44 protein-coding genes are annotated in these 46606 nt (G+C 70.5%); 36 read left to right on the top strand and 8 right to left on the bottom strand.

Annotation, left to right across the window (positions count from 1 at the left end):
• The 10 genes from Q0D75_RS14265 to Q0D75_RS14310 form a co-directional block, all read left to right on the top strand.
• A partial coding sequence (locus Q0D75_RS14265; protein ID WP_291054628.1) for an ABC transporter permease occupies positions 1-762 on the top strand: 762 nt, incomplete at its 5' end.
• A complete protein-coding gene (locus tag Q0D75_RS14270) occupies positions 759-1580 on the top strand; it encodes an ABC transporter ATP-binding protein (protein ID WP_291054631.1) in 822 nt (273 codons plus the stop codon). The genes Q0D75_RS14265 and Q0D75_RS14270, both read left to right, overlap by 4 nt.
• Positions 1577-2122 carry a cupin domain-containing protein gene (locus tag Q0D75_RS14275; protein WP_291054634.1) on the top strand — a complete coding sequence of 182 codons (546 nt, stop codon included), beginning with the start codon at positions 1577-1579 and terminating at the stop codon, positions 2120-2122. Before Q0D75_RS14270 ends, Q0D75_RS14275 begins: the two co-directional genes overlap by 4 nt.
• Positions 2123-2152: 30 nt before the next feature.
• Positions 2153-2569 (top strand): nuclear transport factor 2 family protein, encoded by a 417-nt coding sequence (locus Q0D75_RS14280; RefSeq protein ID WP_291054636.1) that lies wholly within the window; start codon positions 2153-2155, stop codon positions 2567-2569.
• 55 nt (positions 2570-2624) lie between these two features.
• Positions 2625-3878 carry a hypothetical protein gene (locus Q0D75_RS14285; RefSeq protein WP_291054639.1) on the top strand — a complete coding sequence of 418 codons (1254 nt, stop codon included), beginning with the start codon at positions 2625-2627 and terminating at the stop codon, positions 3876-3878.
• Positions 3879-3891: 13 nt separating this feature from the next.
• Positions 3892-5187 (top strand): carboxylesterase family protein, encoded by a 1296-nt coding sequence (locus tag Q0D75_RS14290; protein WP_291054642.1) that lies wholly within the window; start codon positions 3892-3894, stop codon positions 5185-5187.
• A 104-nt stretch (positions 5188-5291) separates the two neighbouring features.
• A complete protein-coding gene (locus Q0D75_RS14295; protein ID WP_291054645.1) occupies positions 5292-6611 on the top strand; it encodes an AMP-binding protein in 1320 nt (439 codons plus the stop codon).
• A 40-nt stretch (positions 6612-6651) separates the two neighbouring features.
• Entirely contained in the window at positions 6652-6855 is a 204-nt protein-coding gene (locus Q0D75_RS14300) for a hypothetical protein (RefSeq protein WP_291054648.1), read from the top strand.
• 2 nt (positions 6856-6857) lie between these two features.
• Positions 6858-7751: a fumarylacetoacetate hydrolase family protein gene (locus Q0D75_RS14305; protein WP_291054651.1), complete on the top strand. Its 894-nt coding sequence runs from the start codon at positions 6858-6860 to the stop codon at positions 7749-7751.
• 31 nt (positions 7752-7782) lie between these two features.
• Positions 7783-8274: a VOC family protein gene (locus Q0D75_RS14310; protein ID WP_291054654.1), complete on the top strand. Its 492-nt coding sequence runs from the start codon at positions 7783-7785 to the stop codon at positions 8272-8274.
• Positions 8275-8358: 84 nt separating this feature from the next.
• Here Q0D75_RS14310 and Q0D75_RS14315 read toward each other — a convergent pair whose 3' ends face one another.
• Both Q0D75_RS14315 and Q0D75_RS14320 read right to left on the bottom strand, forming a co-directional pair.
• Positions 8359-9993, bottom strand: coding sequence for a thiamine pyrophosphate-binding protein (locus tag Q0D75_RS14315; RefSeq protein ID WP_291054656.1), 1635 nt, complete (start codon positions 9991-9993; stop codon positions 8359-8361).
• A gap of 3 nt (positions 9994-9996) precedes the next feature.
• Positions 9997-10779 carry a cyclase family protein gene (locus tag Q0D75_RS14320; protein WP_291054659.1) on the bottom strand — a complete coding sequence of 261 codons (783 nt, stop codon included), beginning with the start codon at positions 10777-10779 and terminating at the stop codon, positions 9997-9999.
• 203 nt (positions 10780-10982) lie between these two features.
• Between Q0D75_RS14320 and Q0D75_RS14325 the strand changes: the two genes are divergently transcribed.
• The 7 genes from Q0D75_RS14325 to Q0D75_RS14355 all read left to right on the top strand — a co-directional run bounded on the left by Q0D75_RS14325 (position 10983) and on the right by Q0D75_RS14355 (position 18492).
• Positions 10983-12188: an ABC transporter substrate-binding protein gene (locus Q0D75_RS14325; protein WP_291054662.1), complete on the top strand. Its 1206-nt coding sequence runs from the start codon at positions 10983-10985 to the stop codon at positions 12186-12188.
• Complete coding sequence (locus Q0D75_RS14330) at positions 12181-12969, top strand: ABC transporter ATP-binding protein (RefSeq protein WP_291054665.1); 789 nt, start codon at positions 12181-12183, stop codon at positions 12967-12969. The genes Q0D75_RS14325 and Q0D75_RS14330 overlap by 8 nt, the downstream gene beginning before the upstream one ends.
• The gene (locus Q0D75_RS14335; protein ID WP_291054668.1) at positions 12962-13714 is read left to right on the top strand and encodes an ABC transporter ATP-binding protein; all 753 of its coding nucleotides are present in this window, start codon (positions 12962-12964) and stop codon (positions 13712-13714) included. Before Q0D75_RS14330 ends, Q0D75_RS14335 begins: the two co-directional genes overlap by 8 nt.
• Positions 13711-14592: a branched-chain amino acid ABC transporter permease gene (locus tag Q0D75_RS14340; RefSeq protein ID WP_291054671.1), complete on the top strand. Its 882-nt coding sequence runs from the start codon at positions 13711-13713 to the stop codon at positions 14590-14592. The genes Q0D75_RS14335 and Q0D75_RS14340 overlap by 4 nt, the downstream gene beginning before the upstream one ends.
• Positions 14592-15680 carry a branched-chain amino acid ABC transporter permease gene (locus Q0D75_RS14345; RefSeq protein ID WP_291054674.1) on the top strand — a complete coding sequence of 363 codons (1089 nt, stop codon included), beginning with the start codon at positions 14592-14594 and terminating at the stop codon, positions 15678-15680. The genes Q0D75_RS14340 and Q0D75_RS14345 overlap by 1 nt, the downstream gene beginning before the upstream one ends.
• 71 nt (positions 15681-15751) lie before the next feature.
• On the top strand, positions 15752-18025 hold the full coding sequence (locus Q0D75_RS14350; RefSeq protein WP_291054677.1) for a bifunctional salicylyl-CoA 5-hydroxylase/oxidoreductase: 2274 nt from the start codon (positions 15752-15754) through the stop codon (positions 18023-18025).
• Positions 18022-18492 (top strand): PaaI family thioesterase, encoded by a 471-nt coding sequence (locus Q0D75_RS14355; protein WP_291054680.1) that lies wholly within the window; start codon positions 18022-18024, stop codon positions 18490-18492. Before Q0D75_RS14350 ends, Q0D75_RS14355 begins: the two co-directional genes overlap by 4 nt.
• A gap of 19 nt (positions 18493-18511) precedes the next feature.
• Here the strand turns inward: Q0D75_RS14355 and Q0D75_RS14360 are convergent, their stop codons facing one another.
• Positions 18512-20095, bottom strand: coding sequence for an NAD(P)/FAD-dependent oxidoreductase (locus Q0D75_RS14360; protein WP_291054683.1), 1584 nt, complete (start codon positions 20093-20095; stop codon positions 18512-18514).
• 108 nt (positions 20096-20203) lie between these two features.
• Here Q0D75_RS14360 and Q0D75_RS14365 point away from each other — a divergent pair, with 108 nt between their 5' ends.
• The 5 genes from Q0D75_RS14365 to Q0D75_RS14385 all read left to right on the top strand — a co-directional run bounded on the left by Q0D75_RS14365 (position 20204) and on the right by Q0D75_RS14385 (position 22685).
• Positions 20204-20629, top strand: a complete 426-nt coding sequence (locus Q0D75_RS14365) for a cupin domain-containing protein (protein WP_291054686.1) — start codon at positions 20204-20206, stop codon at positions 20627-20629.
• Entirely contained in the window at positions 20626-21522 is an 897-nt protein-coding gene (locus Q0D75_RS14370) for an acyl-CoA thioesterase domain-containing protein (RefSeq protein WP_291054689.1), read from the top strand. The genes Q0D75_RS14365 and Q0D75_RS14370 overlap by 4 nt, the downstream gene beginning before the upstream one ends.
• Entirely contained in the window at positions 21519-21938 is a 420-nt protein-coding gene (locus Q0D75_RS14375) for a RidA family protein (protein WP_291054692.1), read from the top strand. Before Q0D75_RS14370 ends, Q0D75_RS14375 begins: the two co-directional genes overlap by 4 nt.
• A gap of 23 nt (positions 21939-21961) precedes the next feature.
• Positions 21962-22210: a DUF4287 domain-containing protein gene (locus tag Q0D75_RS14380; protein WP_291054695.1), complete on the top strand. Its 249-nt coding sequence runs from the start codon at positions 21962-21964 to the stop codon at positions 22208-22210.
• A gap of 115 nt (positions 22211-22325) precedes the next feature.
• Positions 22326-22685, top strand: coding sequence for a hypothetical protein (locus Q0D75_RS14385; protein ID WP_291054698.1), 360 nt, complete (start codon positions 22326-22328; stop codon positions 22683-22685).
• An 8-nt stretch (positions 22686-22693) separates the two neighbouring features.
• Here the strand turns inward: Q0D75_RS14385 and Q0D75_RS14390 are convergent, their stop codons facing one another.
• On the bottom strand, positions 22694-24265 hold the full coding sequence (locus Q0D75_RS14390) for an aldehyde dehydrogenase family protein (protein ID WP_291054701.1): 1572 nt from the start codon (positions 24263-24265) through the stop codon (positions 22694-22696).
• Between the two features lie 59 nt (positions 24266-24324).
• Here Q0D75_RS14390 and Q0D75_RS14395 point away from each other — a divergent pair, with 59 nt between their 5' ends.
• The 12 genes from Q0D75_RS14395 to Q0D75_RS14450 all read left to right on the top strand — a co-directional run bounded on the left by Q0D75_RS14395 (position 24325) and on the right by Q0D75_RS14450 (position 39248).
• Positions 24325-25308: a LysR substrate-binding domain-containing protein gene (locus Q0D75_RS14395; RefSeq protein ID WP_291054704.1), complete on the top strand. Its 984-nt coding sequence runs from the start codon at positions 24325-24327 to the stop codon at positions 25306-25308.
• A gap of 90 nt (positions 25309-25398) precedes the next feature.
• Positions 25399-26505: an LLM class flavin-dependent oxidoreductase gene (locus Q0D75_RS14400; RefSeq protein WP_291054707.1), complete on the top strand. Its 1107-nt coding sequence runs from the start codon at positions 25399-25401 to the stop codon at positions 26503-26505.
• A complete protein-coding gene (locus Q0D75_RS14405) occupies positions 26502-27323 on the top strand; it encodes an alpha/beta fold hydrolase (protein WP_291054710.1) in 822 nt (273 codons plus the stop codon). Before Q0D75_RS14400 ends, Q0D75_RS14405 begins: the two co-directional genes overlap by 4 nt.
• Positions 27320-28912 carry a sugar ABC transporter ATP-binding protein gene (locus tag Q0D75_RS14410; protein WP_291054713.1) on the top strand — a complete coding sequence of 531 codons (1593 nt, stop codon included), beginning with the start codon at positions 27320-27322 and terminating at the stop codon, positions 28910-28912. Before Q0D75_RS14405 ends, Q0D75_RS14410 begins: the two co-directional genes overlap by 4 nt.
• Complete coding sequence (locus Q0D75_RS14415) at positions 28909-29946, top strand: ABC transporter permease (RefSeq protein WP_291054716.1); 1038 nt, start codon at positions 28909-28911, stop codon at positions 29944-29946. Before Q0D75_RS14410 ends, Q0D75_RS14415 begins: the two co-directional genes overlap by 4 nt.
• Positions 29947-29948: 2 nt before the next feature.
• A complete protein-coding gene (locus Q0D75_RS14420) occupies positions 29949-31967 on the top strand; it encodes a GMC family oxidoreductase (protein ID WP_291054719.1) in 2019 nt (672 codons plus the stop codon).
• Positions 31968-32125: 158 nt separating this feature from the next.
• Positions 32126-33139: a sugar ABC transporter substrate-binding protein gene (locus tag Q0D75_RS14425; protein ID WP_291054721.1), complete on the top strand. Its 1014-nt coding sequence runs from the start codon at positions 32126-32128 to the stop codon at positions 33137-33139.
• 80 nt (positions 33140-33219) lie between these two features.
• On the top strand, positions 33220-34668 hold the full coding sequence (locus Q0D75_RS14430; RefSeq protein ID WP_291054724.1) for an aldehyde dehydrogenase family protein: 1449 nt from the start codon (positions 33220-33222) through the stop codon (positions 34666-34668).
• 17 nt (positions 34669-34685) lie between these two features.
• Positions 34686-35843: a thiolase family protein gene (locus Q0D75_RS14435; RefSeq protein ID WP_291054726.1), complete on the top strand. Its 1158-nt coding sequence runs from the start codon at positions 34686-34688 to the stop codon at positions 35841-35843.
• The gene (locus tag Q0D75_RS14440) at positions 35840-36220 is read left to right on the top strand and encodes a zinc ribbon domain-containing protein (RefSeq protein WP_291054728.1); all 381 of its coding nucleotides are present in this window, start codon (positions 35840-35842) and stop codon (positions 36218-36220) included. Before Q0D75_RS14435 ends, Q0D75_RS14440 begins: the two co-directional genes overlap by 4 nt.
• The gene (locus tag Q0D75_RS14445; protein WP_291054730.1) at positions 36217-37818 is read left to right on the top strand and encodes an AMP-binding protein; all 1602 of its coding nucleotides are present in this window, start codon (positions 36217-36219) and stop codon (positions 37816-37818) included. The genes Q0D75_RS14440 and Q0D75_RS14445 overlap by 4 nt, the downstream gene beginning before the upstream one ends.
• A complete protein-coding gene (locus Q0D75_RS14450) occupies positions 37815-39248 on the top strand; it encodes an amidase (RefSeq protein WP_291054733.1) in 1434 nt (477 codons plus the stop codon). Before Q0D75_RS14445 ends, Q0D75_RS14450 begins: the two co-directional genes overlap by 4 nt.
• A gap of 51 nt (positions 39249-39299) precedes the next feature.
• Here Q0D75_RS14450 and Q0D75_RS14455 read toward each other — a convergent pair whose 3' ends face one another.
• The 3 genes from Q0D75_RS14455 to Q0D75_RS14465 form a co-directional block, all read right to left on the bottom strand.
• Positions 39300-40406 carry an LLM class flavin-dependent oxidoreductase gene (locus Q0D75_RS14455; protein ID WP_291054736.1) on the bottom strand — a complete coding sequence of 369 codons (1107 nt, stop codon included), beginning with the start codon at positions 40404-40406 and terminating at the stop codon, positions 39300-39302.
• Positions 40407-40505: 99 nt separating this feature from the next.
• Complete coding sequence (locus Q0D75_RS14460) at positions 40506-41369, bottom strand: PaaX family transcriptional regulator C-terminal domain-containing protein (RefSeq protein WP_291054738.1); 864 nt, start codon at positions 41367-41369, stop codon at positions 40506-40508.
• Between the two features lie 8 nt (positions 41370-41377).
• Complete coding sequence (locus tag Q0D75_RS14465; RefSeq protein ID WP_291054740.1) at positions 41378-41647, bottom strand: hypothetical protein; 270 nt, start codon at positions 41645-41647, stop codon at positions 41378-41380.
• A gap of 236 nt (positions 41648-41883) precedes the next feature.
• On the opposite strand from Q0D75_RS14465, the gene Q0D75_RS14470 reads away from it, so the two are divergent.
• Both Q0D75_RS14470 and Q0D75_RS14475 read left to right on the top strand, forming a co-directional pair.
• Complete coding sequence (locus Q0D75_RS14470) at positions 41884-44652, top strand: LuxR C-terminal-related transcriptional regulator (protein ID WP_291054743.1); 2769 nt, start codon at positions 41884-41886, stop codon at positions 44650-44652.
• Positions 44653-44921: 269 nt separating this feature from the next.
• Positions 44922-46298 carry a glucose-6-phosphate dehydrogenase gene (locus Q0D75_RS14475; RefSeq protein ID WP_291054746.1) on the top strand — a complete coding sequence of 459 codons (1377 nt, stop codon included), beginning with the start codon at positions 44922-44924 and terminating at the stop codon, positions 46296-46298.
• A gap of 44 nt (positions 46299-46342) precedes the next feature.
• Here Q0D75_RS14475 and Q0D75_RS14480 read toward each other — a convergent pair.
• A partial coding sequence (locus tag Q0D75_RS14480) for a hypothetical protein (protein WP_291054749.1) occupies positions 46343-46606 on the bottom strand: 264 nt, incomplete at its 5' end.

A 46606-nucleotide genomic window follows, 5' to 3' on the forward strand; every position in this document is an offset into this window, starting at 1 on the left:
CGCCGCGGCGGCTGGAAGCGCCCCGCCCGGGTCGTCGCCAGCGTGATCGTGATCTTCGTGGTGTGGGCGCTGGCCTCCACCCAGTTCCCGGCCTACATCCTGCCATCGCCGCTGGACGTCTGGGACCAGTTCCTCTCCGCCCTCGGCCGCGGCGTCTGGGTCGAGGAGATCCTGGCCACGGTGCAGCACCTGCTCGCCGCTTTCGGACTGGTGATCGTGATCGGCCTGCCGCTCGGCATCCTGATCGGCCGCTCGAAGATCGCCGAAGACCTCTCCCGGGTGCCGATGATCTTCCTGCAGACCGTGCCCACCATCGTGCTGATCGCGCTCGCCCTGGTGATCATGGGCGTGAGCGACGCCGCGGTGATCGGGGTGACGGTGGCGGGCTCGATCAGCTACTTCCTGATCAACGTCATCCAGGGCACCCGCTCGATCGATCCCGACCTCACCGAGATGAGCCGGGCCTACCAGGCGAGCGAGGGCTCGATCATGCGCTCGGTCGTGCTGCCCTCGGTGGTGCCCTACCTGCTGGCGGGCGCCCGGATCACCCTCGGCGTGGCCTGGCAGATCACGCTGTTCTCGGAGTACCTGATGGGCACCGCGGGGGTGGGCTTCCAGGTGAACACCTCGATCAAGCTGCTCGACACCGCCGCGGTGTTCATGTGGGGCCTCTCCATCGTCGCGCTCACCCTGCTGGTGGAGTACGGCATCTTCCGGCCGGTGGAGCGACTGCTCACCCGGCACCTGAAAGGACGGTCATGACGATGACGACCCAGCCGGCGACGGCCACGAACGAGGCCGTGGTCGCAGCCACGGCGGCAGCCCCCTCGGCGGTCCCCATGGTGGGCTTCCGCGGGGTGGGCAAGACCTACCCCAAGCAGGCGCTCCCGGTGCTCGAGGGCATCGACCTCGAGCTCCGCGAGGGCGAGGTGGTGGCCCTCATCGGCCCCTCGGGGTGCGGCAAGTCCACGCTGCTGAACATCCTGGCCGGGCTGACGGATGTCTCGACCGGCACGGTCGACCTGGCGCGCAGCGACCTGCGCAGCGCTTATGTGTTCCAGAACCCGCGGCTGCTGCCGTGGCGCTCGGTGCTGAAGAACGTGGAGTTCGCGCTTGAGCAGATCGGCGTCCCGGCCGAGGAGCGCCGCCGCCGGGCGATCGCCGCCCTCGAGACCGTGCATCTCGGCGAGCACCTCGACAAGTACCCGAACCAGCTCAGCGGTGGCATGCAGCAGCGGGCGGCGCTCGCGCGCGGGATCGCGATCGAGCCGACCCTGCTGCTGCTGGACGAACCGCTCGGCGCGCTCGACGCCCTCACCCGCAGCTACCTGCAGGAGGAGCTGCTGCGCATCATCGGCCAGCTGAAGACCACCACCCTTCTCGTGACGCACGACATCGACGAGGCCATCCTGCTCGCCGACCGCGTGGTGGTGCTCTCCAGCCGGCCCGCGCGCATCCGCACCGTCTTCGAGGTTCCGTTCGGAACGGGTCGCTCGCTGGACACCATCATCTCCGACCCCCGGTTCGGCGTGCTGCGGCACGAGATCCGCGAACTGCTGCGCCCGGAGGTGGCCGCATGACCCGCACCGAGACCGCCGAGGCCACCGACGGCACCACGGCTCCAGAGGCTCCCGGCGAGGTCGTCATCGTGCGCGACACCGAGCGCGAGTCGCTCTGGTTCCTCGGCGATCTCGTGGAGATCATCGTCGACGGGTCGAAGACCGGCGGCCGCCTGACCATCGCGATGCACCACGCGCGGCCGAGCTCGCAGCCGCCGCTGCACGAGCACGACGCCGAGGACGAGATCTTCTTCATCCTCGAGGGCGAGATCACCTACTGGGCGCAGGGCATCACCGCCACGCTCGGCGCGGGCGACTTCATCCTGCTACCGAAGGATGTTCCGCACAGCTTCCAGGTGTCGCCCGACCGCGCGGCGCGCTGGCTCGTCATCCTCGCCCCCTCGGGCTTCGAGGACTTCCTGCGCGAGGCATCCGACCCCGCCGAGCACCGGGGGCTGCCCGAGGACTTCGCGATGACACCCGCCCTCGAGTCGCGCCTGATGACGGCTGCGGCGACCGCGGGCATCACCATCCTGGGGCCTCCCGGCACCCGGCCGTCCTGACACCCGCCGCTGAGAACGGAAAGGAGCACCATGTCCAATCTGCCCCTCGTCGAGCAGTTCTGGTCGGCCAACGCCGCCGGTGACGTCGACACGCTGAAGGCGATCCTCGCCCCCGACGTCGAGTGGACGGTCGTCGGCCGCACCGTGCCGATCGCCAAGACCTACCACGGTCAGGACGAGTTCTTCGGCGAGCTCATCGCCACGCTGATCGCCTCGTTCCGGCCCGGCACCGTGCAGATGGCGGTGACCGGGATGTTCGAAGACCTCGAGCGCTCGACCGTGATCACCCAGGTGCACGAGAAAGCGGAATCGGTGACCGGCGCCACCTTCGAGAACGACATCATCACCGTGATGACGATCGCCGGAGGGCGCATCACGGCCGCCGCCGAGTACATGGACCTGCTCGAGGTCTCCCGCAGCATCCTCACTCCCGTCGACACCCCGTAAGACACCCGCAGACCGACACCCATCAGACCGACACCCACCCAGAGGAGTCAGCACCATGGAATCCACCACGCTCACCGCCCCGACGCCCATCACCGCCCAGACCTCGGCCGGCCCCACCCCCGCCGAGAGCATCGCCGCCACCGCAGAGATCGTGCGGAAGATCCACGAGATCGGGCCGATCCTGCGTGCCCACTCCGCCCAGGGCGAGGCCGACCGGCACCTCTCGCCCGAGTCGATCGCCGCCATCCAGTCCACCGGCGCCTTCGACATCGCCCGCCTCGCCCGCTACGGCGGCTACGAGGGCGGCGCGCTCATGCTGGCCGAGGTGGCCCGCACGCTCGCCTACTACTGCGCGGCCTCCGGCTGGGTCACCGTCATCTCCAACGGATCGGTGATGCTCACCAACCGCTACGAGGACTCGGTGGTCGACGAGGTGTTCGACGGCGGCGAGACCGTCAAGATGGCCTCGATCTTCGTCAGCCCGCACGGCTTCGCCAAGGGCGAGGACGGCGGCTACCGGGTGGAGGGTGAGTGGCCGTACTCCTCCAACATCAACGACTCCGACTGGGCCATCGGCATCCTCCCGGTGCAGCGCGAAGGGTCCGCCGAGGGCGAGACCGAGATCGGCTTCGCCCTGATGAAGCGCGGCGAGTACTCGGTGAAGGACACCTGGCACACCGTGGGCATGCGCGCCACCGGCAGCAACACGATCGTGGCCGAGAACGTGTGGATCCCCGCCGAGCGCATCTGCTTCTACGACCGGCTGATGGGCGAGGGCTTCGAGACGGATGCGGATGCTCCGCTCGGCCGCCGCCTCACCCCGATGTCGACTATGGCCACCACCATCTCGGCCCCGATCGTGGGTGCCGCGCAGGCCGCGCTGGACATCGTGGCGGCCAACGCGAAGAAGCGCAGCGTGGCCAACACCACCTATGCCCGGCAGAACGAGTCGGGCGCCTTCGTGAAGGATCTGGGCGAGGCGGCGATGAAGATCGACACCTCGATCCTGCACCTCACCCGGGCCGCCGAGCTGATCGACCGTACCGCGCAGGGCACCGTGCCGCTCACCTCCGAGCAGCGCGCCAAGATCCGCGGCGACGCGGGGCACTCCGGCCGCAGCACGGTCGAGGCGATGAATGAGCTGATGTGGCTGGCCGGCTCCTCGGCGTTCGCCGCCTCGAGCCCGCTCGAGAAGCTCTGGCGCGACGTGAACACCGGCGCCCGGCACGGTGCGGTGGCGGCGCCGATGAGCTACGAGGTCTTCGCCGACGGACTCGTGGGCGCCGACTACATCGTGCCCGTTCTCTGACGTGGGGTCCGAGGTGGGCCGCATCGTCTCCTCGCTCGGCCTGCGCTACGCCGAGCTGCCGGGCGGGGAGCGGTTCGCCGCTCCTGTGCGGGCGCGCGGGCGGGCGGGTGCGCGGAGCGGCGTGCGTCGGCTCGTCGACGTGCCCGTCTTCCCGCAGCTGCCGAGCCGGCTCTCGGCGGCCATGGGCTCCGAGATCGACCGCAATCCGCAGGCCGAGGACGCCTTCTACCTGAACGTCTGGGCGCCGGAGGGGGCCCGCGACCTCCCGGTACTGGTCTTCCTCCACGGCGGCGCCTGGACGACGGGCGGCGGATCGGCGGCCTGGTACGACGGCTCGGTGCTCGCGGCCTCCGGCCTCGTCGTCGTGACCGTCAACTACCGGGTGGGCCCGCTCGCGCACCTGCAGCCGGTCGACACCGAGGTGCTGCACAACCGCCCGCTGGAGGATCTGCTGCTCGCCCTGGAGTGGGTGCAGGAGAACGTCTCCTCCTACGGCGGCGATCCGGGCGAGGTCACCGTGGCCGGGCATTCGGCGGGCGGCTGGTACGCGCACGCGCTCAGCGTGCATCCGGCCGCCCGGGGTCTGGTGACGCGCGCGGCCCTGCTCAGCATGGGCACCGAGCCCGGCCGCTCGCCGGAGCTCGCACGGGAGATCACGGCCAGGGTGCAGGCGAGCACAGGCGACGAATCGCTGCAGCAGGTGCCCATCGGCACTCTGCTCGAAGCGGGCCGCGACGCCCTCGCCACGCCGCGTGCGCTCGGCGACCTGCCGCGCTCGTACCTCCCGGCGATCGGCGAGTTCTCCTCGCCCGACGTGTGGGATCCGGTCGCGGCGGCGGCCGCCTGTCACGTCGACGCCGTGTACATCCGCACCACGGCATCGGAGACGGGCATCTTCAGCTTCGCCGATCCGGGCGACCGCGCCGTCGCCGATGAGCAGGTCGACCGGCTCGTGGAGGCCTGGGATGCACCGCCCCCGGCCGGCGACACCCCCTACGAGCGCCTGATCGCCGTCACCACCTGGCGGCATTTCTCCCGGTTCGCGACCGAGCTGGCCATCGCGCACCGCGCCGCCGGCCGCGTGGTGCAGCTCGAGCGGTTCGACGAGCGCAGTCCGCTCGACGGGCTCGGCGCCGCGCACTGCTTCGATCTGCCGTTCCAGTTCGGCAACCGGCCGCTCTGGGGCGATGCGCCGATGCTGGCGGGCGTGCATCCGGTGCGCTTCGCCGAGGTCTCGGCCCGCTGGGTGGCGAACCTGGCCGGATTCGTGCGCGGCGAGATCGGCCGGAAAAATTCCATTTCCTACTAGTGACGATCGTAACTGCAATGTAATCTGGCCGAAACGAACGAACCCTACTGTCGAAGTGAGTACCCGCTCCGTCACGCCGGAATCGAACGAAAGGTGATTCGCTGATGAATGACAGCCCGTACTGGAACCCCAAGACCGAGACGATGTCGAGGGAAGACCTGTCGGCCCTGCAGTTCGTGAAGTTCAAGCGCGTGATCGAGTGGGCCGAGGCGCGCAGCGTCTTCTACAAGAAGTCCTTCCAGCGGGCCGGGTTCACCTCCGCTCAGTTGAACAGCTGGGACGACTACGACCGCGTGCCCTTCCTCACCCGCGAGGAGTGGATGCGTAGCCAGAACGACTTCCCGCCCTACGGCGAACTGCCGGTGGCCGGGCACGAGAACGCCATCCGCTTCCACACCACGAGCGGCACCTCCGGCAAGACCCCGCTGCGGGCGCTGGACAGCCGCAAGGACTGGTCGTGGTCGGCCGAGATGTGGTCGTATGCCCTCTGGGGCATGGGCGTGCGGCCGAACGACATCGGCTACGTGGCCTTCGGCTACGGCACCTTCATCGGCTTCTGGGGCCTGCACAACGGCCTGGAGAAGCTCGGCGCCACCACCATCCCGGGAGGCGCGCAGCCCACGCCGACTCGCGTGAAGCAGATCATCGACTACGACGTCACGGTCGTGGCATCCACCCCCACCTATGCGCTGCGACTGGCCCAGGAGGCCGAGAACCTCGGCATCGACCTCAAGAACTCCAAGGTGAGCCGGATCGTGCTCTCGGGGGAGCCGATCCCGCCGAAGACCAAGGAGCTGATCGAGGAACTCTGGGGTGCCAAGAGCTTCGACACCGCCGGCATGACCGAGATCTCGACCATCTTCATGTTCGAGCCGGAGGATCAGCCCGGCGGCACCCACATCATCGAAGACCAGTTCGTGGAGCGGGTGATCGACCCCGAGACCGGCATCGAGCTGCCCTACGGCGAGCGGGGCGAACGCATCACGACCTCGTTCGGCCGCAGCATGATCCCGCTGATCAAGTACCGTACCTCCGACCTGGTGGTGAAGGTGCCGCACACCATCACCTCGAACGGGCGCACCTGGGATCTGTACCAGGGTGGCATCCTCGGCCGGGTCGACGACATGAAGCTCGTGCGCGGCACGAACGTGTATCCGCGGGCCGTCGAGGCCATCGTGCGGGCGTTCCCCGTGATCGACGAGTTCCAGGTGAAGATCACCCGCGAGGGCATCCGCGACGAGATCACGCTGCTGGCCGAGCCGGTGCCCTCGGTGACGGATGCGGAGTGGTCCGAGCTCATCACCAAGCTCGGCACCGAGCTGGCCGACGGCCACGAGGGCCTGCGCTTCATCATCGAGCGCGCACCCGAGAACACCCTGCCCCGGTTCGAACTGAAGGCCAAGCGCCTTCAAGACCTGCGCTAGCGCGACTTCTCTGCTGGCACCGACACCCAAGGAGTACGACATGGCCGTGGACCTCATCGGCAACGCCCTGACCGCCAAGGAGCAGCAGCTGCTCGACGCCTACGAGAGCCTCAAGGCGCTCGAAGCCGGCGGCGGACTCGCCCCGAGCACCGAATCGAACGTGCGGGTGGCGCTCAGCGCCCTCGGCGTGGCCGTCGGCGACCTGGCGCTCGTGTACGAGCACCTCACCGACAGCAACTGCTGAGGATGCGGCTGGCACGCGTCGCCTACGGCGACGGCATCCGTACCGCCGTGCTGGGCGAGAAGGAGCAGCTATTCGTGCTGCCGGTCGGCGCTCCCGGTGTCGACGACCTCGTGCGGCTCGGGTTGGGGCCCGCGCTCGCCGAGGTGTCGGCGCTGCTGGCTTCGGCGGAGGCCGTTCCCGCCGACGCCGTGGTGTTCCTGGCGCCGCTCACCCGCTTCAACCGCGACATCCTCTGCACCGGCTGGAACTACACCGACCACTTCTCCGAATCGCTCGGCAAGCGCGACGGCCAAGGACCGGTGGAGATGCCGGAGCATCCGACGTTCTTCACCAAGGGGCCGGGCGTGGTGATCGGCCCGGCCGATCCGATCGCCTTCGACGCCGGGCTCTCGGCGAAGTGGGACTACGAGGTCGAGATCGCGCTCGTGATCGGCACGCCGGGCCGCTCGTTGCGCGCCGAGACGGCCGCCGATCACGTGTTCGGATACTTCGTGGCCAACGACATCTCGCAGCGCGACCTGCAGCGCCAGCACGGCGGCCAGTGGCTGAAGGGCAAGAGCGTCGACGGCACGATGCCGATCGGCCCCTGGATCACTACGGCCGACGAGGTCGACCTGACCTCGTTGCAGCTCTCGCTCACCGTCAACGGCGAGACCCGGCAGAACGCGCCCGCCACGGCGATGGCCTTCACCGTTCCCGTGCTGCTCGAAGAGCTCAGCCGTGGCATGACGCTCGAGGCCGGCGACGTGGTGCTCACCGGCACGCCGAGCGGTATCGGCAGCGCCCGCGAGCCCGCCGTCTTCCTCGCCGACGGCGACGAGATCGTCACGCGCGTCGACGGCCTCGGCGAGCTGCGCAACCGCGTGACGGCGACGGATCTGACCTCGCCCGCCTGATCATCCCACCCCGTAACGAAGGAACGATTCCATGGCCACTCCGCCCCCCGCCACCGCCTTCAGCCACGTCGGGGTCACCGTGCCCGACCTCGAGGCCGCCATCGACTGGTACCGCGACACGCTCGGCTACTACCTGCTGGCCGGCCCGCTCGAGGTGCTCGAAGACGACTCGCCGCTCGGCCTCGCCGCCGCCAACATCTACGGCGTCGGTTTCACGAGCTTCCGCTTCGCCCACCTCTGTGGGGCGGATGGCGCCGGCCTCGAGCTCTTCCACTTCGCCTCGCCGGCCACCGTCGCGCCGGAGGACAACTTCGAGTTCTGGAAGACCGGCATCAACCACATCTCGCTCACCGCGGTCGACTTCGACGGCGTGAGCGAGCGCTTCATCGCCGCGGGCGGCCGTGCCCGCTCCGACACCGTGGTGATCGACCCGGCCAAGAACTACCGCATCCGCTACATGGAAGACCCCTGGGGCACCGTGGTGGAACTCTGCTCCCACCCCTACACCCAGATCTGGGCGTAGTCCCTTCCCTCGAGAAGTCGCAAACGGCCCCTGAACCTCGGGTTTAGGGGCCGTTTGCGACTTCTCGGTGCCGCGGGGGAGGGGCTAGTGGCCCTTGAAGGCCTCGTGGAGCCACCAGGAGCCGCCGTCGGAGGCGATCTTGGCGTCGATGACGAGGGGGGTGGTGGGGCCGCCGGGGGTGGCGAGCCACTCGTCGAGGGGGGCGAGGTCGGCGGGCGTGCGGACCGTGAGCCCGGTGGCGCCGTAGCCGCGGGCGATCGAGGCGATGTCGGTCTCGGGGAAGGTCACCGTCGAGAGGTCGGTGTCCGCCCCGAAGTGGTGCACCTCCGCGCCGTAGGCGGCGTCGTTGTAGACGATCACCACGAGCGGAAGGCCGATGCGCACGGCCGTCTCGAGTTCGGCGATGGCCATCAGGAAGCCGCCGTCGCCCGTTCCGAGCACCGGCAGCCGCGACGGCTGCGCGAGGCCCGCGCCGATGGCCGTGGCCAGGCCCAGGCCGATCGACTGGAACGCCTGCGTGAAGCAGAATCCCCGCTCGTCGGGCACCGCGAGGTAGGCGCTCGGGTAGCCCATGAAGTTGCCCGAGTCGATCGAGACGATGCGCTCGGCCGGCAGCCGGAGGTCGATCTCCCGCGAGAGCACGCGCGGGTCGATCGAGGTCGCGGTCGAGACATCCGGGGTCTCGACGTCGTTCCAGCGCACCGAACCCGGCAGGGGAGCGGAGCGGTATCCCGCACCTTCCCGGGGCGAAGCCTCGAGAGCGGCGAGCACGTCCACGGCGGTGAGGGCGGAGTCGCCCACGATGCCGAGGTCGATCGGCCGATTCGCTCCGAGAGCACGGCCCTCGACGTCGATCTGCACGACCGTGGCATCCGCACCGATCAGGTTGCCGTGACGCATGGTCCACATGTTCAGCGCGCACCCCCAGCCCACCACGAGGTCGGCCGAGGAGATCAGTTCGGCGGTCAGCGGCGACGAGAAGCCGCCCGAGATGCCGAGCGCGAAGGGCTCGTCGTGGAAGAGGCCGTTAGCCACCGCCGAGGTGGCGAGCAGGGCTCCGGATGCCTCGGCCAGCGCCGCGATCTCGGCACCGGCTCCACGACCTCCGCGCCCGGCCACGAACACGGGGCGCGAGGCGGCGCGGATGGCGGTCGCCAACTCCTCGACCGCTGCCGCGGAAGGACGCACCGGGGTGTCGGGAACCACCGCGAGATCATCCGGAAGCGGCGGCGCGGCGGCGGCCTGCACGTCCAGCGGCAGGCTGATCACCACCGTGCGGCGCTCGTTGACGGCCGTGCGGTAGGCCCGCGTCACGTCGGCGAGGGCCGTACCGGCCGAGTGCACGCGCTCGGCGACGGCGCCGAGGCTGCGGGCCAGAGCATCCTGATCGATCTTGAAGTTCGAGGTGACCGAGCCGGTGGCCACGTCGGCGGTGAGCACGATCAGCGGGGTGCGGCTCTTGGCCGCCTCGCCGATGCCCGTGGCCGCGTTGGTGAGCCCGCAGCCCTGATGCGTGGTGAGCACGGCCGGCAGGTCGCTCATGCGCGAGAAGGCGTCGGCCATGGTGGCCGCGCCGCCCTCGTGCCGCGCGGTGGTGACGGGCACGCCCGCTGCCGCGAGGGCGTTGGTGACCTCGAAGTTCCCGCTGCCGACCACGGTGAAGACGTGGCCGACACCGAGCCGGCCCAGGGCTGTGCCGACGAGTTCTGCGACGTTCACGACTCAGGCGCCGGTGATCGCGAACACGCGGGTGGGGCTTCCGGTGCCTCCCACGATCGGCAGCGGGCTGACGACGAGCATGGCGCCGGTGGCCGGCAGCTCGCCCAGGTTCTGCAGCGAGGTGAGGCCGTACTTGTCGGCGCCCAGCAGGTAGAAGTGCGCGGGGAAAGCGGGATCCATGCCGCCGGCCGAACCGGCGTCGATGCCGACCGTCTCCACGCCGAAGCCCGAGATGGGACACTCTTCGGCCAGCCACTTGGCGCAGGCGGCGGAGATGCCGGGGGTGTGCGGGCCGTTCTCGTCGGCGTTGAGGAACGCCTCCTGGCTGTCGGAGAACTTCTCCCAGCCGGTGCGCAGCAGCAGCCAGCTGTTCGCGGGCAGCTCGCCGTGCTCGGCCTCCCAGGCGAGGATGTCGTCGATCTCGAGCAGGAAGTCGGCGTCGGCTTCCACCTCGGCGGTCTTGTCGATCACGACGGCAGGACCGATCAGGCGCTCCGGCAGAATCTGGGAGACGTCGAGCCCGTCGCGGCCGGTGGCCCAGTGCACGGGGGCGTCGAGGTGCGTGCCGATGTGCTCGCCGGTGTGGATGTTGTGGTGCTTCCAGTACGGGCCGGGCTCGTTGTAGGCGCTGACCTCTTCGAGGCTGAAGTCGATCAGGTTGGCGAACGGATCCGGCAGCCGCAGGGTGGGGGTGCTGCTGCTCAGCTTGTTCGTCAGGTCGACGACCTTCAGCGAGCCTCCGGTGATCCCGGACAGGAATTCGGCGATGACATTCGATCCGCTCACGATTCTCCAATCAGATGTGTGCCCCGACTCTAGCGCGCACGCTCGACTTCTGGCACCCTCAACTAACGATCGTCATGTCGTTGTAATTCTTTGGAAACGAAAGCACCGTAGCTTGAGTGTCCAGATCGCACAGCATCCGCAGTCATCGACGCATCACCCGCATCGCCAGTCCGCACGCATCGCATCCCTACTGGAGGCCTTCCATGAAACCCATCGCACGCACCGGAGCGGTCGCCGTCGTCGCCGCCTCCCTGTTCCTGGCCGGCTGTGTCAGCACCGCCGCTCCCGAATCCACCTCGGGCGGATCCACCGAGGGCGCCGCCGGCCTCACCATCGGCGTCGTGATGGCCGAGACCGGCTTCATGTCGCCCTTCGACATCCCCGCCCTGAACACCATCAAGATGGAGGTCGACGAGGTGAACGCCGCCGGCGGCATCGACGGCGCCCCGATCGAGCTGAACATCGTCGACACCGGATCCGACCTCGACAAGTACGCCTCGGCGGCCCAGCAGGTCATCGACGCCGGCGCCGACGTGATCGTGGTCACCTGCGACTACGACGTGGCGAGCCCCGCCTCGCTCGTGGCGGAGGCCGCGGGCATCGTGAACATCGCCCCCTGCGTGGGCGACACCATCTACGGCCCGGCCGGCGGCCTGGAGCTCGGCTTCTCGATGGGCAACGGCACGCCCGGCGAGTCGTCGGTGATGGCCGAGTTCGCGAACAGCAAGGGCTGGAAGAACGCGGTCTTCCTCACCGACACCTCGATCAAGTACACCGTCGGCCAGTGCGACGTGGCGCAGAAGCGCTTCGAGGAGCTCGGCGGCACCACCGTCGGCACCTACGACTACGTGCAGGGCGAGTCGATCGTCGAGACCGTCTCGCAGATCACCGCGGGCACTGCGCCCGACGTGGTGTTCAACTGCGGGTACAGCCCGGGCGGTGCCCAGGCGGCCAAAGACCTGCGCGACAACGGCGTGACCGCACCGATCGTCTCCGGCTTCGGCATGGACGGCACCTTCTGGCTCGACTCGGTTCCCGGGCTGAGCGACTACTACACCGTCACCTACTCCTCGATCATGGGCGACGACCCGGATGCGGCCGTCAACGAGCTGGCCGACGGCTACGAGGCCGAGTACGGCGAGCGCCCGAGCGTGGGCAGCTTCGTGACCGGCACCTCCACGGTGCAGGCCCTCGTCGCCGCTCATGAGACCACCGGATCCTGGGACGGCAAGGCCCTGGCCGACGCCTTCCTCGCCTTCGACGGTCAGGACCTCCTGGTGGGGCCGACCAGCTTCACCGACGAACTGCACATCAATGTCGAGCGCCCCCAGCGCGTGATGCAGATCACCGACGGAAAGCTCGCCTTCCTCGAGGAGCGGGCGCCCGAGAAGGTCGTCTTCGTTGACTGACCACCCCACCGTGCAGGGTGAATCCTCTCCGCCGTCAGCAGTCCTGGCGGCGGAGGGGATCTCCCGGCACTTCGCCGGGGTCAAGGCCCTGAACGACGTGCACCTCACCGTTCCCGCCGGGCGGATCACCGGGCTGATCGGGCCCAACGGCGCCGGCAAGTCGACGCTGGTCAACATCCTGAGCGGGTACGACCGGCCGGATGAGGGGCGCGTGCTGCTCGGCGGCGTCGACCGCACCCGGGAGCGCTCGTACCGGCGCACCCGCCGGGGCGTGGCGCGCACCTTCCAGCACGGCCACATCTTCAAGGGGCAGACCATCCTCGAGAACGTGCAGCTGGGTGCGCTCGGGGTGGGCCGCGGATCGCGCGCCGCACGGCGGGAGGCGATCGAGATCCTCGACCGCTTCGACCTGCTCGAGCACGCCGGCGAGAGCGCCGAGCACCTGCCGCACGGCGTCGAGCGACGCCTGGGCGTGGCCCGCGCGCTCGCCACCCGCCCGAGCCACCTGCTGCTGGACGAGCCGGCCGCCGGCCTCAACGACGGCGAGATGGAGCTGTTCAAGAGCGCCATCCGCGCAGTGGTCGACGACCTCGGTGTCGGCGTGCTGCTGATCGACCACAACATGCGCCTGATCTTCGGCGCCTGCGACCACATCCACGTGCTCGCCGCGGGCGCGAACGTGGTCGACGGCCCGCCCGAGACCGTGCGCACCGATCCCCGCCTGGCCGAGTCGTACCTCGGCAGCATGGCGGCCACCATCGCGGGAGGCGACGATGCCTGAGCGCAGCAGCACGCCGGAGGCCTCATCCGGTCAGAACCCGATCCTCGAGGTGAAGGATCTCACCGTCGCGTATGGCGGCGTCACCGCGGTGGCGGGCGTCTCGTTCCAGGTCGGTCCGGGCGAGCTCGTGGGTATCATCGGCCCGAACGGCGCCGGCAAGTCCTCCACGCTGCTCGCGCTGGCGGGCGCCGTGCGCGCCAAGGCGACCACGCTGACCTTCGACGGCACACCGCTGCTCGGTCGCAAGCCCGAACAGATCGCCCGCTCCGGCTTCGCTCTCGTGCCCGAGGGCCACCACATCTTCGGCGGGCTCACCGTGCGCGACAACCTGCGCCTGGGCGAAGTGGCCCGCCGTGGCAAGCAGGGGCTGGAGGCCACCCGCGAGTGGGTGCTCGAACTGTTCCCCATCCTGCGCGAGTTCCTCGGCCGGCAGGCCGGGCTGCTCTCGGGCGGCCAGCAGCAGCAGCTCGCCATCGCGCGCGCCCTGCTCTCCGAGCCTCGCCTGCTGGTGCTCGACGAGCCCTCGCTCGGCCTCTCGCCCACCGCCATCGACACCGTCTTCGACGCCATCACCGCGGTGCAGCGCTCGGGCACGGCCGTGCTGCTGGTCGAGCAGCGCGCCCAGCAGACGGTGGCCGCGGCCGCCCGCACCCATGTCCTCGGCGAAGGCAGGATCACGATGACCCTCGGCCCCGCCGACGCCACCGACGCCGAACTCCTCGCGAAGGCCTACCTCGGATCATGAACTTCTTGCAGGCTCTCATCGACGCCACCTCCGCCGGCGCCGTCTACGCGCTCGCCGCCCTCGGCATCGGGCTCGTCTTCGGCGTGCTGCGGCTGGCCAACTTCGCCTACGGCGAGATCATCACCGCCTCGGCCTACACGCTCGTCATCGTCTGGCCGATGAACCCGGTGCTCGCCGTTTTGGGCGCGGCCCTGGTGGGCGTCGCCGTGGCGCTCGCCATGAACTACGCCGTGTTCACCTGGCTGCGCTCCCAGTCATCGGCCACGCTGCTGATCGCGAGCTTCGGCCTCAGCATCCTGCTGCAGCGCATCTACGAAGGCGTCTTCGGCGCCAACGTGCTCTCGGCATCCGTGGCCGGCGGGCTCTCGACCTCGATCGACCTCGGGGCCGTGCGGCTCAACCTGCTCTCGGTCGTCACGATCGTGCTCGCCGTGCTGCTGCTGGTGGGGGTTCAGCTCTTCCTGACCCGCACGAGCATCGGCCTGCAGGTGCAGGCGGCCTCGGCCGACTTCCGGATCGCGCGCCTGCTGGGCGTGCGCTCGGGCCTCGTGATCGCCGTCACCTTCGCCATCAGCGGCTTCATCGCCGCGGCCGTGGCGTTCGTGCTGACCGTGCAGTCGGGCACCGTCGGGCCCTCGTTCGGTGTGCAGCCCACGCTGTTCGGGCTGATCGGCGCCGTCATCGGTGGGCTGCGCAATCTGCGCGGAGCCGTCGTCGGCGGCTTCGTGGTGGGCGTGGCGCTGTCGCTGCTCACCAGCTGGCTGCCGCCGGAGATCAACCCCTTCCGCACGGCCTTCGTCTACCTCCTCGTCATCGCCGTGCTCGTGCTGCGGCCGAACGGCCTGTTCTCCGCAGGCGCCGGAAAGGTGCGCACCTGATGCGTCGCGATCGTAAGAACCCGGGCCTCGTTCCCGTTCCGGAATGGATCGGCGACGTCTGGACCCTCGTCGCCCCGCTGGGCCTGCTCTACCTCGTCACCGCGATCGCGAGCGGCGTCTCCTCGTCTGCCCGCGTCGATCTCGGCTACATGCTCGTGAACCTCGTGATCGTGGTGGGGCTGTCGATCTTCGTCAGCAACAGCGGCGTGCTGTCGTTCGGGCACCTCGCCTTCGTGGCAGTCGGCGCCTGGACGATGTCGCTGCTCACCATCCCGGTGGAGATGAAGGACTCGATCATGCCCGGGCTGCTGCCCGTGCTCCGCGACGCCTCGCTGCCTCCGCTGGTGGCGGTCGTGGTGGCGGCGGTCGTCGGCGGCATCCTGGGCCTGATCGCCGGCGCTGCGCTGATGCGCCTGCACGGTCTCGAGGCGGGCATCGCCACCTTCGCGCTGCTCATGCTGGTGGTGCAGGTGCTGACGTACTCCACGGCCCTCGGCCCGAAGTCGGGGCAGTCGATGGTGGGCATCCCGCAGACCCTCGACCTGCAGGCCGTGCTCGTGATCGCCCTGCTCATGGTGGTGGCCGCCTGGGCCTACGGCCGGTCACGCAGCGCCCGGTTCCTGCGGGCCTCCCGCGACGACATCACCGCGGCGCCCGCCTCGGGCATCGATGTGACGAAGCACCGGATCATCGCCTTCACGGTCTCCGGCGCGGTCGCGGCCGTGGGCGGGGCGCTCTGGGCGCAGACCAACCGCGTGGTGCAGGCCTCGCAGTTCAATCTCGACTTCACCTTCACCACCATCGCGATGCTCGTGATCGGCGGCATGTTCTCGCTCTGGGGCGCCGTGGTGGGCGTGATCGTGGTGTCGGTGCTCAATCACGTGCTGGGCCTGCTGGAGTCGGGGATGCAGTTCGGCGGCGTGATCGTGTCGCTGCCCTCGGGCAGCCGGCTGATCATCGTGGGCCTGGTGCTGATCGTGGTGCTGATCCTGCGCCCCGGCGGCCTGACCGGCGGGCGGGAGGCCCGGTGGCCGCTCCGGCCGCGCCTCACGCTGGATCTTTCCCCGAAATCAGTCATTCGTAAGTGATGACGAACGTAAAGTAAGAGTAATATCTAGTTCAGACCTTGCTGCACCCGACGGAACGGAAAGCACACACGATGAAAATCGCCTGCATCGGTGGAGGCCCGGGCGGCCTGTACAGCGCCATCCTGCTCAAGCTCGCCGATCCCGCCCACGAGGTGACCGTCTACGAGCGCAACGCCGTCGACGAGACCTTCGGCTTCGGTGTGGTGTTCTCGGAGGAGACGCTCGACGGGCTGCGGCTGGCCGACCCGGTGAGCTTCGAGCGGATCGAGAAGCTGTGGCGCAAGTGGAGCGCGATGGACGTCGACTTCCGCGGCTTCACGGAGCGCAGCGACGGGCACGCCTTCGCGGCTCTGGCTCGCAAAGACCTGCTGATGGTGCTGGCCGAGCGGGCCGCCGAGCTCGGCGTGACGATGCGGCACGACACCGTGGCGCCGCTCGCCGAAGACCTGCGGGAGACGCACGACCTCGTGATCGCCTCCGACGGCGTCAACAGCCGCACCCGCGAGACCTACGCGGCGGAGTTCGGCGAGAAGGTGGAGGTGCGCCCCTTCAAGTACGCCTGGTTCGGCACCGACCGCCCGATCGACTGCTTCACCTTCGTGTTCGTCGACACCCCGTACGGCCTGTTCTGGGCGCACATCTACCCCTATGGCGAGAACGGATCGACGTTCCTCGTGGAGACGGATCCCGAGACCTGGCACCGGGCCGGCCTCGACGCCTCCGAACGCGTGCCAGGCCAGACCGACGAGAAGGCGCTGAAGTTCTGCGAGGAGATCTTCGCCGACTACCTGCAGGGCCACGCGCTGCAGGGCAACAATTCGAACTGGCTGAACTTCCGAGACGTCACGAACGAGCACTGGCACACCGGCAACGTCGTGATCATCGGCGACGCCGCGCACACCGCCCACTTCTCCATCGGCTCCGGCACCAAGCAGGCGCTCGAGGATGCGGTGGCGCTGGTGGGGGCGATCGCCGCCGAGTCGACCGTCGAGGCGGCGCTGGCCCGCTACGAAGGCATCCGCCGGCCGGTCGCGGCCTCGCTGCGCCGCTCGGCGATGACGAGCCTGGAGTGGTTCGAGAGCATCCACCGCTACACCGATCTGCCGCCCGCGCAGTTCGTGTTCCAGCTGCTCACCCGCAGCCAGCGCATCACCTACGACAACCTGCGGGTGCGCGATCCGCTCTACATGGCCCGCGTCGACGACTGGTTCGCGGCCGACCAGGCCGAGCGCGGCACCGGCGCGCCATCCGGAACCCCGCCGATGTTCTACCCGTTCACGCTGCGGGGCCTCGAGCTGAAGAACCGGGTCGTGGTGTCGCCCACGGCGCAGTACTCGGCCGTCGACGGCATGCCCACCGACTGGCATCTGGTGCACCTCGGCTCGCGGGCCGTGGGCGGCGCAGGGCTCGTGTTCACCGAGATGACCTGCGTGTCGCCCGAGGGCCGCATCACGCCCGGCTGCCCCGGCATCTGGGACGACGAGCAGGAGCAGGCCTGGGCCCGGGTCGTCGACTTCGTGCACGGCAACAGCTCGGCCGCCATCGGGCTGCAGATCGGGCATTCCGGCCGCAAGGGAAGCACCAAGCTGATGTGGGAGGGCATCGACGAGGCGCTCGACGAGGGCAACTGGCCGATCGTCGGGCCGTCGGCCATCCCGTACCTCGCCGACGGGCAGGTGCCGCACGAGCTCACCGAGGCCGAGATCGCGGAGATCGTGCAGGAGCACGTGCGCGCCGCCGAGCGAGGTGCGCGGGCCGGGTTCGACATCCTCGAGCTGCACTTCGCGCACGGGTACCTGGTGTCGAGCTTCCTCTCGCCGTTGTCGAACAAGCGCACCGACGGGTACGGCGGCGACGCCGCGGGCCGCAGCCGCTTCGCGATCGAGGTGTTCGACGCGGTGCGGGCCGTGTGGCCGGCCGACAAGCCGATCAGCGTGCGGATCAGCGCCACCGACTGGGTCGACGGCGGTTTCTCCGGCGACGACGCCGTGGAGCTGTCCCGGGTGCTCAAGGAGCACGGCTGCGACATCATCGACGTCTCCACCGGGCAGACCAGCACCGAGGCCAAGCCCAACTACGGTCGGCTCTACCAGACCCCGTTCGCCGACCGCATCCGGATGGAGGCGGGCATCCCGACCATGACCGTGGGCGCGGTGTCGTCGATCGACGACGTGAACACGATCCTGGTGGCCGGGCGCGCCGATCTGGCGCTGCTGGCGAGGCCGCATCTGGTCGACCCGTACTGGACGCTGAACGCCGCGCTGGATCTGGGCTACCGCGACAAGACGGTGCCCAAGCAGTACAAGTCGGGGCTGCGGGCCCGGCGGCGGGCGCAGACGCCGTGACCGGTGCGGCTGCGGGCGAGGCGGATGCCGCCGCCGGTGCATCCGGTGCGTCAGGCACCACCGGTGCCTCGGATGTTGTGACGGTCTCGCCCTTCGACCGGTTCTACGGTCTCGAGATCGTGTCGCTCGGCGACGGTGTGGCCGAAGCCCGGCTCGAGACCTCGGCGCACCACTCCCAGCCCACCGGTGTGGTGCACGGCGGCGTCTACTGCGCCATCGCCGAGGCGATCGCCTCGGAGGGCACCAACCACGCCGTCGGCCCCTCCGGCCGGATCGGCTTCGGGATGTCGAACAGCACCAACTTCCTACGTTCGGCGCCCGTGCCCGGAGTGCTCGTGGCGCGTGCCGAGGCGTTGCACCGCGGCCGCAGCACCTGGGTGTGGGACGTCACCATCGGCGACGAGTCCGGCACCGTGCGCTACGCGGTCACCCGCATGGTCATCGCCGTGCGCGACCGCCCCGCCTGACCGCCCCGCCTGAGCCGGCTCAGCGGCGGGACTTGAGCAGGGCGGTGGCCACGAGGTGGCCGGAGCCCGCACCGAGGCCGGGGCCGGGGTGCGAGGAGGCGCCGAGGTGCCACACGCCCGGCACGGCGGTCTTGTGCGAGCCGGCCGAGGGGAGCGGGCGCCAGAGCAGGTTCTGGTCGATCTCGGCAGAGCCGGCGTACGGATCGCCCGCGACCGCATTCGGGTTGTAGGCGTTCAGGTCCTGCGGGGTGATGACCTCGGTCGCCAGGATCGAGTCGCGGAGGCCGGGCGCCACCGACTGCACGCGGTCGAGCACGCGGTCGACGTACGCGCGCATCACATCCGGAGACCAGCCGCCGTCGGCGCCCGCGATGGTTCCGGATGCATCGCCCCGAACCTCGAACGGGACCTCCTGCAGCTGCAGCCAGAGCGAGCCCTTGCCCTCGGGCACCCGGGTGGGGTCGAGCAGGTGCTGGCGGCCGATCACCACGGTGGGAGCGCTCGGCAGCAGACCGGCCTCGGCCTGGGCGCAGGCGACCCCGGTCGATCCGGAGCCGTCGCTGACGTGCACGAGCGGGGCTTCGTCGAGGCGGGAATCCGTGAAGGTCAGCGGGGCGTCGAGCGCCAGGTGCAGCTGCATCGCGGCACGGCCGTAGCGGTAGCGGGCGGCCTCGCTGCGGGTGCGCGGGGGCACTGCGGCAGCGGGAAGCAGCTCGCGGAACAGTGCGCCGGGCGTGGTGCCGGCGAGCACGGCGCGGCGGGCCAGGATGCGGCCCGAGCTCGTCTCCACACCGGTGGCCCGGCCGTCGGTCACGATGATCTTCTCGACGCTCGTTCCGGTGACGATCTCGACCCCGTTGGCCTCGAGCACCCCGCGGAACGCCGTGACGAAATTCCCGGCCCCGCCCTTGACCACCGGCAGGCCGAAACCGTGCATCGAGAGGGCCATGATGGCGAACATCATGCCGCCGGTGGCGCTGTCGGGGGAGAGGCCGGCGTGCAGCAGCCAGGGCGCCCAGAGGCGGTCGGCCTCCTCGCCCTTGAAGCGCTCACGGGCGAAGGAGCGGCCGCTCATCAGGGCGTCGCGCGCGAGCGACTCGCTGCCCTTGAGCTTGAAGGCGCGTAGGGCCTTCGCGGCGAGACCGACCGCGGCCGTCGTGCGCAGCTCGGAGCCGAGCGCACCGAACACCACGGGCGCGCGCGATCCCATCTGGTCGAGCATGAGGGCGTAGTTCGTGCGGTCGGAGGCGTGCTCGAAGGCGGCGGCGGTGGCCACCGGGTCGCGGTACGCCACAGCGGAGCGTCCGTCGGGCGCGATGCTGCCGGTGAGCGCACCGTCGGTGTTGCAGTACTCCAGACCCTGCGCGTGCAGGTCGGGGCCGAGGGCGGCGTAGGCGGCGCCCGAGACGAACAGCGGATGCCACGACGAATAGGTGTCGTGCACGAAGCCGGGTTCGGTGAGCTCGCCCGAGGCGATGAAGCCGCCGATCTCGGGATTCTTCTCCACCAGGGCCACCGACCACCCGGCCTTGCCGAGCTCGGCCGCGGCGACCATCGCGTTGATTCCGGATCCGATGATGACGGCGTCGACTGTGCGCTCCATGGTTGAACGATACCGGGCATCCGCTCGAAAATGGCACGTTCATGTTACGAACGGAATAAAAGTGTGTGATTTGGGCGCTCCGGTGGTAGTTTGCCGGTGGAGGTTGCCATGTCAGCAGAAATCGTCCCCGTCGTCACCCGTCGCGGTGAGGAGCACACCGAGACCGGCCAGTCCGGGGGAGCCGTTCGCGTCTCCGGAGTGAGCATCCAGCACACCCCCGCCACCAAGATCTGGTTCGGCCAGGTCAGCAACGAGCCGGGCTACCGGTCGTTCCCGCACCACCACGGCGAGGCCGAGACCGGCGGCTACGTGCTGCGCGGCAGCGCCCGCATCTACTTCGGCGACGACTACTCGGAGTGGCTCGACATGAGCGAGGGCGACTGGGTGTTCGTGCCGCCGTTCATGCCGCACGTCGAGGCGAACATGTCCACCACCGAAGAACTCGTCTGGCTCACCACCCGAACGCCCGACAACATCGTGGTGAACCTCGACGACGTCGACGACTCGACGCTCGAGGGCTACCGCCGGGCATGAGTTCCGCACCCGAACTCGCACCCACCTCGGCGCCGTTCCTCGCCGCCGTCGACCTGACCTCGGCCGGTGACGACGTCTTCACCGCGCAGACGCAGTACGTGCCGTGGCCCAAGGCCTACGGCGGCGACATGGTGGCCCAGGCGCTCGCCGCCGCCATCCGCACCTCCACGGCCGACCGCCGGGTGAACTCGTTCCACGGGCACTTCCTGCGGCCGGTCGACGTGTCGAGCGAGGTCGCATACGAGGTCGACTGCGTTCGGGACGGTCGGGGATATTCCACACGCACCGTGACCGGGCGGCAGAACGGCAAGTCCGCGTTCATCGCGACCGTCACCTTCCAGGTGCCGGAAGAGGGGCCCGACCTCCAGATCGCGATGCCGACGGACCTGCCCGAACCGGAGTCCCTGCCGTCGTCGGCCGAGTCGGTCGCCGGCGTCGCCGGTCCTGCCGCCGCGTACTGGGCATCCGGCCGCAGCTTCGACATGCGGCACGTCCCCTCGCCCGTCTACTTCGACGTGCAGGGTGTCGCGGTGCCGCACCAGGCCGTGTGGGTGAAGGCGTTCGACGCCCTGCCCGACGACGCCGATCTGCACCGCACGGCGCTGGCCTACGTATGCGACTACACGATCCTCGAGAGCGCCCTGCGCGCCACCTCGACCCCGTGGGCCGCGGCCGGGCTCTCGACCGCGAGCCTGGACCACGCGATGTGGTTCCACCGCGACGGCCGCGCCGACGAGTGGGTGCTCTACGCGCAGCAGCTGCAGTCGCTGCAGAGCGCCCGCGCGCTCGTGCACGGCTCGTTCTTCTCCGCCGACGGGCGCCTGCTGGCCTCCGTCGCCCAAGAGGGCATGATCCGCCTTCCTTCATCCGCCCCGACTGGAGCATCATCATGACGCAGCCGACCAAGCAGACCATCAACCCGCCGAGCCTCTCCAAGCCCTCCGGTTTCGCGCACGGCACCAAGGTGGGCCAGACGGTGTACCTCGGCGGCCAGACCGCGATGGGTGCCGACGGGGCGATCGTGTCCGGCGGCATCGTGGAGCAGTTCCGGCAGGCGTTCTCGAACGTGCTCGCCACGCTTGAGCACGCCGGAGGCGTGCCATCCGACCTCGTCGACGTCACCATCTACCTCACCGACATCCCCGACTACCAGGCGCACGGCCGGGAGATCGGCCGCATCTGGCGCGAGCTCGCCGGATCCGACTACCCCGCGATGGCGGGCATCGGCACCACGGCCCTCTGGCAGCCCGAAGCCCTGATCGAGATCAAGGGCGTCGCCGTGATCGGCTCCTCCACCCCCGCCGCCTGACCTCGCTGCGTTAGCATGTCGCCATGTCAGAACATCGGGTGACCGCACCGACGATTCCTGAGGGCGAGAAGGTGAAGGGGCCGGCGTCGTACTTCCCCAGCATCGAGAAGACCTACGGCCGCCCGATGCAGGAGTGGCTCGACCTCGTGGCCGACCGGCTCGACACCGAACGGCACATGGACGTCGTCACCTGGCTCAAGACCGAGCACGGCCTGGGCCACGGCCACGCCAATGCGATCGTGGCCTACGTCAAGGCGAACCTCCCCGCCTGACCCGGCTGATCCGAGGAGGGGCGACCGGGCTGATGGACGACGCTGAGTGGGAGCGCCTCGTGCGCAGCGTGCTGCCCCGGGGTGACGCCCGACCACCGACCGCATCACGGGCGGCATGCGGGTGACCGGATCGCGCAGCGAGGAGATCTCGCTGGTCAGCGACGACGTGCGCGGCATCGTGCGCTCGGTGCTCCGGATCGGCTACGACGAACGCGAAGAACTCGAGACCCTGATCCACGAGGGGCTGGATTCGAGGAGTCTGCAGCGCTCGGAGGTGGGCGGATACGCCCTGCTGCTGTCGGGCGACGTGCCGTCGGCGCTGTGGATGCTCCGGAAGCCCCACGATCAGCTCGAACGGTGGGTGGGTGCCTCGGTGCACGAGCTCGGCCTGGTGCGGGTGCACGGGCTCGGGGCGCCGCGGGGAACGCCGTCTCTGGGCGGCCCGGGCGCATCCGTCGTCATCCGGCCGGCCTGACGTAAGGCTCAGGCGGCGGCGCCCCACAGGGGCGGGCGGGGCTTGTCGAGGTCGATGTTGACGGCCTTCGTGGTGGAGTACTCGTCGAGGGTCTGGGCGGCGGTCTCGCGGCCGAAACCGCTGTCGCCGACGCCGCCCATGGGCATGCCCGCCGGGAGGTCGAACCACTTGTTCACCCAGACCATGCCGCTGCGCAGCTCCCGGGCCACCAGGTGCGCCCGCGCGAGATCCCGCGTCCAGATGCCCGTTGCCAGGCCGTAGCGGGTGCTGTTGGCGCGCCGCACGGCGTCGTCGTAGTCGCTGAAGCGCTCGGCCACGGTGACCGGGCCGAACACCTCGTTGCGGGCGATGCGGGAGGCGCCCGCGTCGTCGGCGAGCATCACGGGTGCCTGGAAGTAGCCCGGGCCCTCCGGTGCTGCGCCGCTGGTGAGGAAGCCGATGCCGTCTTCCCGCGCGGTCGCGAGGTGCCCCTGGACGAGGGAGAGCTGCTTCGACGAGACGAGCGGGCCGAGCTCGGTCGACGGGTCGAGCGCATCGCCCAGACGGATGCGGTCGGCCACCTCCACGAAGGCCCCCACGAAGTCGTCGTAGATCTTCTCGTGCAGCAGCAGCCGTGACGAGGCGATGCAGGCCTCGCCGTTGGCCATGTAGATGCCGGTCAGAGCGTCCTGAACCGCCCGGTCGAGGTCGGCGTCCTCCGCCACGATCATGGCGCCCTTGCCGCCCAGCTCCATCAGCGCGGGCGTCAGTGCGAGAGCGGCGTTGCCGAGGATGAGCCGCGCCGTGGCAGGCCCGCCAGTGAAGGTGATCTTCGCCACGTCGAGGTGCGAGGAGAGTGCGGCCCCGACGGCCCCGTGCCCGCAGACGATGTTGACCATGCCCGGCTCGAGCAGATCCTCGATCAGCTTCATGAACTCCAGCACGCTGGCGCTGGCATACTCCGAGGGCTTCACCACGGCGGTGTTGCCGGCCGCCAGCACGGGTGCGAGCTTGTTGGCGAGCGTGATCAGGGGCGAGTTCCAGGGCAGGATGACCGCGATCACGCCGAGCGCCTCGCGCGTGGTGTAGACCAGCGAGTGCGGGTCGGAGACCGGCACCTGGTCGCCGTGGTGCGCGCGCACGACGCCGGCGAAGAAGCGGAAGATCGCTGAGACGGTGGGGATGTCGCCCGCGAAGGCCTCGCGGATGGGGCGGCCGTTCTCAGTGGCGAGCAGGGGCGCGAACGAGGCGCCGTGCTGCTCGAAGCGGTCGGCGATGGCCAGCAGCACGAGCTGGCGCTGCTCGGCCGAGGTGCGCGACCACGCCGGGAAGGCGGCCTGCGCGGCGCGCACGGCGTCGTCGACGTCGGCCGGCGTGCTCTCCGGCAGCACCGCCCAGGCCTCGCCGATGCTGGGATCGACGGCCTCGAAACTGCTCGCCGCGGGCCGCCAGACGCCGCCGATGAGGTTCTCGTAGTCGGCTGCGGGGCGGTAGGCATCGCGGTGGAACGCGGTGGCGGCGGGGGCGTTGCTCATCGTGTGGTGCTCCTTCTCGGATGCAGGGGCGATGCAGGCGGCGTGCTCGTCGCGGCAGTTTGTCATGACTCGGTGTCGATCGTCAAGAAAAGCGAATACTCGCGCCACGCCGTACTCTGGCACGCATGGCATCGATCGTGAGCAGGCTACTCGACGGCCGGGTGCGGATGCGGCACTTCCTGCTCGTGCAGGCGGTGGCCGAGCACGGCACCCTGAGCGGCGCGGCCGCAGCCCTCGGCGTGACGCAGCCCTACGTCACCCGGAGCCTGCAAGAGCTCGAGGCCGCGATCGGCACGACTCTGTTCGAGCGCGGCCCCCGCGGAGTCGAACCCACGCCCCAGGGGCAGATCTTCGTGGAGTACGCCGCCGCGGTGCTGAACACGATGCGGCAGGCGGGGGAGCGGCTCGACGACTTCGCCCACGGCGCCTCGACCGGCCTCGTGCGGGTGGGCGTGAACCTCGCCACGGTGCACATGCTTCTGCCGGAGGCGATCCTGCGCTTCAAGGAGACGGCCTCCTGGGTGACCATCTCGCTGGTCGAGGAGTACCAGACGGCCCTGCGCTCGATGCTCAGCCGCAACGAGCTCGACATGCTGGTGGGCCGCATCCCCACCGAACGCTCCAGCGAGAACCAGTATCTGCGGCTCTACGAGGATCCGCTCGTCCTGGCGGTGCGGCAGGAGCATCCGCTGCTCGGGCTCGACGTCGGCGTTCCCGACCTGATGGACCTGCCGTGGATCGTGCCGGGCTATTCCTCGGTGTTCCGCAGCGAGATCGACGGGCTCTTCCTCGTGCACGGCCTCAGCCAGCCGCGGAACCTGATCGAGAGCTCGACCATCACGGCCACCCGCCCCATCCTGCGCCGCATCGACGCGGTGGCGGTGCTGCCCCGCTCGCTGGTGCTCGCCGATCCCGCGCTCGCCCCGCTCTCGGTGACCGTCGACACGGTGCCGCGCGAGATCGGGATCACCATCCGGGCGGGCGCGGTCGAGGATCCGGTGATCACCGACTTCATCGCCTGTGTGGTGACGGTGGCGCGGGAACTGAGCGAGATGTCATCAGATCGAAACGCGGCCGAGCGTGGGGAAACATCCTCGAAACATTCTTGACATAGCGCCGAGCTGAGCTATGCCTAATCTGCATAGTGTTCCCGTTTACGCATTAGTCACCTTCCGGATCGGCCGTAAAGATTGCGTGTCATGAAGCACTTACGCTCAGGTGGCACGGGGAACGACTTCCAGCTCGGACTGTTCAGCGCGAACTCCCCGGGCGGCCTGGCCATGACCAAGGCGCCCGATCGGTGGTCGGGATCGTGGGACGACAACCGCGCGCTCGCCGTGATGGCCGATCAGGCCGGGATCGACTTCCTGCTGCCGATCGCCCGGTTCATCGGCTACGGCGGCGAGACCGACTTCCACGGCGAGATCCTCGATCCGCTCTCCTGGCAGGCGGGCCTCCTGGCCGTCACCGAGCAGATCGGCGTGTTCGCCACCGTGCACACCGCCTTCAACCACCCCGTGGTCACGGCGAAGGCCCTGGCCACCAACTCGCAGATCGGCCACGGCCGCGCGGGCATCAACATCGTGGCCGGCTGGAACAAGCCCGAGTACGAGATGTTCGGCGTCGACCTGCCGAGCGAGCACGACGCCCGCTACGCCCTCGCCCAGGAGTGGTGGGACATCGTGCAGAAGACCATGACGAGCGACGAGCCCTTCGACTGGCACGGCGAGCACTACTCGCTCGAGCACGTGCTCGGCAAGCCGAAGGCGTACGGCGGCCTGCCGCCCGTGCTGAACGCCGGCTCCTCGGCGCAGGGCCGCGAGTACGCCGCCCGCAACGCCGACTTCGTCTTCACCGTCGTGGGCGCACCCGAAGACGGCGCCCCCATCGTCGAGTCGGTGACGGCGGATGCCCGTGCCCGGGGCCGCGAGACCGGCGCCATCACCCTCACCCATGTGGTGTGCCGGCCCACCGACGCCGAGGCCGAGGAGTTCCTGCACTACTACGCCGACGAGCAGGCCGACTGGGACGGCATCGACAACGCGATGCGCCTGCAGGGTCTGCACGCCAAGACCTTCACGCCCGAGATGCTCAGCACGTTCCGCGGCCGCTTCGCCGCGGGCTACGGCAGCGCGCCGCTGATCGGCAGCCCCGACACGATCGCGGCCCTCATCCAGCGCTACGCCGACGCCGGGTTCGCCGGCATCACGCTGAGCTTCATGAACTACCTCGACGAGCTGCCGTTCTTCGTCGAGGAGGTGCTGCCGAGGCTGGAGAGCCGCGGCCTGCGCGGGAGCCGGCGATGACCACCGGCACGGTGCAGTACGGCTACGCCCGCACGGCGCTCGGCCAGCTGCACTACGCCGAGGCGGGTGAGGGCTCCGCCGTGCTGCTGCTGCACCAGACGCCGCGCTCGCTCGACGAGTACGCCGAGCTGATGCCGCTGATCGCTGCCGCCGGGCACCGCGCCATCGCGATGGACATGTACGGCTTCGGGCAGAGTGCCAAGCCCGAGGGCCCGCAGAGCATCGAGCAGTTCGCCGCCGGGGTCGTGGCGCTCGCCGATGCGCTCGGGCTCGACCGGTTCGCCGTGATGGGCCACCACACCGGTGCGGTCGTGGCGATCGAGGTGGCCGCCTCGCATCCAGAGCGCGTGTCGGCCGTCGTGCTGTCGTCGCCTGCCTACACGGATGCCGCCTACCGGGCCGCCCACGCGAACGGCCCGGGCGTCGACGAGGCCGACATCGCCGACGACGGATCGCACCTCACCACCCTGTGGGGTCTGCGTGCTCCCTATTACCCGGGGTCGCGGCCGGATCTGCTCGACCGTTTCATCCGCGACGCCCTCGCTCCCGGAGTCGTGCCCGCCGAGGGTCACCTCGCGTGCGCCCGCTACGTCATGGAGGAACGGATCGGGCTCGTGGCCGCACCGGCCCTCGTGATCGGCGCCTCCGACGATCCCTTCGCACTGCCCGACGTGGCACGCGTCGCCGACGCCCTCGAGCACGCGGCCGCCGTGCAGGTGGCCGTGATCGAAGGCGGCACCATCCCGCTGCTGGAGCACAAGAGTGCCGAGGTCGCCGCCGTGGTGCTGCCTTTCCTGGCCGAGAGGAGCCGATCGTGACCACACCGCAGCCCGCCCTCATCCGGGTCGAGAACCTGGTCAAGCGCTTCCCCGGGGTCGTCGCCCTGGACGACGTGACGCTGGAGATCCACGCCGGTGAGGTGCTCGCGCTGACCGGCGAGAACGGATCCGGCAAGTCGACCCTCTCGAAGATCGTCGGCGGCCTCTACCAGCCCGACGGCGGCCGCATCCTGGTCGACGGCGTGGAGCGCCGGCTCGCCAACCCGCACGCCGCCCTCGAGCACGGCATCGTGCTGATCAGCCAGGAGCTCACGCTCGCCCCCACCCTCACGGTGGCCGAGAACGTGCTGCTCGGCCGGCTGCCGCGGCGCGGCGGTGCCATCGACTGGCCGGAGACCCGGCGGCGCGCCGCCGAGGTGCTGGCCGAGCTCGGCGTGCACATCGACGTGGAGCGCCGTGTCGACTCCCTCAGCGTGGAGCTGCAGCAGGAAGTGGAGATCGCCCGCGCCATCTCCACCCGTGCCCGCCTTCTCATCCTCGACGAGGCCACCAGCTCGCTCTCCGAGGGCGCCACCCTGCGCCTGCTCGACATCGTCGCCGGGCTCTCCGCCCGCGGGGTGGCCGTGCTCATGATCACCCACCGCATGCCCGAGATCTACGCCAGCTGCTCGCGGGCCGTGGTGCTGCGAGACGGTGCGCTCGCCGGTGAAGCTCCACTGCCCTCCACCGCCGAGCACGAGCTGGTGCGGATGATGGTGGGCCGCGAACTGCTCGACTACTACGGCAGCCGCGTGGCCGCCCCCGCCGAAGTGGTGCTCGAGGTCGATCGACTGCACACCGCCGACGGCGCGCTGAAGCCGGTCGGTTTCCAGGTGCGGGCGGGCGAAGTTCTCGGCGTGGCCGGCCTCGTCGGTTCGGGCAAGGCCGAGCTCGCCATGGCTCTCGGCGGAGCCATTCCGGCCCGCGGAGAGGTGCGGGTGGCCGGCCGGCCGCTTCGCCTCGGCAGCCCCCGCCGCGCCATCGCGGCCGGTGTCGGCTATGTGCCGGACGACCGTCGCCGGGAGGCCTTGCTGCCACCCCGCAGCGTCGCCGAGAACATCAGTCTGGCGTGGCTGGACACCATCACGCGCTTCGGCTTCGTGCGGGTCGGCGCCGAGCGCCGCGACGTCTCGCAGGTGGTGACCGACTACGGCGTGAAGACCTCCTCGCTCGACAAGCGCATCACGCTGCTCTCGGGCGGCAACCAGCAGAAGGCCATCCTCGGCCGCACCTTCGCCCGCGGATGCCCGGTCTACGTGCTCAACGAGCCCACCCGCGGCGTCGACGTCGGCTCGAAGAGCGCGATCTACGGCTACATCCAGCGGCTGGCGGAGAAGGGCGCGGCGATCGTGCTGATCTCCTCGGAGCTGCCCGAGCTGATCGGGCTCTCGGATCGGGTCGCCGTCTTCCATCACGGGGGCATCCGCGCCGTGGTGGCGGGTGCGGACCTCACCGAGGAGGTGCTCGGCTCGTACGCCGTGAGCGGCACCCGCCCCGACGAGCACCCCTCCGCGGTCATCTCGACCGGTGCAATCGAACCCAACGACACCCCCACCAGTGCCGTCAGCGGCGCGGGAAGGACACGATGAACGAGACACTCCTGGAGCGCATCGACGAGAAGCCGGCACCCCCGGCTCGCCGCCCGGTCTGGTCGCGCATCGCGGCCGCCACCGGGCCCGCGACCGGAGCCATCGCCGGCATCGTCATCCTCACCGTGATCCTCGCCGTCACCCAGCCGGTGTTCCTCACCTGGGGCAACATCACCAACCTGGTCGGCGCGAACAGCGTCACCCTCGTGCTCGCCCTCGGCGCCACCTTCGTGCTGCTGGCCGGCGGGCTCGACCTCTCACTCGTGGCGGCGAGCGCGGCCACCGGAATGGTCTTCGGCCTGATGCTGCAGAGCGGCGCCGACGCCCTCCCGGCGATCGCCGTGACCCTGCTGGCCGGTCTCGTGTTCGGCCTGCTGAACGGCGTGCTCACGAGCTACGCACGGATCCCGTTCCTCGTGGTCACCCTCGGCACGGCCTCCCTGTTCGCCAGCATCGCGCTGCTGCTGAACGACGGCAAGACCATCAACGTGTTCGACTTCCCGGGCTTCGCCTTCGTGAACGACTTCGTGCTGGGTCAGGCATTCGGCATCCCGTTCATCCTGATGTTCGACATCGTGCTGATCGTCATCACCGCCGTGGTGCTGCGCTACACGAAGTTCGGCCGCGGCATCTACGCGGTCGGCTCGAACGCCGAGGCGGCCCGGCTGAACGGCATCAACGTGCGGCTCACCACGATGCTCGTGTACGTGATCGTGGGCTTCACCGCCGCGCTCGCCTCGCTCGTGCAGGTGGGCCGGCTGGCCGGGGCGGCGCCCACCTTCGACGCCACGCTGCTGCTCACCGTCATCGCCGCCGTGCTGATCGGCGGCACCGCCTACACCGGCGGCGAAGGCGGCGTCGGCGGCACGGTGCTCGGCGTGCTCTTCCTCGGCATCATCCAGAACGGGCTCACGCTCACCAGCGTCTCCTCCTTCTGGCGGGGCGCGGTCAACGGAATCGTGCTCATCCTCGCCGTCGCGCTCGGAGTGGCGCGGCAGTACGGCTGGCTGCGATTCGGACGGAAAGGACGATGACGATGACCGATACGCACACCCTCACCCCCGACGACACCGCCGGAGCGACCCAGGACGAGGTCGTCCGGGCCGTCTGCGACGCGCTGCTGCCCTCGCTCGAGCCGGCCGCCGACGCGCTCGGCGATCCGGTTCTCGAGGCCTACTACCGCGACGGCGCCGTAGCCCGGGGCATCGACACCGCCGTCGCCGCCGCGGTGCCGACCCTCGACGCCACCCTGCGCCGGGCGATCGCCTCGCTCGCCGAGCACCTCGCGGCCTCCGGGTTCCTCGACCCCGCCGCCGCTGCCGATCCGGATGCGCGGATCGCGATGCTGCGCGCCGCCGGTGACGCCTCCCTCACCCACCGCAACGCGGTGCGGCAGCTGAAGAGCATGGCCATGGGCACCTTCGTGAACGCCGTCGACGAGACCGGCACCAACCCCGTCTGGCCCGCACTCGGCTACGGCCCGCTGGCCTACCGTCCGGCCACGCCGGGGGAGACGCCGAAGAACCTCCGGGTCGAGACACCGGATGCCGCCGCCGAGATCGTGCTCACCGCCGACGTGGTGGTGGTCGGCTCGGGCGCCGGCGGCGGTGTCATCGCCGCCCGGGCCGCCCAGGCGGGCCTCTCGGTGATCGTGCTCGACGCCGGTCCGCACGTGACCGACGCCAAACGCACCCAGCACGGCGCCGAGGGCGGAGCGGTGTTCCTCGGCCGCGGCGGTCTCTTCTCCGAGACCGGGCAGATGGGCATCCTGGCCGGCTCGGCCGTCGGCGGCGGCACCCTGATCAACTCGATGGTGAGCCTGCGGCCGCCCCAGAAGATCCGCGAGCTGTGGGCGAGCGAAGGCCTCGAGGGCCTCGACGGCCCCGAGTTCGAGGCTCAGCTCGACCGGGTGTGGAGCCGCCTCGGTGTGAACACCGAGGCCTCCCACCACAACGCCAACACCCGCGCCATGATCACGGGCCTCGCCGAGCTCGGCTACGCGCACGAACGCCTGCCGCGCAACTTCGTGGCCGACGGGGTGAGCGAGTTCTGCCCGTTCTGCGCCGAGGGATGCACCCACCAGCAGGGCTTCCGCGCCTCGACCGTGGTGACCTACCTCGACGACGCCGTCGCATCCGGAGCCCGGGTGTTCGCCGGCGCCTGGATCGACCGGGTCACCGTCGCCGACGGCTCGGCGACCGGGGTCACCGGCACGATCGAGACCGCCGACGGGCAGCGGCCCCTGCGGGTCGACGCCCCCACGGTGGTGGTCGCCGCCGGTGGCATCGAGTCGCCCGCGCTGCTGCTGCGCTCGGGCATCGGCGGCCCCGCCGTCGGCGAGAACCTGCGCCTGCACCCGGCCTGGATCGTCACCGGCGTCTACGACGAGGCGATCGAGGCCTGGCACGGCCAGATCCAGTCGGCCGTGAGCTTCGACCTCACCGAGGTCGTCGACGGCGAGGGCTTCCTCGTGGAGTCGCTCTCGCTCAACATCGGCAGCTGGGCCGGCCTCAGCCCGCTCGCCGAGGGACGGGTCGCCCGCGACCGGATGCGCTCCTTCGACCGCTACGCCACCTGGCACGGCGTGGCGCACGACCACGGCGCCGGCCGGGTCGTGCTCGACGAGGAGGGCCGCGCCGCCCTGATCTGGGATCTGGACGACGACATCGACTACCGGGTCGGCGTGCGCGCGCACCAGGAACTCGCCCGCATGCACAAGGCCGCGGGAGCGAAGGAGATCTTCACCTTCCTCTGGCGCGACCTGCGCTGGCGGGACGGGGAGGACTTCGAGGCGTTCCTCGACGCGCTCGCCGCCGAGCCGCCGCGCGACCACCTCGCGATGTCGGCCCACCAGATGGGCTCGTGCCGGCTCGGCGCCGACCCGACCGTCTCGGTGGCCGACGGCCGAGGGCAGCTGCACGACACCTCCGGGGTGTGGATCGGTGACGCCTCGGCGCTGCCCACCGCGCCCGGCGTCAATCCGATGATCACCGTGATGGCGGTCGCCGAGCGAACCGCGGAAGCGCTCGTCGCGACCGTGCGAAAGGGCGGCTGAGACCCGGCCCGTTCCGCGCCATCCAGCCCACCAGACCCTCCTCGGGTGCCGGTGCCGTGCATCCGCACGCCCGAAAACCGGCCGAGGAGCCCCGCACCACCCGAAAGCTCCACACCCGAAAGCACCAACTCACATCCCCTGAAGAGAGGTCGTTCGACATGAAGTCCAAGACACCCGTCGCCGTCGCAGCACTGCTCCCCGCTGCTCTGCTGCTCGCCGCGTGCAGCGGCGGCACCACGGCCGCCACCGGCGGCGACAGCGCCTCCGGCTCCTGGAGCCTCGGCTACTCGACGCCGGTCGGTGCTCAGCCCGGCCAGCAGCAGATCGCCGAGACCATCGGCGCCGCCACGACCGAACTCGGCTGGAGCAACGAGATCCTGGATGCCAACCTCTCGGTCGACAAGCAGGTCTCCGACGTGCAGACCATGCTGCAGCTCGGTGTGAACGCGATCGGCCTGTGGGCGCTCGACTCGAACGCCCTGCGCAGCGCCTACGCCCAGGCCGCCGAGAAGGACGTCAAGCTGATCGGTCTGAACAGCGAGGCCGACGAGTTCGACGGCACCGTGTGGTGGCAGACCCACGTCTGCCTCGACGGCGGCCCCTCCGACCAGACCGCGAAGTACATCGCCGACGCCAAGCCCGACGCGAAGGTGATCGTGATCGGCGGACCGCCGGTCGCCTCCATCACCGGCACCGTGGAGTGCTTCACGAAGGCCGCCGAGGCCGCGGGCATCACGATCGTGAACCAGACCGACAACACGGCCGACGACAGCGCGACCGCCGCCTCGCTCGTCTCCGACCTGCTGCTGCAGTACCCCGACGTCGACGCCATCTGGTCGTACAACGACGCCTCGGCCCTCGGCGCCTCCTCGGCGATCACCCAGGCCGGCGGCAGCATCTACGACGGTTCGAACGACGGCGTGATCACGATCGGCATCAACGGCGACGCGGATGCCATCCAGGCCGTCGAGCAGGGACGCCTCACCGGCACCTGGGACCCGAACCCGCCGGCCACCGGCTGGGCGATGGTCAAGGCCGCCGAGCTGCTGAAGGACGGCGAGCCCGCCGACCTGATCGTCGAGGCGACCTTCTGGACCAAGGAGAATCTGGCCGACTACGTGGCTCCCGAAGACCGCGTGTACACGCTCGACACGATCCCGCTGGTCGAGTAGCGGCACCTGCCGTCCGTCCCGACGGACCGATCCACAGCACCACCGACACACTGAACCATCTGAAGAAAGGCGACGACGGCATGAGCGGATCCACGCGGCTCCTGATCGGCGGCCACTGGGCCGATGCGAGCGACGGCGGCACCCGGGAGACCCGGGACCCGGCCACCGGTGCCGTGATCGGCTCGGCGGCCGAGGCCACTCGTGCCGACGTCGACGACGCGGTCCGCGCTGCGCGGGAGGCCTTCCGGTCTCCCGCGTGGCGGGACCTCACCCCTGACGCCCGGGGCCGCCTGCTCTGGCGCGTCGCCGAGCTGATCGAGCGCGACGCCGACGAACTCGCCGCGCTCGAGGTGCTGGACTCGGGGCAGCCGATCGGCATGGCCCGCGACGTCAACGTGCCGCTCGGCGCCCAGGTCTTCCGTTACTACGCGGGCTACGCCACGAAGCTCGAGGGCAAGACCACGCAGGTCTCCATCCGGGGCCAGCTCACCTACACGCTGCGGGAGCCGATCGGCATAGCCGCGCTCATCACCCCCTGGAACGTCCCCTTCGCCATCGCGGCCTGGAAGCTCGCACCCGCTCTCGCCACCGGCAACGTCGCCATCCTGAAGCCGGCCGAGCAGACGCCGCTCTCCACGGTCAAGCTCGCCGAGCTGTGCGAGGAGGCCGGCATCCCGCCGGGCGTGGTGAGCCTGCTCACCGGCGGCCCCGAGGTCGGCAGGGCGCTCGTGGCGCACGCCGGTGTGGGCAAGGTCTCGTTCACCGGATCCACCGAAGTGGGCCAGGAGATCGTGCGATCCTCGGCCGGCAACCTCAAACGGGTCTCGCTCGAGCTCGGCGGCAAGGCGCCGAGCATCGTCGCCGCGGATGCCGACATCGACGCGGCCGTGCAGGGCAACCTCCAGGGCGCCGCTTTCAACTCCGGGCAGGCCTGCGGGGCCTACACCCGCTTCTACGTGCACGAGTCCCGGTTGGCGGAGTTCTCGGAGAAGATCGCCGCCGCGGCCGAAAAGCTCGTGATCGGCCCGGGCAGCGACCCCGCGACCGTGCTCGGCCCGCTCATCTCCGAAGAGCAGCTCGACAAGGTGCACTCCGCCGTGCAGGCGGCCGTCGACGGGGGAGCGATCCTGCTCACCGGGGGTGCGCGCGCCGACGGAGACCTCGCCTCCGGATGCTTCTACCGCCCGACCGTGCTCACCGGCGTGCGCGACGACATGGCCGTCGCCCGCGAGGAGCTGTTCGGCCCTGTGATCCCGATCTTCTCCTTCCGCGACCTCGACGAGGCGATCGAGCGGGCGAACGACTCGGCCTACGGCCTGGCCAGCGTCGTCTGGACGAACGACCTCCGCACCGCCCACCGGGTGGCCGCCGAGGTGCAGGCCGGAACCGTCTTCGTCAACCAGCTCCCACTGATCGACCCGGCGGCGCCGTGGGGCGGCATCGGCCTGAGCGGCTGGGGCCGCGAGATGGGCTCCTACTCGATCGACGCCTTCACCGAGACGAAGAGCGTCTTCGTCAACCTCACCTGATGGCGAGCGGATCGAGAATGAGCGACTCCGTCGTCATCGCCGGGGCGGCCGAGACGCCGTACACCCGGCATCCGGAACCCCGGGTCACCACGGCCGGCCTGCTCGTGCGGGCTGCCCGCGAGGCCGTCGCCGCGGCCGGGCTGCGCTGGTCCGACGTCGACGGGCTCGGCGTCTCCAGCTTCACGCTCGGGCCCGACCATGCCGTCGACCTCGCCTGGCGCGCCGGTCTCGGCCCGCTGCGCTGGCTGATGGAGGACACCAACGGCGGCGCGAGCGCCCTCAACATGCTGCAGCACGCCGAGCTCGCCATCCGTTCGGGCCAGGCCTCCACGATCGTGCTGGTGTCGGGCGACCGGATGGATGCCGCGGCGTTCCGGATGCTCGTCGAGCACTACAACCGGTCCACCGAAGACCACCTGGTGCCGTTGCCGGCCACCGGGCCGAACGCTCTGTTCGCCCTGCTCACCCAGCGCCAGATGACCGCTCTCGGCCTCACTCGCCGCGACTACGGGCGTATCGCCACGGCGCAGCGGGAGTGGGCCGGGCGGAACCCCGGGGCTGTCTACCGCACGCCGCTGACCCTCGAGGAGTATCTCGACGCGCCGCTCGTGGCCCCGCCGCTCGGCCGCTACGACTGCGTGCCGCCGGTGAGCGGCGCCGATGCCGTGGTGCTGACCGCCGCCGGCCCGCCCGGTGCCGAGGGCGGCCGCGCGGTGCGGGTGCTCGCGGTGGAGACGACGACCGGCATCGACGATCAAGACGGCGACGGTCTCACGACAGGGCTCGTGCAGGCCGCGCCGCGCGCCTGGGAACGGGCGGGCCTCGGTGCCTCCGACATGCACGTGTTCAGCGTCTACGACGACTACCCGGCGATGGCGCTCGCCCAGCTGATCGACCTGGGGGCCATCGCGGCACCGGATGCGGCGCGCGATCTCGCCGAGCGCATCGGCACCCGGCGGCTGCCCGTCAACACCGCCGGAGGCCAGCTCTCGGCCGGCCAGGCCGGTGCGGCCGCGGGCATGCACGGCGTCGTGGAGACGTACCGGCAGCTCGCGGGGATCGCGGGCGAGCGGCAGGTTCCGGATGCGCGGTTCGGCGTGGTCACCGGCTACGGCATGGTGCTGTACCGGTATGGCTCCTGCGCGAACGTCGCGGTGCTGGAGGCCGTGCGATGAGCGGCACATCCCGCGCGGAGGCCGCGGCATCCGGAGCCCTCCCCGCCTTCTTGCAGAGCTGCCTCGCCTGCGCCACCGTCGTCTTCCCGCCGCGGCTGGCCTGCCGATCATGCGGCGACGACCGCTTCGAACCGGTGCCGGCCGGCCCCGGCGTCGTCGAGCAGGTCACCGAGCTGCCGGGCGGGCTGCGCATCGCCTCGGTGCGCGCCCGCGGCGTGCTCGTCGTCTGCTCGAGCACCGGAGCGCTCGCCGAGGGCGACTCCGTCACTGTCATCGGCTCGCCGGGCGACCCGGCCGCCGTTCCCGCGCAGGTGTATCTGCCCGGCTCCGCACACATCCACAACTCCGCACACACCGAGAACGAGGGAACCCCATGACTCGCATTCCTCAATTGGACCGCCCCCTGGCGGACTGCACCATCCCGGCGATGCTGCAGCGGCGCGCCGACGAGATGCCCGACGACCTGCTGCTGAGCTCGGGCGCGCAGACCCGCACGGGCGCCGAGCAGCTGCGCGTAGTGCGCGGGCTCGGTGGGGTGCTGAGCGACGCGGGTGTGGCCGTCGGCGACCGGATCGCCATGCTCTCGGGGAACCGGCTCGAGCTGCTGGACATGATCCTCGCGGCCGCCTGGATCGGCGCGGTCGCCGTGCCGTTGAACCCCGCACTGACCCCGCCGCAGCTGCGGCACGCGCTGGCCAACAGCGGGGCGCGCCTGCTGCTGGCCGACGAGCAGGGACTGGCCGGATTCGCGCGGCTCGACGATCCGGTCGGCATCGAGCGGGTGCTGGGTTTCGAGGCGTCCGCCGAGGCCGGCGACGACGGCGCGCGGGTGCTCACGCTGCCGGTGGAGCCGATCCCGGCGATCTCCCGCGAGGTCGACGCAGCAGCGGTGGCGCCTTCCGACATCGCCGCCATCCTCTACACCTCCGGCACGACCGGGCCGTCCAAGGGCGTGCTGTGCCCGCACGCGCAGTTCTACTGGTGGGGCCGCAACCAGACCCTGCACATGCGCTTCACCCGGGACGACGTGCTGTTCACGACCCTGCCGCTGTTCCACACCAACGCGCTGAACGCCTTCATCCAGGCCGTCGTCTCCGGCGCCTCCTTCGTGGTGGCGCGGCGCTTCTCGGCCAGCCGGTTCTGGCAGGATGCCGCCGACTGCGGCGCCACGTTCACCTTCCTGCTCGGGGCGATGGTGGGCATCCTGCTCAACCGGCCCGACAGCGAGTTCGTGCCGCATCGCGTGCGTGCGGCGCTCGCCCCGGCCACTCCGGCGCGCATGCTGCCGGAGTTCAAGGAGCGGTTCGGCGTCAACCTCGTCGACGCCTTCGGATCGACTGAGACGAACCTCGCCATCGCCGTGCCGGTCGACGAGCTGCGGCCCGGGTACCTCGGTGTCTCGGTGCCGGGCTTCGACAACCGGGTGATCGACCCGGAGAACGGCGAGCCGCTGCCCGACGGGGTGCCCGGCGAACTGCTCATCCGCAGCGATCAGCCCTACGCCCTCGCCCGCGGCTACTTCGGGATGCCGAACGAGACCGTCAAGGCCTGGGACGACCTCTGGTTCCACACCGGCGACCGCGTGGTGCGCGAGGCCGACGGATGGTTCCGGTTCCTCGACCGCATCAAGGACATCATCCGGCGCCGGGGCGAGAACATCTCCTCGGTCGAGGTGGAGTCGACCGTGCTGCAACATCCCGGCGTCGCGGCCGTCGCCGCCTACGCCGTGCCCTCCGAACTCGGCGAGGAAGAGGTGCAGATCTCGGTCGAGGTCAAGGCGGGAGTCGAGCTGGAGCCGCATGAGCTGATCGAGTTCGTCGAACCGCACCTGCCGCCGTTCGCAGTGCCGCGCTTCATCGTGTTCGAGCATGACCTGCCGCGCACGGCCAACGGCAAGGTGAGCAAGGCCGAGCTGCGCAAGCGCGGTGCCGCGGTGCAGCGCTGGGACCGCGAGGCGGAGACGGCCGACCGATGAGCGACGCGACCGCCATCCTGGCCCAGGATGCGACCGGCCAGGCCGAGGCCGTCCGAAGCGGGCTGCTCACCGCGACGGAGTTGCTCGAGCTGTCGCTCCAGCGCATCGCGGAAGCCGACCCCGCCGTCAACGCGGTGATCCACCTCGATCCGGATGCTGCGCGATGGCCGGTCGAGCCGGGCCCGTTCTCGGGCGTCCCCCTTCTTCTGAAGGACCTCGGCGCCGCGGCGATCGGTCACCCCGACCACCAGGGCAGTCTCGTCCGCAAGCGGGCCGGCTGCACCTTCGACCACGACTCCGCCCTCGTCCGCCGGCTGCGGGCGGGCGGCTTCGTGCCGATCGGGCGCACGAACTCGGCCGAGTTCGGGTTGCACTCCGAGACCAGGAACCTCGCCTACGGGCTCACCCGCAACCCGTGGGACCCGGGCCGATCGGCCGGCGGGTCGTCCGGAGGTGCGGCCGCCGCGGTGGCCGCGGGCATGACGGCCATCGCGCAGGGAACCGACGGGGGAGGCTCCTTGCGCAATCCGGCGGCGCACTGCGGGCTCGTGGCGCTGAAGGTGAGCCGGGGCACGATCAGCGGAGCGCCTGCCGGTGAGTCGCTGTACGGCATCTCGCAGCCGGGGCTGCTCACGAAGTCGGTGCGGGATGCCCGCGCCGCGTTCGCGCTGCTGGCCGGTGCCGAGCCCGGGGACGCGGTGCTGTCGCCCGGCCTCTTCGCCGGTGTCGAGGATGCCGGCACCGTGCACCCGGGTGCGGGACTGCGGATCGGGCTGCTCGATCATGACCCGGCCGGCGTCTACGCCGTCGACTCCGAGATCGCCGAGTCGGTGACCCGCACGGGGCGGCTCCTCCAGGGTCTCGGCCACCGAGTGGAGGAGGCCTGGCCGGAGGCGATGTTCCCGCACGACTTCGCCGAGCACTGGTTCCAGGCCCTGCTGCCGTTCGCGAGGATCGCGCGCGACCGGGCGGTTGCCGCCGCCGTCGCATCCGGCGTTCCGGGGGCGGCCGAGGCGGGGTTCGATCCGATCACGGACTATTGGGCCGAGCAGGCCGGTGCGCAGAGCTCGGCGCAGCACGTGGAGGCGATGGGCTGGTTCGACGGGTTCCGCCGCCGCGTGCAGTCGTGGTGGCACGACTTCGACGTGCTGGTCAGCCCCGTGCTCCCACTGCTGCCGCAGCCGGCCGGCCAGTTCGCCGACCCGGCCACGGGCATCGAGGAGTCCATCCGCATCCTCCGCTTCACCCCGCAGGCGAACATGACCGGACTGCCGGCGATGAGCGTGCCGGTCGGCTTCAGCGCCGACGGCCTCCCGCTCGCCGTGCAGCTCGTCGGCGCGTACGGAGCCGACCGTCTCCTGCTCGACCTCGCCGGCCGGCTCGAGCAGGTTCAGCCCTGGCGCACCTCCGTGCTCGCCCCCGCCCTCTGACGATGGGGCGAGCACGCACCGCGGGCCGCGAGCCCGGCCCGGCGGACGAGGTCAGCGGGGGAGGCGGATGCCCTTCTTCTCCAGGCGGGGGAGCACCTCGGCGGCGAAGTAGCCGAGTTCGTCGGTGTAGTTCAGGAAGCTCATCGTCATCCCCGAGAAGCCGGCCTCGGCGTAGCGGGCGATCTCGTCGGCCACGTCGTCGGGCGATCCGATCAGCGGCACGCTGCCGTGGCCCGCGGCGAAACGGCCGCGGAACATCGCGAGCATCTCGGGCGTGAACGACTGCGCGTGCAGGCCCTGCAGGCGCATCAGGTTGTCCACGGCGTCCCAGTCGGCGTTCTCGTCGGCGTAATAGTGCAAGAACTCCTCGGCCTCGGTGCGGGTAGGTCGGCACACCACGTGGCCGAGCGTGAAGACACCCACGTCGCGGCCGTGGTCGGCCTGGCCGGCGGCCTTGATCGAGGTCACGATCTCGGCGCCGTCCTCCGGGCCGCCCACCACGGTGAAGGCGTAGTCGGCGTTGCGGGCGGCGAAGTCGCGGCCCTGTTTCGACGAGCCGGCGTTCAGCACCGGAACGCCCCCGCCCTGGGGCTTCGGCCAGCCCTCGAGGTGCTTCGAGCTGAAGTATTCGCCGTTCCAGTCGAAGGGCTCCTCGCTCTCCCACAGGGTACGGATGAGATCCCACCACTCCTGCGCGCGGGCATAGCGGGCGTCGTGATCGGTGGGCAGCTCGGTGCCGAAGGTCTCGTACTCAGGCTGATTCCAGCCGGCGACGATGTTCAGACCCGCGCGACCGTGGCCGATCTGCGAGGCCGTGGCGAGGGCCTTGGCCACCACGATCGGGTGGTTGAAGGCCGTGTGCACGGTGGCGAACACGCTGATCTTCTCCGTGATCGCGAGCAGGCCGGCCTGCCAGGCCACGGGGTCGAGAACGGATCCGTGGAAGTTCGTCGATCCGCCGTAACCGATCCAGCGGGCGATCGGCAGCAGGAAGTCGATCCCCACCTCGTCGGCGAGGCGGCCGAGCGCCATGTTGTCGTCCCAGCTCCCCGACCAGCGCTCCGGCACGGTGGTGACCGCGAGGCCGGACGAGCAGTTCGGGCTGAAGAGGCCGAGTTTGAAGTCGGGGAGGGCGAGGGATCCGGTCGGGTTGGGCATGTGGGCTCCTGTTCGGGTCGACGCTCACACGGTATGCCGCCCGGGGCCGGATGCGGAAGGCCCGCGCCGAGGTTTAATATTCTTGAAACGTGGCGATCGTCACGCGGGGGTGATGGATGTCGACGGCCAGTGCGCAGCGGCGTGGGCCAGGGCCCGGCCCTCCAGCAGTGTCACCATCCGCTCGAACAGCACGCCGGCGGCGGGAGCCGCCCAGTCTTCTCCGAGGATCTCGCGGGGAAGGCCCGGGTCACGGAAGGGGAGCTTCCGCCACTGGTTGATGACCGACACGTAGGTCACGAAGGCGTCTTCGCCGTTGATGGCCCCGGAACTCTCCAGCGCCTCGGCGTGCTCGCGGTGGGTGTCGATGAAGTCGCGGTACCGCTGGTCGATCTCGGGCAGGTCCCAGCCGCTGCGCAGAAGGGAATCCAGATCCTGTCCGCCCGCGTAGTCGCCCACGAAGACGGCGGACTGGCCGGTGAGCTCGAGCTCGTCGATCGCCCGCTTGGCCGCGTCGAGCATCCGTGCCGGCGCGATCCACACCCCGGAGCCGATGTTGCCGAAGCCGAGGGAGGCCAGATGGGCGCGGAGCTTGTGCCGCTTCGCCCGGGCCGACTCGGGCACCGAGAAGTTCACGACGCACCAGCCGTCGTCGAGGTTGGCGGCCTGGCGGGCGTGCCAGACGATCTCGTCGCCGGCGGCGAGCGACTGCAGTGCGAGCTCGGTGAGCAGGTAGCCCTTTGCCCGGGCGCGGGTCTCCGGCACCAGCCAGCCGCGCTGCTTCAGCCGGAAGATGGCCGTGCGCACACTCGACTCGTCGAGGCCGCACTGGCCCATCAGCTCGACGGCCCCGGCGATGGGCATCCAATTGCCCATCCGCCTCACGATCGAGCCGAGGAAACCTACGAGGATGGTGCGGGAGGCGCGCGCCGCCGCGGACCCCTGCGCTTGGCTGATCTCGGTCATTTCCCCCATCATGTCAGGTCGGAGTCGATGCCGTTCTTCGTGAACTCCGTCGTGGCGGCGATGGTGAGCACGGCGCCGAGGGCGACCAGGGCGAAGGCGATCACGGCGATCCACTCGATCACGCTGTCGGCCGGGCTGTGCTCGGCGATGTCGCCCGTCAGCAGGATCTCGAATCCCTGGGCGGCGAAGGCGTAGACGACGTCGAGCACGAACAATGCGGCGCCGAGGATGTAGCAGATGCGCAGTAGAAGAACGAGGCGGGCCGTCGTCGTGGTCACGACTCAACGATAGAGGCTGGGGACGAGGGGTGCGAGCGCGGACCACGTATGCGGTCGGGTGAGTCACTACGTATCCCTGATCTGCGGGCTACGTAATCCTCATCGTGACAGCGGATTTGCGGTCAGAACATGAGTAAAACCTACTCAACAGCACCGTCCGATCTGAGAGCGTCACCCCCGTTCTCCCACCCGAGTCGCCGCGAACCCTGCACTGTCGCGACGCAGAAGGAATGCACATGCCCACGTCGAAATCCATGTCCCCCCGAGTCCGCGGCCAGCGACTGCACGGCCGCGACCGGGCCTTCAAGCGAACCATCCTCACCCTCCGGGGCTCCGTGCCCGGCACCTGCGTGCTCATCACCGGCCGATCCGGTTCCGGCCGCACCGCGTTCCTGGAGGCGATCGCCGAGGCGCTCGCCGACGAGCGTGCGGTCTACTTGGTGCGGGGCCGATCCGATCTCTCGGATGTGCCGCTGGGCGCGCTCGCTCCCCTACTCGCGGCGCTGCCGGATGCGGGTGAGGTGGGGGGAGGCGCCGGTGGCGTTCCGGCCGACGATCACGCGCTGGTGCGATTCCACCGGGAGCTGAACCGCCCCGGTGTCGTGCTGGTGGTCGATGACGCCGACCTGCTCGACCCGGCCAGCGCCTGCGTGCTCGAGCAGGTGCGCCAGGGCGGTGCGGCGTCGATGGTGGTGTCCCGGCGTCTGGAGTCGATCTCCGAGCCCGGCTCCCGTGCGCGGCTGGAGAACTCCGGCTCCGGGGCTCTGCGACTCGGCCGTGACGCCTCGACGGTTTTCGAACTGACGCCGCTCTCGGCGAACGAAGGTCATTCGCTGGTGAAAGACCGCCTCGGCCCGAGCGTCGGCGACGCCGCGGCCGCCGAGATGGTGCGTCTGGCGGCCGGCAGCGTGCGCACGCTGGTCGAGTTGATCGAAGCGTCTGCCGGCGCCTGCGAGCTCGGTGACGACGCCGGATCATGGCGCGAGCAGTGGCCCTACGTGTCGGCCGGTCTGGTCGCGTCGCTTCCGGCGAACCCGCTGCAGGGCGACTTCCTGATCGACGACCTGATGACGGTGCTGGCGGTGGCCGGCGACCTCCCGGTCGAGCAGGCGGGCACCTCGGGCGTCTCCGAGAAGGCGACCCGGCGCGCCGAGGCGATGGGCCTGGTGATCACCCGTCTCGCCGACGGCCGCACCTGGGTACAGCTCGCGCATCCGCTCTACGCGGCGGTGGTGCTCGCCACCGTCACCGAGCTCGACCGGGGCGACTTCGCCGCCGCCGGTGCCGACATGCTCGACGGCTACCCGGCGCACCGCGTGCGGCGGGTGCTGCTGATGCTCACCGCCGGGCAGCCCGTCGCTCCGTGGGTGCTCGTCGATCTCGCCCGCGAGGAACTCGGCGAACAGCGCTACGCCACAGCCATCCGGCTCGGTGAACAGGCCGCCGCCGCGGCCGGCGACGAGCGCCGGCTCCGGGCCGCCGGCGAGTACGCGCAGGCGCAGGCCCTCTCGCAGATCGGCCGCATCCGCGCCGCCGGCGACCACTTCACCGCCGCGTGGGCGGCCCTCGACGCCCACGAGGGCCCGGTCGACGAGGAGTTCGTCGCCGCACTCGCCCAGGCGGAGGGCAACCACCTCGCCTTCCGCACCCTGCGACCGGATCTCGCGGTGATCCGCACCGAACCCGTCCTCGGGCGTCTCGGCGATGCCGCGATCAGGGCACTGATCGAATCCGATCTGGTGAAGTGGCGGCTGATGGCGGGGCAGGGGATGCCGGCCGACCTGGATGCTGTTCCCGATCCGCTCGGCGCGCTCGGCCCTGTCGAGACCTCGGGCGACCTCAACCTGCTGATCATGACCGCGATGCTGCAGACCATGGGCGGCAATCTGCGGCTCGCTCAGGAGGCGGTGCAGCGCGGGCTGGCCGAGTGCGAGCGCTTTCGCGACGTGCTGCCCAACGCCCGCGACCTGCTGCAGCTCTCCGACGTGCTGGTGCTCGCCTTCACCGACCGCTTCCTGGAGGCCCGGTCGGCGGCGCGCGCCAACCTCGCGAGGGCCGAGGAGTCCAATCCGAGTGCGAAGGGCGTCTGGAAGTTCGCGCTCGCGATGATCGAACTGCACACCGGGTCGCCCGCCCGAGCCTGGAAGCTGATCATCGAAGGCCGCCGTGATCTGGTCTGGCGTGACATCGCCGGCCTGCTCGCCTCGGCCGACGCGCTCTCCGCGGCGATCGCGGCCCGCACCGGCCGGTTCGCGATCGCGCGGAGCTGGCTGGATCAGCTGACGCCCGCCGAGGTGCGCGATCCGAAGGTGGAACTGTACGCCTCGCTCGCCCGGGCCTGGGTGTCGGCCTCGGCGGGCCGGCCCGGCTTCGCCATCCGCTCGCTCGCCCCCGCCCTGCAGCAGGCGGTCGACGGTGGGCACCTCTATCTGGCGGCCCTGGTGGCCTACGAGGGCGTGCGGATCGAACCCGTGGTCGGCGCGACGGTGATGCTGCCGTATCTGACGGCCGCGCGTCATGCCTTTCCGCTCTGCGAGGCTCACGCCCGAGCCGTGGCGTCCCGGCAAGACGTGCTGCCGGTCGCCAAGCAGCTGGCGGAGGCGGGGCTTCTCGGGCCGGCCATCGACGCGGCCCGCTGGGCGGCCGATCACGCCGGTGACGATCTGGTGCAGGCGGCGCGGGCGCACCGGCTGGCCGATTCCTGGACCGTGCGGACGGGGGTCTCGATGGCCGGCCGGCAGCGCCAGGATCAGCCGCGGGTGACCCCGCTGACCGATCGCGAGTGGCAGCTGGCATCCGGAGCGGCGGCGTTCCGCACCAGTGCCGAGCTCGCCGCCGAGTTCGGCATCTCGGTTCGCACCGTGGACAACCATCTGGCGCGCATCTACAAGAAGCTCGGTGTGGCCGGCCGGCGCGAGCTCTCGGCCGAGCTCAGCGAGCTCCAGCTGGATCACGACGACTACGCCACCGGCCCGGGCGGTGGGCCGGGTACGGGGGCGAAGTGAAGTCGAGTAGAAAGTACTCATCACACCCTGCCGCTCGTCACCCGCAGACTGTTCGCAGGCGTACAGCCTGATCATCTGCGCAGCGAGCATCCGCGCCGTGCGTGCGCGCCATACCCGGCGGTGTCCCTCGTCAGACCCGCTGTGGTGCTCGCGCGATGATCGAGAGCAGGGGCGGCCTTCGGGTGGTCGTCCCTGCTCCTCACCTCCACCCCGTCACGAGTGCGTGGCAGGCATCCCCGCAGCCGCTCCACCTCGCTACTGTGAGAGACATGACTCAACGGGTAGACACGCTCCTCATCTTCGGTGCCAGCGGAGACCTCACGGCCCGCCTGCTGCTGCCCGGTCTCGCGCAGTTGCTGACGGCGCAGCCCGAGCGGCGGCTGCGCCTGATCGGCGCCGGCGGTCTCGACTGGAGCGACGAGAAGTGGCACGGGGTCGTCACCACCTCGTTCGCCGAGGTGCAGGCGTCCGGAGCAGCGGTCGACGACCTTTTGAAGAGCACCCAGTACGTCAAGGCCGACGTCACCGATCCCGGCGAGCTCACCCGCGTGCTGGGCCTGGCCACCGGCACCCCGGCGATCTACTTCGCCCTGCCGCCGGCGGTCGCCGCCGCCGTGGTCACCACCCTGCAGAAGGTCGACTTCCCGGCCGGGCTCACGCTCGCCCTCGAGAAGCCCTTCGGTGTCGACGTGCCGAGTGCCGTCGCTCTGAACGCCGAGCTGGCGAAGCTGGTGCCCGAGAACCAGATCCACCGGGTCGATCACTTCCTCGGCCGTTCCACGGTGTTCAACATCTTGGGACTGCGGTTCGCGAACCGCATCTTCGAGCCGCTCTGGAACTCCGAGCACATCGCCCAGATCGACGTCGTCTACGACGAGCAGCTGGGTCTCGAGGGCCGGGCCGGCTACTACGACAAGGCCGGCGCACTGGTCGACATGATCCAGAGCCACCTGCTGCAGGTGATGGCCGTGCTGGCCATGGAGCCGCCGGCCACGCTCGGTCAAGACGACCTGCGCGACGCCAAGGAGCTCGTGCTGCGCGCCACCCACCTCTGGCACGACGACCCGAAGGTCGCCAGCCGCCGTGCTCGCTACACCGCCGGCAGCATCGACGGCCGCGAGCTGCCGAGCTACGCCGACGAGCAAGGTGTCGACCCGGCACGCGAGACCGAGACGCTGGCCGAGGTCACGCTCGAGGTGCAGACCTGGCGCTGGAAGGGCATGCCGATCACGCTCCGCTCCGGCAAGGCGATCGGGCAGCGCCGCCGCGAGATCGTGGTGACGTTCAAGCCTGCTCAGCAGGTGCCGGTGGGCCTCACCGGTGAGAGCTCGCCCACGGTGCTGCGCATCTTCCTGGCTCCGGATGCGATGTCGCTCGAGATCGACATCAACGGTCCCGGCGATCCCTACGAGCTCGAGCGCGCGAGCCTGGAGGCCACCTTCGGCGACGGCCAGCTGCTGGCCTACCGCGAGGTGCTCGCCGGCATCCTCGACGGAGACCCGACCCTCAGCGTGCGCGGCGACTCCGCGGTCGAGGGCTGGCGCATCCTGGCCCCCGCGATCGCCGCCTGGGCGGCCGACGAGGTGCCTCTCGAGCAGTACCCGGCGGGCTCCGAGGGCCCCGCCGACTGGACCCCCATCGGCTGACCCTGCCGCAGGTCCGTTGAGCACGTGAGCGCTCGACGGGTAGGTCAGATGACCCAGCGCACCTGGTTGTGGTTGCGGGCGGTGGCCTCGGCCACTTCGGCGTGGTGGGCGACGAGCGCGCGCAGGGCGTCGTCGTCGCGCGGGTCGGGGCCGTCGACCAGGGGAGCGGCGCCCACGGGGACCGCGGGGGTCGACGCGGCGGCCGGCAGAGCGGCGGCGGATGCGGCGGCGGGCACGATCGTGACGGGAGCGGTGGGGAGCGTGGTGGCGGATGCCACGGCGCGAGCGAGATCGCGCGGCACGTACAC

The organism is Herbiconiux sp. (assembly GCF_023264855.1).
Lineage (GTDB): Bacteria > Actinomycetota > Actinomycetes > Actinomycetales > Microbacteriaceae > Herbiconiux.

Excerpts from the sequence above, each read along its gene's own strand:
- Q0D75_RS14270 (WP_291054631.1), top strand. The coding sequence starts at position 759 with ATGACGATGACGACCCAGCCGGCGACGGCCACGAACGAGGCCGTGGTC.
- Q0D75_RS14275 (WP_291054634.1), top strand. The coding sequence starts at position 1,577 with ATGACCCGCACCGAGACCGCCGAGGCCACCGACGGCACCACGGCTCCA.
- Q0D75_RS14280 (WP_291054636.1), top strand. The coding sequence starts at position 2,153 with ATGTCCAATCTGCCCCTCGTCGAGCAGTTCTGGTCGGCCAACGCCGCC.
- Q0D75_RS14285 (WP_291054639.1), top strand. The coding sequence starts at position 2,625 with ATGGAATCCACCACGCTCACCGCCCCGACGCCCATCACCGCCCAGACC.
- Q0D75_RS14295 (WP_291054645.1), top strand. The coding sequence starts at position 5,292 with ATGAATGACAGCCCGTACTGGAACCCCAAGACCGAGACGATGTCGAGG.
- Q0D75_RS14300 (WP_291054648.1), top strand. The coding sequence starts at position 6,652 with ATGGCCGTGGACCTCATCGGCAACGCCCTGACCGCCAAGGAGCAGCAG.
- Q0D75_RS14305 (WP_291054651.1), top strand. The coding sequence starts at position 6,858 with ATGCGGCTGGCACGCGTCGCCTACGGCGACGGCATCCGTACCGCCGTG.
- Q0D75_RS14310 (WP_291054654.1), top strand. The coding sequence starts at position 7,783 with ATGGCCACTCCGCCCCCCGCCACCGCCTTCAGCCACGTCGGGGTCACC.
- Q0D75_RS14325 (WP_291054662.1), top strand. The coding sequence starts at position 10,983 with ATGAAACCCATCGCACGCACCGGAGCGGTCGCCGTCGTCGCCGCCTCC.
- Q0D75_RS14335 (WP_291054668.1), top strand. The coding sequence starts at position 12,962 with ATGCCTGAGCGCAGCAGCACGCCGGAGGCCTCATCCGGTCAGAACCCG.
- Q0D75_RS14340 (WP_291054671.1), top strand. The coding sequence starts at position 13,711 with ATGAACTTCTTGCAGGCTCTCATCGACGCCACCTCCGCCGGCGCCGTC.
- Q0D75_RS14345 (WP_291054674.1), top strand. The coding sequence starts at position 14,592 with ATGCGTCGCGATCGTAAGAACCCGGGCCTCGTTCCCGTTCCGGAATGG.
- Q0D75_RS14350 (WP_291054677.1), top strand. The coding sequence starts at position 15,752 with ATGAAAATCGCCTGCATCGGTGGAGGCCCGGGCGGCCTGTACAGCGCC.
- Q0D75_RS14360 (WP_291054683.1), bottom strand. The coding sequence starts at position 20,095 with ATGGAGCGCACAGTCGACGCCGTCATCATCGGATCCGGAATCAACGCG.
- Q0D75_RS14365 (WP_291054686.1), top strand. The coding sequence starts at position 20,204 with ATGTCAGCAGAAATCGTCCCCGTCGTCACCCGTCGCGGTGAGGAGCAC.
- Q0D75_RS14370 (WP_291054689.1), top strand. The coding sequence starts at position 20,626 with ATGAGTTCCGCACCCGAACTCGCACCCACCTCGGCGCCGTTCCTCGCC.
- Q0D75_RS14375 (WP_291054692.1), top strand. The coding sequence starts at position 21,519 with ATGACGCAGCCGACCAAGCAGACCATCAACCCGCCGAGCCTCTCCAAG.
- Q0D75_RS14380 (WP_291054695.1), top strand. The coding sequence starts at position 21,962 with ATGTCAGAACATCGGGTGACCGCACCGACGATTCCTGAGGGCGAGAAG.
- Q0D75_RS14385 (WP_291054698.1), top strand. The coding sequence starts at position 22,326 with ATGCGGGTGACCGGATCGCGCAGCGAGGAGATCTCGCTGGTCAGCGAC.
- Q0D75_RS14390 (WP_291054701.1), bottom strand. The coding sequence starts at position 24,265 with ATGACAAACTGCCGCGACGAGCACGCCGCCTGCATCGCCCCTGCATCC.
- Q0D75_RS14395 (WP_291054704.1), top strand. The coding sequence starts at position 24,325 with ATGGCATCGATCGTGAGCAGGCTACTCGACGGCCGGGTGCGGATGCGG.
- Q0D75_RS14400 (WP_291054707.1), top strand. The coding sequence starts at position 25,399 with ATGAAGCACTTACGCTCAGGTGGCACGGGGAACGACTTCCAGCTCGGA.
- Q0D75_RS14405 (WP_291054710.1), top strand. The coding sequence starts at position 26,502 with ATGACCACCGGCACGGTGCAGTACGGCTACGCCCGCACGGCGCTCGGC.
- Q0D75_RS14415 (WP_291054716.1), top strand. The coding sequence starts at position 28,909 with ATGAACGAGACACTCCTGGAGCGCATCGACGAGAAGCCGGCACCCCCG.
- Q0D75_RS14420 (WP_291054719.1), top strand. The coding sequence starts at position 29,949 with ATGACCGATACGCACACCCTCACCCCCGACGACACCGCCGGAGCGACC.
- Q0D75_RS14425 (WP_291054721.1), top strand. The coding sequence starts at position 32,126 with ATGAAGTCCAAGACACCCGTCGCCGTCGCAGCACTGCTCCCCGCTGCT.
- Q0D75_RS14430 (WP_291054724.1), top strand. The coding sequence starts at position 33,220 with ATGAGCGGATCCACGCGGCTCCTGATCGGCGGCCACTGGGCCGATGCG.
- Q0D75_RS14435 (WP_291054726.1), top strand. The coding sequence starts at position 34,686 with ATGAGCGACTCCGTCGTCATCGCCGGGGCGGCCGAGACGCCGTACACC.
- Q0D75_RS14440 (WP_291054728.1), top strand. The coding sequence starts at position 35,840 with ATGAGCGGCACATCCCGCGCGGAGGCCGCGGCATCCGGAGCCCTCCCC.
- Q0D75_RS14445 (WP_291054730.1), top strand. The coding sequence starts at position 36,217 with ATGACTCGCATTCCTCAATTGGACCGCCCCCTGGCGGACTGCACCATC.
- Q0D75_RS14450 (WP_291054733.1), top strand. The coding sequence starts at position 37,815 with ATGAGCGACGCGACCGCCATCCTGGCCCAGGATGCGACCGGCCAGGCC.
- Q0D75_RS14455 (WP_291054736.1), bottom strand. The coding sequence starts at position 40,406 with ATGCCCAACCCGACCGGATCCCTCGCCCTCCCCGACTTCAAACTCGGC.
- Q0D75_RS14460 (WP_291054738.1), bottom strand. The coding sequence starts at position 41,369 with ATGACCGAGATCAGCCAAGCGCAGGGGTCCGCGGCGGCGCGCGCCTCC.
- Q0D75_RS14470 (WP_291054743.1), top strand. The coding sequence starts at position 41,884 with ATGCCCACGTCGAAATCCATGTCCCCCCGAGTCCGCGGCCAGCGACTG.
- Q0D75_RS14475 (WP_291054746.1), top strand. The coding sequence starts at position 44,922 with ATGACTCAACGGGTAGACACGCTCCTCATCTTCGGTGCCAGCGGAGAC.